This window comes from Brachybacterium sp. AOP3-A1-3, from assembly GCF_052378285.1.
Classification (GTDB): domain Bacteria; phylum Actinomycetota; class Actinomycetes; order Actinomycetales; family Dermabacteraceae; genus Brachybacterium.
The window spans coordinates 1-56,569 of the sequence record NZ_JBQSXM010000010.1; the positions used below are offsets into that span (position 1 = coordinate 1).

At 70.7% G+C, this 56,569-nt stretch carries 48 protein-coding genes (1 of these 48 cut by a window edge); 27 read left to right on the forward strand and 21 right to left on the reverse strand.

The genetic code is table 11. The features are described from left to right. Positions 1-394 precede the first annotated feature (394 nt). Complete coding sequence (locus ACT3T5_RS13530) at positions 395-1,792, forward strand: APC family permease (protein ID WP_193117671.1); 1,398 nt, start codon at positions 395-397, stop codon at positions 1,790-1,792. A 91-nt stretch (positions 1,793-1,883) separates the two neighbouring features. On the opposite strand, the gene ACT3T5_RS13535 is transcribed toward ACT3T5_RS13530, so the two are convergent. Next, positions 1,884-2,429 (reverse strand): AMIN-like domain-containing (lipo)protein, encoded by a 546-nt coding sequence (locus ACT3T5_RS13535; protein WP_193117670.1) that lies wholly within the window; start codon positions 2,427-2,429, stop codon positions 1,884-1,886. Between the two features lie 179 nt (positions 2,430-2,608). Then, a complete protein-coding gene (locus tag ACT3T5_RS13540; protein ID WP_444594588.1) occupies positions 2,609-4,093 on the reverse strand; it encodes a helix-turn-helix domain-containing protein in 1,485 nt (494 codons plus the stop codon). Between the two features lie 171 nt (positions 4,094-4,264). Between ACT3T5_RS13540 and aceA the strand changes: the two genes are divergently transcribed. Continuing rightward, the gene (gene aceA, locus ACT3T5_RS13545; RefSeq protein WP_193117668.1) at positions 4,265-5,581 is read left to right on the forward strand and encodes an isocitrate lyase; all 1,317 of its coding nucleotides are present in this window, start codon (positions 4,265-4,267) and stop codon (positions 5,579-5,581) included. A gap of 94 nt (positions 5,582-5,675) precedes the next feature. Then, a complete protein-coding gene (gene aceB / locus ACT3T5_RS13550) occupies positions 5,676-7,361 on the forward strand; it encodes a malate synthase A (protein ID WP_443416619.1) in 1,686 nt (561 codons plus the stop codon). 56 nt (positions 7,362-7,417) lie between these two features. Here the strand turns inward: aceB and pdxT are convergent, their stop codons facing one another. Both pdxT and pdxS read right to left on the reverse strand, forming a co-directional pair. Further along, positions 7,418-8,011 carry a pyridoxal 5'-phosphate synthase glutaminase subunit PdxT gene (gene pdxT, locus ACT3T5_RS13555; RefSeq protein WP_443416618.1) on the reverse strand — a complete coding sequence of 198 codons (594 nt, stop codon included), beginning with the start codon at positions 8,009-8,011 and terminating at the stop codon, positions 7,418-7,420. Then, on the reverse strand, positions 8,008-8,916 hold the full coding sequence (pdxS, locus tag ACT3T5_RS13560) for a pyridoxal 5'-phosphate synthase lyase subunit PdxS (RefSeq protein WP_444594589.1): 909 nt from the start codon (positions 8,914-8,916) through the stop codon (positions 8,008-8,010). The genes pdxT and pdxS overlap by 4 nt, the downstream gene beginning before the upstream one ends. Positions 8,917-9,071: 155 nt before the next feature. Here pdxS and ACT3T5_RS13565 point away from each other — a divergent pair, with 155 nt between their 5' ends. Both ACT3T5_RS13565 and ACT3T5_RS13570 read left to right on the forward strand, forming a co-directional pair. Further along, positions 9,072-10,406, forward strand: coding sequence for an aminotransferase class I/II-fold pyridoxal phosphate-dependent enzyme (locus ACT3T5_RS13565; RefSeq protein ID WP_444594590.1), 1,335 nt, complete (start codon positions 9,072-9,074; stop codon positions 10,404-10,406). A gap of 50 nt (positions 10,407-10,456) precedes the next feature. After that, positions 10,457-11,707: a nucleoside permease gene (locus ACT3T5_RS13570; RefSeq protein ID WP_444594591.1), complete on the forward strand. Its 1,251-nt coding sequence runs from the start codon at positions 10,457-10,459 to the stop codon at positions 11,705-11,707. 15 nt (positions 11,708-11,722) lie between these two features. On the opposite strand, the gene ACT3T5_RS13575 is transcribed toward ACT3T5_RS13570, so the two are convergent. Then, complete coding sequence (locus tag ACT3T5_RS13575) at positions 11,723-12,301, reverse strand: sugar O-acetyltransferase (protein WP_444594592.1); 579 nt, start codon at positions 12,299-12,301, stop codon at positions 11,723-11,725. Between the two features lie 20 nt (positions 12,302-12,321). Then, positions 12,322-12,759 carry a VOC family protein gene (locus ACT3T5_RS13580; RefSeq protein WP_443416615.1) on the reverse strand — a complete coding sequence of 146 codons (438 nt, stop codon included), beginning with the start codon at positions 12,757-12,759 and terminating at the stop codon, positions 12,322-12,324. Between the two features lie 180 nt (positions 12,760-12,939). Between ACT3T5_RS13580 and ACT3T5_RS13585 the strand changes: the two genes are divergently transcribed. The 3 genes from ACT3T5_RS13585 (at position 12,940) to ACT3T5_RS13595 (ending at position 15,765) form a co-directional block, all read left to right on the forward strand. After that, entirely contained in the window at positions 12,940-13,929 is a 990-nt protein-coding gene (locus ACT3T5_RS13585; RefSeq protein WP_444594593.1) for a Gfo/Idh/MocA family protein, read from the forward strand. Next, on the forward strand, positions 13,923-14,924 hold the full coding sequence (locus tag ACT3T5_RS13590; RefSeq protein WP_443416613.1) for a Gfo/Idh/MocA family protein: 1,002 nt from the start codon (positions 13,923-13,925) through the stop codon (positions 14,922-14,924). The genes ACT3T5_RS13585 and ACT3T5_RS13590 overlap by 7 nt, the downstream gene beginning before the upstream one ends. Positions 14,925-15,057: 133 nt before the next feature. Continuing rightward, a complete protein-coding gene (locus tag ACT3T5_RS13595; RefSeq protein WP_443416612.1) occupies positions 15,058-15,765 on the forward strand; it encodes a GntR family transcriptional regulator in 708 nt (235 codons plus the stop codon). A gap of 52 nt (positions 15,766-15,817) precedes the next feature. Here the strand turns inward: ACT3T5_RS13595 and ACT3T5_RS13600 are convergent, their stop codons facing one another. The 4 genes from ACT3T5_RS13600 to ACT3T5_RS13615 all read right to left on the reverse strand — a co-directional run bounded on the left by ACT3T5_RS13600 (position 15,818) and on the right by ACT3T5_RS13615 (position 20,029). Then, positions 15,818-16,714, reverse strand: coding sequence for a hypothetical protein (locus ACT3T5_RS13600; RefSeq protein ID WP_443416611.1), 897 nt, complete (start codon positions 16,712-16,714; stop codon positions 15,818-15,820). Between the two features lie 198 nt (positions 16,715-16,912). Next, positions 16,913-17,674, reverse strand: coding sequence for a triose-phosphate isomerase (locus ACT3T5_RS13605; protein WP_443416610.1), 762 nt, complete (start codon positions 17,672-17,674; stop codon positions 16,913-16,915). Between the two features lie 125 nt (positions 17,675-17,799). Next, complete coding sequence (locus ACT3T5_RS13610) at positions 17,800-18,270, reverse strand: ribose-5-phosphate isomerase (protein WP_444594594.1); 471 nt, start codon at positions 18,268-18,270, stop codon at positions 17,800-17,802. A gap of 43 nt (positions 18,271-18,313) precedes the next feature. Continuing rightward, positions 18,314-20,029, reverse strand: a complete 1,716-nt coding sequence (locus ACT3T5_RS13615; RefSeq protein ID WP_444594595.1) for a dihydroxyacetone kinase family protein — start codon at positions 20,027-20,029, stop codon at positions 18,314-18,316. Positions 20,030-20,286: 257 nt separating this feature from the next. Between ACT3T5_RS13615 and ACT3T5_RS13620 the strand changes: the two genes are divergently transcribed. From ACT3T5_RS13620 to ACT3T5_RS13640, 5 genes are all read left to right on the forward strand, one after another. Beyond that, entirely contained in the window at positions 20,287-21,207 is a 921-nt protein-coding gene (locus ACT3T5_RS13620) for a sugar phosphate isomerase/epimerase family protein (RefSeq protein ID WP_444577492.1), read from the forward strand. A 75-nt stretch (positions 21,208-21,282) separates the two neighbouring features. Then, positions 21,283-22,074: an SDR family NAD(P)-dependent oxidoreductase gene (locus ACT3T5_RS13625; RefSeq protein ID WP_444594596.1), complete on the forward strand. Its 792-nt coding sequence runs from the start codon at positions 21,283-21,285 to the stop codon at positions 22,072-22,074. A 150-nt stretch (positions 22,075-22,224) separates the two neighbouring features. Beyond that, positions 22,225-23,508 (forward strand): alpha-hydroxy acid oxidase, encoded by a 1,284-nt coding sequence (locus tag ACT3T5_RS13630; protein WP_444594597.1) that lies wholly within the window; start codon positions 22,225-22,227, stop codon positions 23,506-23,508. Beyond that, entirely contained in the window at positions 23,505-24,575 is a 1,071-nt protein-coding gene (locus tag ACT3T5_RS13635; protein ID WP_444594598.1) for an NAD(P)-dependent oxidoreductase, read from the forward strand. Before ACT3T5_RS13630 ends, ACT3T5_RS13635 begins: the two co-directional genes overlap by 4 nt. After that, the gene (locus ACT3T5_RS13640) at positions 24,572-25,366 is read left to right on the forward strand and encodes an SDR family NAD(P)-dependent oxidoreductase (protein WP_444594599.1); all 795 of its coding nucleotides are present in this window, start codon (positions 24,572-24,574) and stop codon (positions 25,364-25,366) included. The genes ACT3T5_RS13635 and ACT3T5_RS13640 overlap by 4 nt, the downstream gene beginning before the upstream one ends. Before the next feature lie 249 nt (positions 25,367-25,615). On the opposite strand, the gene ACT3T5_RS13645 is transcribed toward ACT3T5_RS13640, so the two are convergent. The 7 genes from ACT3T5_RS13645 to ACT3T5_RS13675 all read right to left on the reverse strand — a co-directional run bounded on the left by ACT3T5_RS13645 (position 25,616) and on the right by ACT3T5_RS13675 (position 33,329). After that, positions 25,616-26,893: a TRAP transporter large permease gene (locus tag ACT3T5_RS13645; protein WP_444577486.1), complete on the reverse strand. Its 1,278-nt coding sequence runs from the start codon at positions 26,891-26,893 to the stop codon at positions 25,616-25,618. A gap of 4 nt (positions 26,894-26,897) precedes the next feature. Then, positions 26,898-27,503: a TRAP transporter small permease gene (locus ACT3T5_RS13650; RefSeq protein WP_444577484.1), complete on the reverse strand. Its 606-nt coding sequence runs from the start codon at positions 27,501-27,503 to the stop codon at positions 26,898-26,900. Then, positions 27,500-28,534: a DctP family TRAP transporter solute-binding subunit gene (locus tag ACT3T5_RS13655; protein WP_444594600.1), complete on the reverse strand. Its 1,035-nt coding sequence runs from the start codon at positions 28,532-28,534 to the stop codon at positions 27,500-27,502. The genes ACT3T5_RS13650 and ACT3T5_RS13655 overlap by 4 nt, the downstream gene beginning before the upstream one ends. Next, positions 28,531-29,595, reverse strand: a complete 1,065-nt coding sequence (locus tag ACT3T5_RS13660; protein WP_444594601.1) for an Ldh family oxidoreductase — start codon at positions 29,593-29,595, stop codon at positions 28,531-28,533. The genes ACT3T5_RS13655 and ACT3T5_RS13660 overlap by 4 nt, the downstream gene beginning before the upstream one ends. Positions 29,596-29,710: 115 nt before the next feature. Next, positions 29,711-30,988: an MFS transporter gene (locus tag ACT3T5_RS13665; RefSeq protein ID WP_444594602.1), complete on the reverse strand. Its 1,278-nt coding sequence runs from the start codon at positions 30,986-30,988 to the stop codon at positions 29,711-29,713. A gap of 10 nt (positions 30,989-30,998) precedes the next feature. Next, complete coding sequence (locus ACT3T5_RS13670; RefSeq protein WP_444594603.1) at positions 30,999-32,210, reverse strand: 2-keto-3-deoxygluconate permease; 1,212 nt, start codon at positions 32,208-32,210, stop codon at positions 30,999-31,001. Between the two features lie 171 nt (positions 32,211-32,381). Then, positions 32,382-33,329 carry a LysR family transcriptional regulator gene (locus tag ACT3T5_RS13675; protein WP_444594604.1) on the reverse strand — a complete coding sequence of 316 codons (948 nt, stop codon included), beginning with the start codon at positions 33,327-33,329 and terminating at the stop codon, positions 32,382-32,384. 399 nt (positions 33,330-33,728) lie between these two features. Between ACT3T5_RS13675 and ACT3T5_RS13680 the strand changes: the two genes are divergently transcribed. Genes ACT3T5_RS13680 through ACT3T5_RS13690 form a run of 3 tightly spaced genes read left to right on the forward strand, consistent with a single transcriptional unit; the run spans position 33,729 to position 37,052 of the window. Then, positions 33,729-34,829: a tripartite tricarboxylate transporter substrate binding protein gene (locus ACT3T5_RS13680; RefSeq protein WP_443426773.1), complete on the forward strand. Its 1,101-nt coding sequence runs from the start codon at positions 33,729-33,731 to the stop codon at positions 34,827-34,829. Continuing rightward, positions 34,826-35,458, forward strand: a complete 633-nt coding sequence (locus tag ACT3T5_RS13685; RefSeq protein WP_444594605.1) for a tripartite tricarboxylate transporter TctB family protein — start codon at positions 34,826-34,828, stop codon at positions 35,456-35,458. The genes ACT3T5_RS13680 and ACT3T5_RS13685 overlap by 4 nt, the downstream gene beginning before the upstream one ends. A gap of 1 nt (position 35,459) precedes the next feature. Further along, positions 35,460-37,052 carry a tripartite tricarboxylate transporter permease gene (locus ACT3T5_RS13690; protein ID WP_444594606.1) on the forward strand — a complete coding sequence of 531 codons (1,593 nt, stop codon included), beginning with the start codon at positions 35,460-35,462 and terminating at the stop codon, positions 37,050-37,052. Between the two features lie 371 nt (positions 37,053-37,423). On the opposite strand, the gene ACT3T5_RS13695 is transcribed toward ACT3T5_RS13690, so the two are convergent. Then, on the reverse strand, positions 37,424-38,185 hold the full coding sequence (locus tag ACT3T5_RS13695) for an SDR family NAD(P)-dependent oxidoreductase (RefSeq protein ID WP_443426770.1): 762 nt from the start codon (positions 38,183-38,185) through the stop codon (positions 37,424-37,426). A 454-nt stretch (positions 38,186-38,639) separates the two neighbouring features. Here ACT3T5_RS13695 and ACT3T5_RS13700 point away from each other — a divergent pair, with 454 nt between their 5' ends. From ACT3T5_RS13700 to ACT3T5_RS13710, 3 genes are all read left to right on the forward strand, one after another. Beyond that, on the forward strand, positions 38,640-39,737 hold the full coding sequence (locus ACT3T5_RS13700) for a zinc-dependent alcohol dehydrogenase (RefSeq protein WP_444594607.1): 1,098 nt from the start codon (positions 38,640-38,642) through the stop codon (positions 39,735-39,737). Next, positions 39,734-40,918 carry an L-rhamnonate dehydratase gene (rhmD, locus tag ACT3T5_RS13705; RefSeq protein ID WP_444594608.1) on the forward strand — a complete coding sequence of 395 codons (1,185 nt, stop codon included), beginning with the start codon at positions 39,734-39,736 and terminating at the stop codon, positions 40,916-40,918. Before ACT3T5_RS13700 ends, rhmD begins: the two co-directional genes overlap by 4 nt. A gap of 144 nt (positions 40,919-41,062) precedes the next feature. Further along, positions 41,063-41,914, forward strand: a complete 852-nt coding sequence (locus tag ACT3T5_RS13710; protein WP_444594609.1) for a fumarylacetoacetate hydrolase family protein — start codon at positions 41,063-41,065, stop codon at positions 41,912-41,914. 177 nt (positions 41,915-42,091) lie between these two features. Here ACT3T5_RS13710 and ACT3T5_RS13715 read toward each other — a convergent pair whose 3' ends face one another. Both ACT3T5_RS13715 and ACT3T5_RS13720 read right to left on the reverse strand, forming a co-directional pair. Beyond that, positions 42,092-42,589, reverse strand: coding sequence for a hypothetical protein (locus tag ACT3T5_RS13715; protein ID WP_444577466.1), 498 nt, complete (start codon positions 42,587-42,589; stop codon positions 42,092-42,094). Then, on the reverse strand, positions 42,586-44,070 hold the full coding sequence (locus ACT3T5_RS13720; RefSeq protein WP_444594610.1) for an Nramp family divalent metal transporter: 1,485 nt from the start codon (positions 44,068-44,070) through the stop codon (positions 42,586-42,588). Before ACT3T5_RS13720 ends, ACT3T5_RS13715 begins: the two co-directional genes overlap by 4 nt. Before the next feature lie 566 nt (positions 44,071-44,636). Between ACT3T5_RS13720 and ACT3T5_RS13725 the strand changes: the two genes are divergently transcribed. From ACT3T5_RS13725 to ACT3T5_RS13760, 8 genes are all read left to right on the forward strand, one after another. Next, complete coding sequence (locus tag ACT3T5_RS13725; protein WP_193117635.1) at positions 44,637-45,608, forward strand: 3-hydroxyacyl-CoA dehydrogenase family protein; 972 nt, start codon at positions 44,637-44,639, stop codon at positions 45,606-45,608. 225 nt (positions 45,609-45,833) lie between these two features. Then, positions 45,834-47,234, forward strand: coding sequence for a GntP family permease (locus tag ACT3T5_RS13730; protein WP_444577462.1), 1,401 nt, complete (start codon positions 45,834-45,836; stop codon positions 47,232-47,234). Positions 47,235-47,313: 79 nt separating this feature from the next. Continuing rightward, positions 47,314-49,620, forward strand: a complete 2,307-nt coding sequence (locus ACT3T5_RS13735) for a four-carbon acid sugar kinase family protein (protein ID WP_444594611.1) — start codon at positions 47,314-47,316, stop codon at positions 49,618-49,620. 49 nt (positions 49,621-49,669) lie between these two features. Then, positions 49,670-49,960, forward strand: coding sequence for a hypothetical protein (locus tag ACT3T5_RS13740; protein ID WP_444594612.1), 291 nt, complete (start codon positions 49,670-49,672; stop codon positions 49,958-49,960). Positions 49,961-50,129: 169 nt separating this feature from the next. Beyond that, positions 50,130-51,065 carry an ABC transporter permease gene (locus ACT3T5_RS13745; RefSeq protein ID WP_444594613.1) on the forward strand — a complete coding sequence of 312 codons (936 nt, stop codon included), beginning with the start codon at positions 50,130-50,132 and terminating at the stop codon, positions 51,063-51,065. Beyond that, positions 51,065-52,114 (forward strand): ABC transporter permease, encoded by a 1,050-nt coding sequence (locus ACT3T5_RS13750; protein ID WP_444594614.1) that lies wholly within the window; start codon positions 51,065-51,067, stop codon positions 52,112-52,114. The genes ACT3T5_RS13745 and ACT3T5_RS13750 overlap by 1 nt, the downstream gene beginning before the upstream one ends. Then, positions 52,111-53,832: an ABC transporter substrate-binding protein gene (locus tag ACT3T5_RS13755; RefSeq protein ID WP_444594615.1), complete on the forward strand. Its 1,722-nt coding sequence runs from the start codon at positions 52,111-52,113 to the stop codon at positions 53,830-53,832. Before ACT3T5_RS13750 ends, ACT3T5_RS13755 begins: the two co-directional genes overlap by 4 nt. Then, positions 53,832-55,535 carry an ATP-binding cassette domain-containing protein gene (locus ACT3T5_RS13760; RefSeq protein WP_444594616.1) on the forward strand — a complete coding sequence of 568 codons (1,704 nt, stop codon included), beginning with the start codon at positions 53,832-53,834 and terminating at the stop codon, positions 55,533-55,535. Before ACT3T5_RS13755 ends, ACT3T5_RS13760 begins: the two co-directional genes overlap by 1 nt. A 358-nt stretch (positions 55,536-55,893) precedes the next feature. Here ACT3T5_RS13760 and ACT3T5_RS13765 read toward each other — a convergent pair whose 3' ends face one another. Beyond that, positions 55,894-56,569 carry the 3' portion of a Gfo/Idh/MocA family protein gene (locus tag ACT3T5_RS13765; RefSeq protein ID WP_444594617.1) on the reverse strand. Its footprint extends 515 nt past the window's final position, so the window shows 676 of its 1,191 coding nt (coding positions 516-1,191); its start codon lies beyond the right edge, outside the window — the gene reads right to left on this strand; it ends in the stop codon at positions 55,894-55,896.

The following is a 56,569-nucleotide window of genomic DNA, read 5'->3' on the forward strand; positions in this document are numbered from 1 at the left end:
GCGCGCGACGGGCTCCGGCCTGGTCATCCCGACCGCCTGATCCTCAGCATCTGATCTGCAGTGCTCGTGGTGCAGCTGCTGAGCTGCAGCATCGCTGCGCGAACGGCCGGTTCCCCTCTCGGGGCCGGCCGTTCCGCTGTCCGCTCCTTCTGCTGACTGCCCCTCGGCTGTCCGTCCCGTCGGCTGTCCGTCTGCTCGTCTGCCGGTCCCCGAGTCGGTCCCTGCGGCAAGTGTCTGACCTGCACCGATCCGTGGACGCTGCGGCGTGGGAACCGGGCGCTCGCGTACCGTTCCGTCGTTGTGCCCGTCAGCGGACGGGCACGCGAGCCGCGGCACCTCGTGCCGCCTACGACGAGTCGACGAGCCGCAGTCGCCGACGCGAGGGAGAACAGCCGTGGACACGGATCTGACACGCAATCTCGGGGTGGCGGGCATCGTGCTCATGGTCGTCGCCGCGGCCGCACCCATCACCGTGGTGGTCGCGAACTTCCCGATCATCCTGCTCTCGGCGGGCTCCGTCGGCGCCCCGCTGATGATCCTCGCCGCGACCGTGATCCTGCTGCTGTTCTCGGTGGGCTACACCTGGATGACCCCGCACGTGCCCGACGCCGGCGCGTTCTACGCCTATGTCGATCGCGGGCTCGGCCGCCGGGCGGGCCTCGGCACCGCAGCGATCGCCCTGCTCTCCTACGTGCTGCTCACCGTCTCCATGACCTGCTACCTGGGTGTTCAGGCCGGAAACCTGCTCGCTCTGGGAACGGGGATCGAGGTTCCCTGGTGGCTGATCTCCGGGATCATGATCGCGATCGTCGCCTTCCTCGGCTACCGCAAGATCGACCTCTCCGCGAAGGTCCTCGGCGTGGTGCTGGTGCTCGAGATCCTCGCCGTCCTCGCGATCGACCTCGGGGTGCTGCTGTCCGGTCGGGAGCTGAGCGCCACCCCGTTCAGCCCCGCCGAGGCGCTCTCGGGCGCCCCGGGCCTGGGACTGCTCTTCGCCTTCCTCGGCTTCTTCGGCTTCGAGGCCACCGCCGTGTTCCGCCACGAGGCGAAGGATCCGCTGCGCACCATCCCGCGCGCCACCTACCTCGCCGTGCTGCTGATCGGCGTGCTCTACACGGTCTCCGCCTGGCTGGTCATCTCCGGCCTCGGCGCGGGAACCGCCGTCGAGGCGGCGACCGCGAACCCCGACAGCATCATCGTGGCGCTGACCGGTGAGGTGATCGCCCCGATCATGGCTGATCTTGTCCAGATCCTCGTCGTGACCAGCATGTTCGCGTGCATGCTCGGCTTCCACAACATCGTCACCCGGTACCTGTTCACGCTCGGCCGCCGGGGCGTGCTGCCCACGAGCCTCGGTGCGGCGCACCCCGTCCACCGGGCGCCGTCGCGCGCCTCCCTGTGGGTGAGCGGCGTGACCGTCCTGATCGTGGTGGTCTCGGCCCTCGCCCAGCTCGACCCGGTGGTGGAGATCTACACCTGGTACTCCGGCCTCGGCGCCGTGGGCGTCATCGTGATGATGGCCCTGACGTCCCTCGCCGTGGTGCGCTTCGGGATCACGCACCGGACGGCGCGGGCGCCGGTGCCGGTTCTCGTCCTGGCCGGGCTCGGCGGACTGGGCCTGCTCGTGGTCCTCGCGATCTCGCTGGCGAACTTCCCGCTGCTGGTGGGCGGCACAGTCGCGGCACTGATCTGCGGCGTGATCCTGGTGGTCGTCTTCGTGGCCGGCTGCCTGGACCCGCGGCGCGCGGCCGCGGCCGATGCCTCCGACCGGGAGTCCGCGTCGGCCCCCTGATCATCGGCCGCACCCCGGACGGCGAGCACCGGCGGCACCCCGTGGGGCGCCGCCGGTGGTGTGGGAGCAGGTGACGGGACGCGTCGTCGCGTCACCAGCGATGGGCGACGTCCACGACGATCCGGGAGCCGTTCCCCGGTCCGTCCAGGACGAACGCGCGCATCGGGAGCCGGGCGCGCACGCCCAGGCCGATCGTGGTGGACCCTTCGAAGCTGCCGGCGAAGGCGACCTGCTCGAAGGTGCGGTAACCGTCGACATCGACGGCGGTGTTCGCGGAGGACGGGTCGTAAGTGGCCCGGCCAGCGCTGTCGTACGCGGGAGCGTTGAGGACGATCTGCAGATCGGCGCCGCCGGCGAGGCGCACGGTGGATCCGGATCCGGGGCGGTGGACCGCGGTCACATAGGCCACCGAGTATCCGGTGACGGAGTGGTCGAGGTCGATGACGAGACGGTCATAGCAGTCATGCCGGCCCGTGCGCAGATCATCGAGGTGGGCCGAGGACGTTCCGGCCCGTGATGCGGGAAGGGACCCCCAGGCGATGCCGCAGTACGGCGCGGCATTGGCTGCGAGCGGTGTGGTCAGTCCCAGACCGACGAAGAGCACAAGACTGGCGAGCACGGAGAGCACGCGTTTCATGGCAACCTCTTTCGTGGCCCGGTCGGTGCCACGGCGGCATCGGCCGTATCGCCAGTGTCCGCCTGTGCGGAGCGCCGATCCAGTTGCCCGACGGTAATGACCACGTGATCGTGATCTGCCTCTGACCAGCATTTTCTGGTCGTGTGGCCGAAGAGGACGAGAGGGGACGTCGTATCGCCTCAGGGCTGGGGCATCCCGGTCATCGGCCCCTGCTGCGGGGAATGCCGGTCCAGGAACTCGAGCATCGCGACCCGGTCCACCCCCGTGAAGGTGCCCGAGGGCATCGCGGCGAGCAGGGAGGCGTGCAGGCGCGCCACCGGCCACACGCTGCCCTGCCAACGATCCTCGGCAGCCGGCTCGGGCTCGCGGCAGCACTCCTGGTCGGGGCACGAGGACGCGAACCGACGGGTGGTCTCGCGGCCCCGGAACCAGCGGGTGTGCTCGAAGCGGGTGCCCACCGAGATGGAGAACTCCCCGCCGGGCCCGGGCTCGATGTGGGAGGTGCACCAGTAGGTGCCGCCGGGCTTGTCGGTGTACTGGCAGTAGGGGCTCATGCGGTCCTCGCTCTGGAAGACCTGGCGGGCGCTCCACCAGCGGCACACCAGCTGCCCCTCCACGGCGCCCAGCGCATCCGTCGGGAAGCGCACCTCGTCGTTCTGGTAGGCCTTGACGATCGCGCCGCTGAAGTGGGTCTTCAGGAAGTGCACGGGCAGATCGAGGTGGCGGGTGACGAGGTTCGTGAAGCGGTGGGCCGCGATCTCGTAGCTCACGGAGAACTCATCGCGCAGGTCCTCCACGGACAGCTCGCGCTGGGCCTTCGCGGCGCGCAGGAAGTCCACGGCCCCCGCCTCCGGCAGCAGCATGGCGCTGGCCAGGTAGTTGACCTCGACGCGCTGTCGCAGCAGCTCGCCGTAGTCGGCGGGCTCCTCCTCGCCGAGCACATGGGCGGCGATCGCCTGCAGCACTGTGGTGCGGGGGTCGGTGGCGCTGCGCTCGAGCGGAAGGTAGATGCGCATGTTCTCGGCGTCGGTGATGCTGCGGGTGGAGTGGGGCAGGTCGCCCACCGAGTGCAGGCTGAAGCCGAGCTCCGCGGCCAGCAGCGAGACCTTGCGATGGGAGAGCGGTCCGCCGCGATGGTCGATCCGCGCCAGCAGATCCCGGGCGGTCGCCTCGAGCTCTGGATAGTAGTTGCCCGAGCGGGACTGCTCCTCGCGCAGCTGCCCGTTCACGCGCCGCGCCTCCTCGGGCGTCGCGGCGCGCTCGCGGTGCAGACGCTCGAGCTCGTCGTGGAGGCGCAGGATCGTCTCTATCGCGGCATCGCTGAGCGAGCGGCGCACGGGCAGGTCCGGCAGCTCCAGCCCCTGGTACAGAGCGCCGGCCTGCGCCTTCTCCAGAGAGATCTCCAGCGCGGCGCGGCGGGACGGGGCCTCCTGCCGCAGCAGGTCCTCCACCTCGACCCCGAGCACGCGGGCGATGCGCCGCAGCTCCCCGAGCCGCAGCTCGCGCCGTCCGTTCTCGATGACGGAGAGCTGGGAGGGGGCCCGCTCGAGCGCCTCGGCGAGCTCGCGCAGGGACAGGCCCCGCTCGAGCCGACGGGCGCGGATGCGGCGGCCGATGGTGAGGCGGTCGGAGGAGTCGTCGTGATCCACGTCGTCGTGTGCCATGGCGGAAAGGATGCCACGTCGGAAGTTCTCCGTGCCAGAAATATGGCAGAAGTTCTTCCTCCGAGCCCCTTCGGATCGGGGAATCCAGGCTCCAGAGTGTGAGGACCCGACGAAGTTCGCCGGGACCGCTCGACCCTTTCGGTCGGACGTGGAGCAGCAGAGGAGTCCACCATGGAGCAGTTCACCCGCCGCACCGGTGACCAGAGCATCACGGCCGCGGAGCTCGCCGCCGAGTGGGATCTCGATCCCCGGTGGCGCGATGTGCGTCGCGACCACACCGCGGAGGACGTCGTGGCCCTCGCCGGCCCGGTGCGCGAGGAGCACACCCTGGCCCGCCGCGGCGCGGAGTCGCTGTGGGATCTCGTCCAGCAGAACACGGAGGACCCCGGCAGCTGGGTGCGCGCCCTGGGCGCCCTCACCGGGAACCAGGCCGTGCAGCAGGTGAGGGCGGGACTGAAGGCCATCTACCTCTCCGGCTGGCAGGTCGCGGCCGATGCGAACCTCTCCGGCAAGACCTACCCGGACCAGTCCCTCTACCCGGTCAACTCCGTCCCCGCCGTCGTGCGCCGGATCAACAGCGCCCTGCTCCGGGCGGCCCAGATCGAGCACGCGGAGACCGGCGCCACGAGCCGGGACTGGACCGCACCGATCGTCGCGGATGCGGAGGCAGGCTTCGGCGGACCCCTGAACGCCTACGAGCTCATGCTCTCGATGATCGAGGCGGGAGCCGCCGGCGTGCACTGGGAGGACCAGCTGGCCAGCGAGAAGAAATGCGGCCACATGGGCGGCAAGGTCCTGGTCCCCACCTCCCATCACGTGCGCACCCTCGGGGCGGCCCGGCTCGCGGCCGACGTGGCAGGAACACCCACGGTGATCATCGCCCGCACCGACGCCCTCGCGGCGACCCTGCTGACCAGCGACGTCGACGAGCGGGACCGGGAGTTCCTCACCGGGGAGCGCACCGCGGAGGGCTTCTACGAGGTGCGTCCGGGCATCGATGCGGTGATCTCCCGCGGCCTGGCCTACGCGGAGTACGCGGATCTGCTGTGGGTCGAGTCCGCGGAGCCGGATCTCGAGCTGGCCCGCACCTTCGCCGAGCGCATCCACCGCGACTTCCCGAACCAGAAGCTCGCCTACAACTGCTCGCCGAGCTTCAACTGGAAGCGCCACCTCGACGACGCCCAGATCGCGCGCTTCCAGCGCGAGCTGGCCGCCATGGGGTACGCCTTCCAGTTCATCACCCTGGCCGGCTTCCACTCGCTCAACCACGCGATGTTCGAGCTGGCCAGCGGGTACGAGACGAGCCAGATGTCCGCGTTCGTCGAACTGCAGGAGGCGGAGTTCGCCTCTGCGGCCTCCGGTTTCACCGCCCATCGCCACCAGGCCGAGGTGGGCACGGGGTACTTCGACCGGGTCTCCACCGCGCTGAACCCGAGCAGCAGCACCCTCGCCCTCGCCGGCTCCACCGAGACCGCCCAGTTCCACTGATCCGTCGAGCGCACCGAGCGCAGCGACCACACCGACTGCACCGGCTGCGCTGACCACCCCGTCCTCTGCGACCGCACCGAGCAAGGAGCATCCGATGACCCTCACCCAGGACACTCGACCCACCCGACCCCACCAGACCGCTCAGACCGACCGATCGGACCCGACCCGACCCGGTCCGTCGGCCGAGCGAGGCACCCTGGAGGTGCTCGGCGCGATGTCCGAGCGCTTCGAGGAGATCCTCACCCCGGCGGCCCTCGACTTCGTCGCCGGCCTGCACGACCTCTTCCACTGCGAGCGTCACCGGCTGCTGCAGGCGAGGACCCTGCGCCGCGAGTCGATCGCCGCCGGGGCCATGTTCGACTTCCTCCCCACCACCGCCGCCGTGCGCGAGGATCCCGAGTGGACCGTCGCCGGTAGCGGCCCCGGCCTCGAGGACCGTCGGGTGGAGATCACCGGCCCCACCGACCGCAGGATGACGGTCAACGCGATGAACTCCGGGGCCCGGGTGTGGCTCGCCGACCACGAGGACGCACTCAGCCCCACCTGGGAGAACATCATCGGCGGGCAGGTGAACCTGCACGACGCGATCCGCCGGCAGATCGACTTCGTCTCCGAGCAGGGCAAGGAGTACCGCTTGGGCGAGGAGACCCCGACCATCGTGCTGCGGCCCCGCGGTTGGCACCTCGATGAGGCACATCTGCGGTACACCGGCGCGCGCGGCCGCAGCGGCCGGGCCATCGCGGCCCTCGTGGACTTCGGGCTCTACGCCTTCCACAACGCCCGCGAGCTCGTCGAGCGCGGCGCGGGCCCCTACTTCTACCTGCCCAAGCTCGAGTCCCATCTCGAGGCGCGGCTGTGGGACGAGGTGTTCACGCACACGGAGCAGCACCTGGACCTCCCGCACGGCACCATCCGCGCCACCGTGCTCATCGAGACGCTGCCGGCGGCGTTCGAGATGGAGGAGATCCTCTACGAGCTGCGCGACCACTGCGCCGGGCTGAACGCCGGCCGCTGGGACTACCTGTTCAGCATCATCAAGATGTTCCGCGACCGGGGACGGCGGCGGGTGCTGCCGGACCGCTCGGAGCTGACGATGACCGTGCCGTTCATGCGGGCGTACACGGAGCTGCTGGTGAGCACCTGCCATCGCCGCGGCGCCCACGCGATCGGCGGGATGAGCGCGTTCATCCCCGACCGCCGGGATCCGGAGGTGACGCGGCAGGCCCTGGAGATGGTCTCCGACGACAAGCGTCGGGAGGCGACCGACGGCTTCGACGGCACCTGGGTGGCCCATCCCGACCTGGTCCCCGCGGCGCAGGCGGAGTTCGACGCGGTGCTCGGAGAGGCTCCCCACCAGCTGCACCAGCTCCGGGAGGACGTCGCCGTGACCGCCGCGGACCTGCTGGACACGCACGTGGAGGGAGGCCGCATCACGGAGGCGGGGGTCCGCCAGAACGTGCGGGTGGCGATGCGCTACCTCGACAGCTGGCTGCGCGGTCAGGGGGCCGCGGCGATCGACCACCTCATGGAGGATGCGGCGACCGCCGAGATCTCCCGCTCCCAGCTGTGGCAGTGGATCAACCAGGGCATGCTCACCGAGCGGGGCATGCCGGTGGTGGCCGAGAAGGTCGAGTACCTCATCGAGCAGTGCGCCGAGGAGATGTCCCGTGAGGAGGGCAGCCGGGCGCAGGACGCCGCGGCGCTGCTGAGCGAGGCCGTGCTCGGAGAGACGTTCCCGGCCTTCCTCACGACCGCCGCGTACGAGCTCCAGCTCCGGTGAGCCGGGGGCGCGGAGGGACCGCGGGGACAGCATGCCTGGCGGTCCCTCGTGTCGTCTCACGCACCGCGGACCCGGTCCAGGAAGCGACGGTGGAACCGGGTCTCCCCGGTGGACTCCGGATGGAACGCCACTCCCAGCAGGTTCCCCTGCTCGGCGGCGACGACCCGGCCGTCGGGGAGGGAGGCGAGCGCCGTCGCGTCGGGCCCGAGCTGCTCGATCACCGGGGCGCGGATGAAGGCGGCCCGCACCGTCGGCGCCCCGAGCTCGGGCACCTCGAGGTCCGCCTCGAAGGACTCCACCTGGCCGCCGAAAGCATTGCGTCGCACGGTCGCATCGAGGCCGCCGAACGTCTCCTGACCAGCGATCCCGTCGGCCAGACGGTCCGCGAGCAGGATCAGCCCGGCGCAGGTCCCCAGCACCGGGAGCCCGCCCGCAATCGCTGCACGCAGCGGGCCCTGGAGCTCGAACGCCCGGGAGAGCTTGTCGATCACCGTCGACTCCCCGCCGGGCAGGACGAGACCGTCGAGGCCGACGAGCTCGCCCGGACGCCGCACGAGCTCGACCTGGGCGCCCAGCGCGGTCAGCACCCGGGCGTGCTCGCGCACGTCGCCCTGCAGCGACAGGATGCCGACGCGGAGCGCGGTGGTCACCAGCCGCGCTCGGCCAGGCGGTGCGGGGCGGGGAGATCAGCCACGTTGATGCCGACCATCGCCTCGCCCAGCCCGCGAGAGGCCTCGGCGATCACCGAGGGGTCGTCGTGGAAGGTGGTCGCCTTGACGATCGCCGCGGCCCGCTGCTCGGGGTTGCCGGACTTGAAGATCCCGGAGCCGACGAAGACGCCGTCGGCCCCCAGCTGCATCATCATCGCGGCATCCGCCGGGGTCGCGACGCCGCCTGCGGTGAACAGCACCACCGGTAGGGCACCGGTCTCGGCGACCTCCTTGACCAGCGAGTACGGGGCCTGCAGCTCCTTGGCGGCGAGGTACAGCTCGTCCTCGCTCTTCGCCGCCAGCTCCCGGATCTGGGCGGTGATGGTGCGGATGTGCTTGGTGGCCTCGGAGACGTCGCCGGTGCCGGCCTCGCCCTTGGAGCGGATCATGGCGGCACCCTCGGTGATGCGGCGCAGGGCCTCGCCGAGGTTGGTCGCGCCGCACACGAAGGGCACGGTGAAGCGCTGCTTGTCGATGTGGTGGACGTAGTCGGCGGGGGAGAGCACCTCGGACTCGTCGATGTAGTCCACCCCGAGCTCCTGGAGGATCTGCGCCTCGACGAAGTGGCCGATGCGGGCCTTCGCCATCACCGGGATCGAGACGGTCTCGATGATGCTGTCGATCATGTCGGGGTCGCTCATGCGGGAAACCCCGCCCTGGGCGCGGATATCCGCCGGGACCCGCTCGAGGGCCATGACCGCGACGGCGCCGGCATCCTCGGCGATCTTCGCCTGCTCGGCGGTGACGACATCCATGATGACGCCGCCCTTCAGCATGTCCGCGAGTCCGCGCTTGACGGTTCCGGTGCCGGTGGTGGGGGTGCCCGCGGTGGGGGTGCTGTTCATGGGGTGTCCTTGTCGCTCGCGCGGCGCGGGCCGACGGCATCGAACACGTCGGCCCTCCCTGCACCACATTGACCTAGGCCAAAAAGTAGCACGGCATGGGTCATGGTGCGATGAGTGTCCGTGGGGGATCGCCGTACCCGCCTAGACTCGACCGGGTGAGCAACGACGATGAACTGGTGATCAGCGGCGGGACCGCCGTGGAGATCGCCGACAGCGTGCGGGCGCTCGTGGACCGCGGCGAGCTGGCCCCGGGGCAGAGCCTGCCCTCCGTGCGGGCCCTCGCCGAGCAGCTGCAGGTCAACCGCAACACCGCCGTGGCCGCCTACCGGAACCTCGCCCGCTCCGGCGTGGTCGTCTCCCAGGGGCGCGCCGGCACCCGCGTCGCGCAGCGGGCCGCCGTGGCGCAGGAGGGCTTCGCCGCCGCCGGGTCCCTCCGGGACGTCGGCACGGGCAACCCCGATCCGCGCCTGATCCCGGACCTCGCACCGGCGCTGGCCGCCGCCGCGGGCCGCCCGGTGCTCTACGGGGAGCCCGTGATCGACCGCGATCTCGAGCAGTGGGCCCGGGACTGGATGACACCGGACGCCCCGGGGGACCCTGCCGACGTGCGGCTCACCCTGACCAGCGGCGCCGTCGACGCCGTGGAGCGGCTGCTCGCCCAGGCGCTCATGCGGGACGATGCCGTGGCCCTCGAGGATCCGTGCTTCCTGGCCAGCATCCACATCGCTCGCCTCGGCGGGTACCGGGCGGTGCCGGTCCCGGTCGACGCCGACGGGATGACCGTCGAGGGCCTGCGTTCCGCGCTGGAGCAGGGAGTGCGCGCCGTCGTGTGCACCCCGCGCGCCCAGAACCCCACCGGGGCCTCGCTCAGCGAGCAGCGCGCCGCCCAGCTGCGAGAGGTGCTCGACGAGCATCCTTACGTGCTGGTCATCCAGGACGACTACTACTCCTACCTCTCCCAGCGGCCCTTCCACTCGATCATCGGTCCGGATCATCGGCGCTGGGCGCTGCTGCGATCGGTCTCGAAGTTCGTGGGCCCCGACATGTGCCTGGCCGTGACCGCCACCGACCCCGACACTGCGGGCCGGCTCGCGCAGCGGCTCAGCCCCGGCACCACCTGGGTGAGCCATCTGCTGCAGCGGATCACCCACGCCGTGATGCGCGACCCCGATTCCCTGGCGCTCATCGGCCGCGCCGGCGCCCACTACGCCGCGCGGAACGCGAGCTTCGCCGCCCGCCTCACCGCGCTGGGCCTGCCGGTCGAGGCCGGCGACGGGATGAGCCTGTGGGTGCCCGTCCCGGCCCCGGCCCGTGAGGTCGCCGAGCGGCTCATGCGGCGGGGGTGGCTCGTGCGCACCGGGGACGACTTCCGGCTCGCGCCCGACGCCGACCTCTCGCGCCACCTGCGGCTCACCGTGCACGACCTCTCCGGGGAGGACGCCGAGGCGCTCGCCGCAGACGTCGCCGCCGCGGCCCGCGAAGCGGTTTGAGGGTGGAATCCTCCTCGCGGTGAGCCAGGCCACACGCTAAGGTCCTCGGCATGCTGGATTCGCTGACCCGCACCCGTCTCTCGGCCATGATGTTCCTCGAGTTCTTCGTGTGGGGCGCCTGGTTCGTCACCCTCGGGACCTACCTCGCCAGCGATCTCGAGGCGACGGGCAGCCAGATCGCGCTCGCCTTCCTCACTCAGAGCCTCGGCGCGATCCTCGCCCCCTTCATCGTGGGCCTGATCGCCGATCGCTTCTTCGCCGCCCAGCGCATCCTCGGCGTGCTGCACCTGTTCAGCGCGGTGATGCTGTTCCTCGCCGGGCGCCAGGAGGACTTCGGCGCCTTCTTCGTCTTCGCCCTGCTCGCGATGGTGTCCTTCATGCCCACCCTGGCGCTCGCGAACTCGATCTCCTTCCGCCGCATGGAGAGCCCGGAGCGGCAGTTCCCCAGCGTGCGCGTGTTCGGCACGATCGGCTGGATCATCGCGGGCCTGCTCATCGGCTGGCTCGGCTGGGAGACCGGCGGGGCGCTCTCGAACACCTTCGCCATGGCCGCGATCGGCTCGGCGCTGCTGGGCGTCTACGCCTTCACCCTCCCGCACACCCCGCCGGAGCCGAGCGAGGGTCCCGCCACCGTGCGCGACATCCTGGGCCTCGATGCGCTAGCGCTGCTGAAGTCCCGCTCCTACCTGGTCTTCTTCGTCGCGTCGATCCTCATCTGCATCCCGTTGGCGTTCTACTACAACTTCACCAACCTCTACCTCAACGAGATCGGGGTGCCGAGGGCCGCCGCGGTGCAGTCCCTCGGCCAGCTCTCCGAGGCCGGGTTCCTGCTGCTCATGCCGCTCATGCTGAGGAAGCTCGGCGTGAAGAAGACCCTGCTCATCGGCATGCTGGCCTGGGCCGCGCGCTACGCGATGTTCGCCGTCGGCGACTCCGGCTCCCTGCTGTGGCTCGTGGTGATCGGGCTGCTGCTGCACGGTGTCTGCTACGACTTCTTCTTCGTCGCCGGGCAGATCTACACCGACCGCTTCGCCCCGGCGCGGGTGCGCTCGGCCGCGCAGGGCCTCATCTCCCTGGCCACCTACGGCGTGGGTCTGCTGATCGGCTCGTTGATCTCCGGGCCGATCGTGGACGCCTTCCTCGCCGCCGACGGCACGCACGACTGGATCCCGATCTGGCTGGTGCCGGCCGCGCTCGCGCTGCTGGTCGCGATCTTCTTCGGGAGCATGTTCCGGGAGCAGCAGACGGCCGACGCGATCGATGGGGGCGGCGGGGCTGGCAGGGCCGACGTCGCGGCGTAGGCGCCGGGTCCGAGATCAGAGCTCGCGGATCACCCGGGCGGGGTTGCCGACGGCGACCACGTTCGCCGGGATGTCCTTCGTGACCACGGTGGATGCCCCGATGACTGAGTTGTCGCCGATGCTCACGCCGGGCAGCACGGTGACCCCGCCGCCGAGCCACACGTTGTCCCCGATCGTGATCGGCTCGGCGCGCTCCAGGCCCTCCCGCCGGGGCCCCGGGTCGGTGGGGTGGATCGGCGTGAGCAGCTGGACGTTCGGGCCGATCTGGCAGTCGTCGCCGATGGAGATCGTCGCGACATCGGCCGCCGTGAGGTAGTAGTTCACGAAGGTGCGCGCGCCGAGGGTGACGTTGCTGCCGTAGTCCAGGGAGATCGGTGGTCGCACGACGACACCTTCGCCCACCTCGCCCAGGAGCTCCTCGAGCAGGTCACGGGCCTCCGGGGCGTCATCGAGCCACGCCCGGTGGTAGCGATCCGCGCGCTGGGCGGCCTCCAGCTGGAGCGCCCCCAGCTCCTCGTCGGAGATGTACCAGTCGCCCGCGAGCATGCGTTCGCGCTGGATGCGGGGGTCGGCCGGCTCGGGAGTGCTGCTCATGCCAGCGAGGGTAGTGGGCCTCAGACCACGCAGAACTCGTTCCCCTCAGGGTCCGCCATGACGACGTGGTCCGGCCCGTCGGGCCCGTCGTGCCGCTGGAGGACCCTCGCACCCAGGCCGGTGAGGCGCTCGACCTCCGCGGCGACCCGCGGCCACCGCTGATCCCACGGGACCTGTCGGCCGCCGCCGGCCTGGACGTCCAGGTGGAGGCGGTTCTTGACCGTCTTCTCCTCGGGCACCCGCAGGAAGGAGAGTGGGGGCGCCGCGCCCGTCGGATCGTGGAGGTAGGCCCCGTCGTCCCATTCGTCCTCAGGCACCTCATAGGCGATCAGCCACGCCTGCCAGCTGTCGTAGCCGGCCGGCACCGGGGCGGGCTCATAGCCGAGCGCCTCCGACCAGAAGCGTGCCAGCACGGTGGGGGAGGAGCAGTCGATCGTGAGCTTCCAGGGGGAGGCCATGTCGGTCCCTTCGTCGGGTGGCGCGAGCATAGGCGGCCGGGCCGACCTTCCTGCCGCCGCGCCGTTCCGGCGGGCGTCTCGACCGCTGGCGACCCTTGACACCGCCCGGGACTCCGGGAAGGATTACGAAAACCGCTTTCGTAAATAGGGTCCGTCCAGCCCGGAAGGTTGACCATGACCATGTCGTCACCACCCGTCGCGCCAGTGCGCGTCGGTGTCATCGGAACGGGCGGCATCTCGCGCGCCCACACCCCGGGATGGCTGGAGATCGGTGCCGAGCTGCACTGCTTCAGCCTCGACGGGGCGACGGAGTATGCCGAGCAGTTCGGGGCCACCGTCCACGCGACCCTCGAGGAGCTTCTGGCCGCGGTCGACGTCGTGGGCGTCTGCACTCCCACCGCCGTGCACGCCGAGATCGTCCACCAGGCGCTCGACGCCGGCAAGGACGTCGTGTGCGAGAAGCCGCTCGCGCTCACCACCGAAGATGCCCGCGCCGTCGTCGAGCATGCCGACCGTGCAGGCCGTCGCCTGTTCCCGGCGCACGTGGTGCGGTTCTTCCCGCAGTACGCCGCGGCCCGGGCCGCCGTCGAGGCCGGCAGGATCGGGCAGATCGCGGTGCTCCGCTTCGAGCGCACCGGATCCTTCCCCACGCAGCCCTGGTTCGCCGACGAATCGCAGTCCGGCGGCATCATCATGGACCAGATGATCCACGACATCGACCAGGCGATCTGGTTCGCCGGGCCCGTCGAGCGGGTCTACGCCCAGCAGTCGATCTCCAGCTCGACCGACACCGTGCGCACCGCCCACGTCGTGCTCACCCACACCGGCGGCGCCATCAGCCACTGCCGCGGCCTGTGGGGCGCGCCCGGCACCACCTTCCGGTACACCTTCGACCTCGCCGGGGGCGCGGGCCGACTGCAGTACGACTCCGCGGGTGACCCGGGCGTCGTCTTCGACGAGGTCGCCACCGAGCAGCAGGCCGCCGGAGACGGCTTCCTGCCCGACGTGAGCGGCATGCGCAGCCCCTACGCCGAGGAGATCCTCGAGTTCGCGGCCGCCCTCCGCTCCGGAACCCCCACCCGGGTCAGCGCGGCCGACGGCGCATACGCCGTCGAGGTCTCCCGCGCCGCCCTCGAGTCCCTGCGCACCGGACGGAGCATCACATGCTGACCGCAACGCCCTCCACGGGCACGCTGAAGATCGCCCTCATGAGCTGCGCGCACACCCACGCCGGGGCGTATGCCGCCCGGCTCGAGCCGCGCGCCGACATCGACCTGGTGGTCGCCGATCCCGACGGGTTCGGCGACGTGCACGGGGTGAGTGTCGTCGGCTCCTACGACGAGGCGTGGAACGCCTGGCCCGAGGGGCCCGACGCGATCGTCGTGACCAGCGCGAACGCTCACCACAAGGATCTCGTGCTCGAGGCCGCCCGTCGCGGTGTGCACGTGCTGTGCGAGAAGCCGCTGGCCACGACCGTCGCCGACGCCGAGGCCATGGTCGCCGCGTGCGCCGAGGCCGGCGTGGTGCTCATGACCGCCTTCCCGGTGCACTTCGCCCCGGCGGTGGAGACCCTGCGCGCCGCCGTGGCCGACGGCGCCCTCGGCGAGGTCATCGGCATCACCGGCACCAACAACGGCAAGCTGCCCGACACCCGTGCCTGGTTCACCGACGTGGAGCTCGCCGGCGGCGGATCCCTCGTGGACCACACCGTGCACATCGCCGAGATCCTCGACTCGATGGTCGGCCCGCCCACGACCGTGCACGCCACCACCAACCGCATCCTCTGGGCGGATCGGGCCGGAGCGGGCGCCGAGACCGGCGGGCTCGTCACCCTGACCTACGACTCGGGTCTGGTCGCGACCATCGACTGCTCCTGGTCGCAGCCGGCCGACGCCCCCACCTGGGGCGGCCTGCGGATCCAGGCCGTCGGCACCGGCGGGCAGCTCCAGGTCGACGCCTTCGCCGAGCACGTCGGCGGGCACGGCCAGTGGCTGCCCTACGGCGTGGATTCCGACGCGGCTCTGCTCGAGGCGTTCCTCGGGGCCGTGCGGGCGGGCCAGGCCGTGGAGCCCTCGGGCGACGTGGGCCTGCGCACGGTGCGCGTGGTCGCAGCGGCGCAGGAGTCGGTGCGCACCGGGCAGCCCGTGGAGCTGGCGCGCGCCTGAGGCTCTGCGCCCCGGATCCCCGGATGCCCAGCCGTCGGCGTCGTCGGCTGGGTATCCTATGGGAAATCGGGACTGCCGCTGCGTGGGTTCGGCCGTTGACGTTCGGACCTCCGCGCACGAAGGGAATCATCAGATGGCCATCAGACGACAGGTGCTGCGCGACGAGGTCGAGGAGCTGATCCTCCAGCGTCTGCTCGAGTCCCGGTGGGCGCCGGGTTCCCGCCTGAGCATCGACGGACTGGCCCGCGACCTCGAGGTCTCACCCACCCCGGTGCGCGAGGCGATGGTGTCCCTCGAGCGCTCCGGCCTGGTCGAGTACGTCGCGCTGCGCGGGTACGTCGTCGCCCCGATGCTGGACGTCGAGCAGATCACCGAGCTCCTGGAGGCGCGCAAGATCATCGAGCTCGCCGTGCTGGATCGTGCCTTCGAGCACTGGGACGAGCTGCTCGTGGACCTCGAGGCGGCGCAGGCCCATCATGCCGAGATCATCGAACGCATCGACAAGGCCGGCGAGGTCTCCTACGAGCTGGTCCATGAGCATTTCCAGGCGGACTGGGGCTTCCACCAGACGCTCTACAAGCATGCGGACAACCGCTACCTGGCTCAGATGTTCGAGAGCCTGAGCACCCACACCCACCGCATGCGCCAGACCTGGGAGGGCGGGCCGCTCCAGCTCGACGCCCGCGAGGCGTACGAGGAGCACGGCGCGATCCTGGCGAAGGTGCGTCAGCATCATCACGACGCGGCGCTCAAGGCGCTCTCCGACCACCTCGACGCGGTGCTCGTGAGGTCGATCCAGACCAGCGAGGAGGAGGCGCAGGCCTCCCAAGCCCCCGCCTGACCTGCAGCGGTCTCCTCAGGGTGTCGTCGGCTGGTGCCGGCAGCCGTCGGCGTCAGCGGTCCTCGAACGGGTCCGCACCGGGATCTGGCAGGCGCCGCTTGAGGAACTCGGAGTGGACGTCGAGCGAGCGGGTGACTCCGGCGACGACAGCGTGCTCGATGCGGTCCAGCTCATCGCCGAGCGCCGCCAGCTGCCGGTCGATGCTCTGCAGGTTCTCCAGCGCCTTCTCCCGGGCCTCGCCGGTGACGGGGGACAGGAAGCCGACGGTGTCCTCCAGGGCGTGCACCAGGTCGGGGACGTACCGGGCGGCCATCCCCTCCAGCATCAGCATGTCCTCGTCGGAGGACCGGCGGGACTGCAGGGCGGCGGACCCCACCAGGGCGTTGATCCGCTGCAGCAGCACCTCGGCGCGGTTCAGCACGGGCTTGACCGCCGGTCCGGGCCGGCTGCGACGCATCCGGGAGAGCCGTCGTCGTTCGTGCTTGGTGGAGCGCACGATCTTCTCGAGCGCGGTGCGGGTCCCGGCAGGCAGCTCGGCGGCGCCGCTCAGCCGCACCGGCTTCTGCGGCCGGTTGCGCAGCAGGAAGGCCGTGCCGCCGCCGACGACGACGCCGACTCCCAGGCCGGCCAGCAGCGGGGCCAACAGGCCCGCGCCCCCGATGAGGCTGCTCACCCCGAGCACCATGAAGCTGCTGATGCCGAAGGTGCCGCCGAGCACGGACGGCACGACGGTGGTGAGCCAGCGGCCGCGCCGACGAGGCAGGGCCATCGCCGTGGAGAACGGGGCGTGGACGGTTCCCACCAGCGGTGGTCCACCGGCCGGGCTCCACGGAGGTCGGCCGCCCGCGCCCGGAGTCCAGGCCGCATCCCTGTTCCCGGGCAGGTACCGGTTGCGGGGCATGCGGCCCCGCCGGTCGCGGTGAGCACTGGTCCTGATCTGCTCGCTCATGGGCACCCCCAGGCCTGTCGTGGGACTGAGCTGACGTCAGCGGCGGCGGGGACGGCGGGCGGGACCCTCGTGGAGGGCCCGCGTGCAGGGCCCTGCTCGGGCTCCGGCGTCGTCTCTCGTCACCGACTGCCCTCAGGGTATCGCCGGACCCCGGACAGGGCCTGGGGGTCATCCCCCGACTTCCCGGGGGCGCGGTGCTCAGGCTCCGGCGTGCGCCTCAGCGATGCGGAGCAGCTCGAGGTAGCCCTCGAGCTGCCAGGCGGTGCGGCCGACGAACAGGCCGGTCACATGGTCGATCCGGAGCAGATCCGCGGCGTTGTCGAGGTTCACGGAGCCGCCGAAGAGGATCCCGGCGACCTTCCCGGTGTACTGCGCGCCGAGCGCGGCGAAGGGCTCGATCAGCTCCTCGACGGTCGCCGGGCGGCCCTTCTCGCCGATCGCCCAGATCGGCTCGTAGGCGATGACCACGCGCGAGAGCTCCTCGGCGCTGAGCCCGTCCAGCGCTCCGGCGGCCTGGTCCAGGATGAACGCCGAGGAGCCGCCGGCATCCTTCACCTCGAGGCTCTCGCCGATGCACAGCAGGGGCGTGAGGCCATGGCGCAGGGCCGCGGCGACCTTCAGCCGCGTGGTCTCCACGGTCTCGCCGAAGTGCTCACGACGCTCGGAGTGCCCGATCTCGACGATCTGCGCACCGGCATCCTTCGCCTGCGGCACGGACACCTCGCCGGTCCAGGCACCGGCGTCCTCCCAGTGGGCGTTCTGCACCCCGAGCAGCACGGGGGAGTCCTCGCCGAGGACCTCGCGCACCGACGTGGTCGCGGTGAAAGACGGGATGACGAACGGCTGCACGCCGCCGGGTGCCGCGCCGTCCAGCTGGTCACGCAGGCCCTCGGCCCACGCGCGACCTTCCGCCAGCGTCTTCGTCATCTTCCAGCTGGTGCCGATCCACAACGTGCTCATGACGGATCCTTCCGTGTCGTGCGTGGCCGTGTCGTGCGTGGGGTGCTCCGGTTCCCCGCGCCTTCCCCGCGCCACGCGAGCGGTGCGCGGCGCGGGGGCGGCCCGGGATGCCCGGGCGGGGTGGGTCAGGCCTTCTCGAGGGAGCCGTCGTAGGCGCAGATGGCGTCGACCTTCGCCGCGGAGGAGGACTCCGGGTCGAACTCGAGGTCGAGCCACACCTTCACGAGCTCCTGGGCGGCCTGCAGACCGATCACGCGCTGGCCCATGCACAGCACCTGCGCGTTGTTGGAGAGCACGGAGCGCTGCACGGAGTAGAGGTCGTGCGCGGTCACGGCGCGGATGCCGGGGACCTTGTTGGCTGCGATCGCGACGCCGAGGCCGGTGCCGCAGACCAGCAGCGCCCGGTCCGCCTCGCCCGCGGCGACCTTCTCCGCGGCCGCGACGGCGACGTTGGGGTAGAAGGTGCCGTCATCGGCCGAGCCGACGCCGACGTCGAGGACCGACTCGACGCGGTCGTCGGCCTCGAGCAGGGCCTTGAACTCTTCCTTGTAGCCGTAGCCGGCGTTGTCGCCGCCGACGATGATCTTCAGTGCCATGGGGGATCTCCTTCGAGTGGTGAGGTGGGGTGGTTCCAGGATGTCAGGCCAGGTGCTGCCCGAGCTCGGTCATGAGGATCGAGAACGAGATCGCACCGGGGTCGGGGGTGCCGAGGGACTTGTCGCCCAGCACACGGGCGCGGCCGAGGCTCGCGGTGATGTCGGCGGTGGCGTCGGCCGCAGCGCGGGCCACGCCGGCGGCGGACAGGATCGCCGCGGAGGCGTTATCGCCGGTGAACGCGTCAGCGAGGGCGGCGCGGAAGGGGATGGCGGCGTCGACCATGGTCTTGTCGCCCTCCGTCGCCCCACCCAGGCGCAGCACCGCGTCGATGCCCGCGTCGACCGCCTCGACGATCGTGCGCGGCGAGCTGCCGGCGTCGTCGGCGAAGGAGCTCGCGGCGGCGATCAGCGCGCCGCCCCACAGGGCGCCGGAGGTGCCACCGGCGGATTCGGACCAGGCCTCGCCGGCGCGGACCAGCAGGGTGCGGGCCCCGGCGCCGTCGGCGAGAGCGGTCTTCGCGGCGGCCGCGGCGCCCTTGGTGCCGTACGCCATGCCCTGACCGTGGTCGCCGTCGCCCGCGATCGCGTCGATCCGGCCCAGCTCGGCCTCCTCGCGGACGCAGACGGCCTCGAACAGGTCGAGCACGCCGGCGATCCTGGTCGCGACCTCGCGGGACTCCTCGGTGGACTCGGGGGTCTCGTCGGCCCCGGCCTCCCAGAAGGTGTCCCGGCGGGGGCGGTCCGCGGCCGGCATCGCGCCGCGGTGGAAGGCGGGGGTGTCGACGGGGGCCAGCCAGTGCTGCTCGAGCTCGTCGTCGAGGAACACCAGGCTCAGGGACAGCCCGGCCATGTCGAGGCTGGTGATGAACTCGCCGACCTCGGGGCGCACCGGCGTGATGCCGGCGGCCTCGAGCAGCTCGGCGACCTTCGCGTAGACCACGAAGAGCTCCTCGTACTTCACCGTGCCCAGGCCGTTGACGATCACGGCGGCGCGGCCCTGGTAACCGTCGGTCGTGCGCTCGGGCTGCTCGGCGAGGACGCCCTCGACCAGCAGCGCGGCGATCTCGTCGGCCGATCCGATCGGTTCGTCGCGCACACCGGGCTCGCCGTGGATGCCCAGACCCACGCCCATCTGCCCGTCGGTGACATGGAACAGCGCCTCGGGGGCGCCGGGGAGGGTGCAGCCGTCGAAGGCGACGCCGAAGGAGCGCGTGGCGTCGTTGGCCTTCCAGGCGATGCGCTCCGCTTCGTCGAGATCCGCGCCGGCCTCGATCGCGGCGCCGGCGATCTTGAAGACCGGCAGGTCACCGGCGATGCCGCGACGGTCGCGATGGTTCTCCGGGGTGTTGGAGACGATGTCATCGCTGACCTTGATGATGCGCACGTCGATGCCCTCGGCGCGCAGCTTCTCCGCGGCCGCCCCGAAGTGGAGGACGTCGCCGGCGTAGTTGCCGAAGCCGAGCACCACGCCGCCGCCGTTCTCGGCGTTGCGGGCCACCGAGTACACCTGCGAGGCCGACGGGGAGGCGAAGATGTTGCCGCACGGGGCGCCGTGGCCCATGCCGGGACCGACCCAGCCGGCGAAGGCGGGATAGTGGCCCGAGCCGCCGCCGATCACCAGGGCGGGCTGGCCCTGCGGGGTCGCGGTCGAACGCACCACGCCGCCGTGCACGACGGCGATGTGGTCGGGGTGGGACAGGGCGAGGCCGCGGACCGCATCGGTCGCGAAGTCGGCGGGGTCATTGAAGAGATACGTCATCGGTGAGATTCCTCCACGGGGGCGTCCGAATCGGGGGACCGGCGGCGCGCAGTCGGTGTCGAACAGGCGGGGTCGATGTCCCCGTCGTCCCCACGATCCTATAGGAACTGTTCCGGAGCGCGTGAACGCCACCACCGACGCACCCGTCGGTCCAGATGCAGAGTGGATGCACATCGTGTGCGCGAATGCCTTCACATCATCGGGATTGATCCTATAGGATCGACGGCAACGAGACGTCACGAGGAAAGAGGACAAGGATGTTCACAGCGGAGAACTGGCCCATCGGAGCCAACATGCTGTCGTTCGGCAGCACCACGCCGGACGGCACCCCCACCCTGGAGGCCTCCTCTTCCGTCTGGGCCTCCCAGCTGCGTCAGGTCAAGGCGCTCGGCGTCGACCAGATCGACCCCACCGACGCCTGGCTGCCGCTCGCGAAGCTCTCCGACGAGCGCGTCGAGGAGTTCCGCAGCGTGCTCGACGGGGAAGGTATGACCCTCTCCTCGATCTCCATGACCCGCAACTCGGTCGTGGACGTGAAGAACGGCGAGCAGAACGTGGCCGACGCGCTGCGCTTCATCGACCTCGCCCCCAGCTTCGGCGTGAGCGTGGTCAACACCGGCTTCATGCAGGCCACCACCGAGGCCCAGCAGAAGGCCATCTGGTTCTGGCTGGCCGACGGCCACGTCGACGACCCGGCGCTGCGCGACCTCGCCATCGAGCGGATCCGCACCCTCGGCGACGCCGCCCGCGACCAGGGCATCGAGGTCAGCCTCGAGATGTACGAGGACACCTACGTCGGCACTGCCGATGAGGCCGTCGCCTTCGTCAAGGACGTGGGCCACGAGTCCGTGGGCCTGAACCCGGACATCGGCAACCTCGTGCGCCTGCACCGCGAGGTCGAGCCGTGGGCCGACATGTTCGAGAAGGTGCTGCCGCACTCGAACTTCTGGCACATCAAGAACTACACGCGGGATCTCGATCCGGCCACCGGCGCGTACTCCTCGGCCCCGATGCCGCTGAAGTACGGCTACATCAACTACCGCCAGGTGATCCTCCGTGCCCTCGAGCTCGGCTACTCCGGCCCGTTCTGCTGCGAGCACTACGGCTCCGACTCCCTCGGCGTCATCGCCGAGAACGTGCAGTACATCCGTCAGGTGCTGGCCTCGGCCCTCGCCTGATCACCGCTCCACCGTCACACCGCTTCACTGCAATACCGCTCCACCACCTCACCCCGAGTTCGAAGGAGAACCCGCATGTCCCTCGAGATCACCCGCATCCAGCCCTTCCCCGATGAGCGCACCGCGATCGTCACCGGCGCCGGCGCCGAGCGCGGCATCGGCCGCAAGGTCGCCCGCAAGCTCGTGGCCGATGGCTGGAGCGTCGTCGCCGCCGATATCGATGGTGCCGCCGTCGAGAAGTTCGCCGCGGACCTCGCCGCCGAGAGCGGCGCCACGGTCATCGGCGTCGGCGTCGACATCTCCGACCAGGCCGCCGTGGATGCCGCCTTCGCGCGCGTCGACGCCGAGATGCCCCCGGTCGCCGCCCTGGTGAACCTTGCCGGCATCCCCAGCCCCCATTCGATCTTCGAGATCACCTCGGACATCTGGGACAAGGTCATGAACGTCAACGGCAAGGGCACCCTGCTGATGATCCAGGCCGCGGCGAAGCGCATGATCGACGGCGGCTTCGGCGGTCGCATCGTGAACACCGCGTCCATCACCGCGCTCGACGGCGGCGGCACGTTCTCCAAGACCGGCTACGCCGCGGCGAAGGCCGCCGTGCAGGGCCTCACCCGCGGCGCGGCCCGCGAGCTCGGCCAGTACGGCATCACGGCGAACGTGATCCTGCCCGGCCCGATCGACACCGACATCATGGGCGGCACGCTCACGGACGACCGCAAGGCCGGCATGAGCGAGAACATCCCGCTGCAGCGCGTGGGCCAGCCCGAGGAGGTCGCCGGCCTGATCGCGTTCCTGGTCAGCGAGGACTCCAGCTTCGTCAGCGGCACGTCGATCAACGTCGACGGCGGCAAGCACATGCACTGAGGGACCCGTCGGCCCCGGGGCGACCACCCCGGGGCCGCACCTCGTGCACCGTCGCACAGCAGGACAGCAGGACAGCAGGACAGCAGGACAGCAGGACAGCAAGACAGCAGGACAGCAGGACCAGCCATTCCGACTCGAAGGAGAGACCCCTTGGCCGACTCGACACTTTCCGGCGCCCTCGAATTCGCGAAGATGCTCGCCGCGGGCGGCTTCCGCCTGGACCCGATGGAATCCGCCCCCTCCATCGAGGACATCCGGCAGCTCGCGAAGAAGCGCCTCCCCACCATGGCCTTCGACATCGTCGACGGGGCCTCCAACCACGAGATCACCCTCGACGCGAACACCCGCGACCTGCGCGAGGTGCGCTTCCGCCCGCGCTGGCTGACCGACATCTCCACGATCGACATCTGCACCTCCGTCGACGGCATGGACCTGCAGCGTCCCTATGTGCTCGGGCCGCTGGGCCTGCAGCGCATGATCGGCGGTGAGGGCGAGCTGGGTGCGGTGCGCGCGGCCGGGAAGGCGAACATCCCCTTCACCATCTCCACCGCCTCGAACTGGGCGATGGAGGAGCTCGCGGACGAGGCCACCGGCCCGCTGTGGTACCAGCTGTACATGTACAAGAGCCCCAAGATCGTCTCGAACCTGATCTCCCGGGCGAAGGCCATCGGCGCCGAGGCGCTCGTGGTCACCGTCGACGTGCCGCTGAACGGCAAGCGCTACCGCGACCACCGCAACGGCATGTCGATCCCCCCGAAGATCACCCCGCGCAACGCCGTGCAGGCGGTGCGCTACCTCAACTGGACCCGCGCGATCATGAAGCCCCCGACGATCGGCTTCCGCAACCTCGCCGGCGAGGTCCAGGGCAACAACGCCGTCTCCCACCAGGAGTTCGTGAAGCGGTACCTCACGAACCTCACCCTGACCTGGGCGGACATCGAGGACGTGCGGCGTCAGTGGGACGGCCCGGTGTACATCAAGGGCATCCTCACCCCCGAGGACGCCCAGCGCGCCCGGAACGTCGGCGCGCAGGGCATCTACGTCTCCAACCACGGCGGCCGCCAGCTCGACTCGACGCCCAGCACCATCAGCGTGCTGCCCTCGATCGTCGACGCCGTGGGCGAGGACATGACCGTCGTGTTCGACTCCGGCGTGCGCACCGGTGACGACATCGCCAAGGCCCTCGCCGTGGGCGCGGACCTGGTCTCCATCGGCCGGGCCTGGGGCTACGGCAACGCCGCGGGCGGCGAGAAGGGCGTGCTGCGCGTGCTCGACATCCTCGACGAGGAGCTCGAGCTCGCCATGGGTCAGCTCGGCGCCACCAGCATCGGCGCGCTGGATCGTGGCTTCGTGGACTACCCCGAGGCCTGGCACGGCGCCGGCCTGCACCGCGAGCCGGAATCCGGCACGACGGCCGACGGGAACGCCCGATGAGCGCCCCCTGGAAGCTCGCCGTCACCGCGGACTACTCCGAGGCGGACGGCTCCACCATCTACGGTGACATCGGCCTGGGCACGCTCGCCGAGCAGGGCATCGAATGGTCCCGGGTCGAGGTCCCGATCAGCCCCGGGGCGCTCGAGGGCTTCGACGCCGTGCTGCTGCTCAGCGGCACCCCCTTCGGCGCCGCGCAGCTCGAGGGCGTCACCACGCTCACGCACGTGGCCCGCTTCGGCGCCGGCTTCGACTCCGTGGACCTGGAGGCCTGCGACGCCGCCGGGATCACCGTCACCAACGCCCCCACCGGGCTGCGGGTGCCGATGGCCCACACCGCGCTGACCTTCCTGTTCGCCCTCGCCCACAACCTGCTGCCCAAGGATCGCCTGGTCCGCGAGGCGGACTGGGACCGCAAGGCCGAGTACCGGGGCCCCGGCCTGGCCACCGCGACCATCGGCATGATCGGCCTGGGCGGGATCGGCCAGGAGACGGTGCGCCAGCTGCGCGCCCTGGACCTCGAGGTCATCGCCTGGAACCGGTCGCCCCGCCCGGAGTTCTGCGCCGAGGTCGGCGTGGAGCAGCTCGAGCTCGACGAGGTGATCGCGCGCAGCGACTACCTCATCGTCACGGTCGCCGCGAACTCCCAGACCCGCCACCTCATCGGCGCCCCGGAGCTGGCCCAGATGAAGGACTCCGCGTTCCTCATCAACATCGCCCGCGGCGCCGTGGTCGACGAGCCGGCCCTGATCACCGCCCTGCAGGACGGCACGATCGCGGGGGCCGGGCTCGACGTCTTCGAGGTCGAGCCGCTCCCGGCCGGCAGCCCCCTGCTCGCGCTGGAGAACGTGGTGCTCGCCCCGCACTCGCTGTGCTGGACGAAGGACTTCGCCGAGTACACCGGCGCCGAGGTGCTCGCGGAGGTCACGGCCGTCGCATGCGGCCAGGCGCCGCGCAACGTCGTGAACGCCCCGCAGGCGTCGGCCGACGGGTCGAGCGGGGCAACCGGGACGACCTCTTCGAGCGGGGCCGACGGGGCACCGGCGTCGGCCGCCGGAACGCGCGGATGACCGAGCGCTCCGCGGCCGACGAGGCCCGCATCGTCGGCCTGACCACTGTCGTCACCGGCGCTGCGTCCGCGCGCGGCATCGGACGCGGCGTGACGCTGACCCTCGCCCGGCAGGGCCGTCCGCTCGCCCTGCTCGACCTCGACGAGGCCGGGCTCGTCAGCGCGGCCGACGAGGCGCGCGCGGCGGGCTCGCCCTACGTCGTCACGGCGAGGGTCGACATCGCCGACCAGGTCTCGGTCGACGCCGCGATCACCGCCGTCGAGCAGGACCCCGGCGCCCCGGCGATCGGCGCGCTCGTGTGCAGCGCGGGCATCGCGAACCCCACCCCGTTCCTCGAGATGACCAGCGAGAACTTCCTGCGCACCCTCTCGATCAACACCCTGGGCACCTTCCACCTCGCCCAGCGCGTGCTGCCCGCGATGCTCGCGCAGGGCCTGGGCCGGATCGTCGCCATGAGCTCGACCGCCGCGCAGGACGGCGGCGGGAACTTCTCGACCTTCGCCTATGCAGCCTCCAAGGCGGGCGTCGAGGGCCTGATCCGGGGCCTCGCGAAGGAGGTCGCCGGCACCGGCGTCACCACCGCCGCGATCGCCCCGGCCAACATCGACACCGACATCATGGGCGGACCCCTCGAGGGGGAGCGCCGCGAGCAGTTCGTGGCCCGCACCCCCGTGGGCCGGCTGGGCACCACCGAGGAGCTCGGCGAGCTGGTCGCCTTCCTCGTGGGCCCGCACGGCGGCTTCACCACAGGAGCGACCTACAACCTCAACGGCGGCCTGCGCGTCGGCTGACCCGGGCCCTGAGCCCTGAGACCCGCGACCTGCGACCTGAGACCTGCGACCTGCGACCTGCGACCTGCGATTTCTGGCTGCCGGCCGGATGCAGGCGGTCGAGACTGCACCACGTGTCGTTGAGAACCCTCTCACCGACACGTGGTGCAGTCTCGACTGTGGAAGTGGCCTTGTCGGACTGGTCCCGCCGACCCCAGCGCCCCGGGTGCTCAGTCGCGCACCAACCCCGTCAGCCGGCCACCATCCTCGTCACCCGGCCACCAGCCCTGGCAGCCAGGTGCTCAGCAGCGGGAAGAAGGTGATGACCAGGAGCACGGCGAGCATCGGGACGAAGAAGGGCAGGACGCCCTTGATCACCCGGGTCACCGGAACCTTCGTCACCGAGGAGAGCACGAACAGGACCAGCCCCACGGGCGGGGTGAGCAGGCCGATCATCAGGTTGAAGATCATCATGACGGCGAAGTGCACCGGGTCGATGCCGTACACATCGGCGATCGGGGCCAGCACGGGCACCAGGATGAGGATCGCGGCCGTCGGCTCCAGGACTGCGCCGACGATCAGCAGCAGGATGTTGATCAGGAGCAGGAACACCAGCGGACGATCCGTGATCTGCAGGATCATCTCCGTCATCACTTGCGGGGCCTGCTCGCGGGCCAGCACCCAGCCGAACAGCGATGCGCTGGTGACGATGACCAGCACGCTGCCGGTCGTCTCCACCGTGGAGGCGGCGATCCGGCCCAGGGACTTCCCGTTCAGGGTGCGGTAGCACAGGGCGAGGATGGCCACGTAGGCCACGCCCAGGGCGGAGGCCTCGGTGGGCGTGACGATCCCCGACAGGATCCCGCCGAGGATGATCACGGCGGCGCCCGCGACGGGCAGGGCCTTCACGACGTCCTTGACCCGCTTGGCCGCCGGGGGCTTCTCCAGGCGGAGGTCATCGCGCTTGCGGGTCTGGATCCAGACCATGACGCACAGGGCCGCGACCAGCACCAGCGCCGGGACGATCCCGGCCATGAAGAGGGAGCTCACCGAGAGGCCGGCGGTCACGGCGTAGATGATCGCTGGGATCGAGGGCGGGATCATCGGGGCGATCAGCGAGGCGGCGCCGGTGATGCCGAGCGCGAAGCCCTCGGGATAGCCGCGCTTCGTCATCGCCGGCACCTGGATGCGACCCATGGCGGCGGCGTCGGAGATCGCCGCGCCGCTCATCCAGGAGAACCCGAAGGACGTGGCGATGTTGACGTAGCCGAGCGAGCCGCGCACGTGGCCGATCGCGCTGGTCGCGGCGTCGAACAGACGGTCCGTCGCGCCGGAGACGTTGGCCAGGTTGCCCAGCAGGATGAACATCGGCACGGCGAGGATCGCGAAGTCGAAGACGCCTGAGGCGGTCTGCTGCGCGGCCAGGGCCGCCGTGGCGGTGTCGTCGATGATGATGTAGACGATCGACGGGATGAGCAGGGCGATCCACACGGGGACGCGCAGGGCGAGCAGCACGAGCAGGGCTGCGAACATGATCAGCAGAACCATGGGGTCACAGACCTTCCATCGATGCGGCCTTCTCGACCGCGTCCGGGACTTCGGCAGGATGGCGCAGGTACATGACGATGTTCAGGGCGGTGTGCCCGAGGATCATCAGGTAGCCCACGAACACGGCGCCGTACAGCAGGGGCATGGGCAGGGAGGTCGCGGTCATCCGCAGGGGGCCCGTCAGCAGCATGAGGGAGATGGCGGCCCACACCATGTAGGCCGACGCCGCCACGACCGTGAGCATCGAGAAGATCTGCGTGGCGGTCGCGAGCTTCCGGGGCAGGTACACCGCGAGGATGTCCACTGCGATGTGCGCGTTGCGGGAGGCGACGAATCCGGCCCCGACGAAGGTCAGCCACACCACCAGCAGGCGGGCCACCTCCTCGCTCCACGGCAGGGGCATGTTCAGCACGTAGCGCGTGAACACCTGGAAGATGATGATCGCGAAGACGGCGATCAGCAGGGCTCCGGCGACGAACCGCTCGGCGTCCACGAACAGGGCGTAGGGCTTCCACTTCCGTTCGTAGTAGTCACGCTCGATGTAGGTGTCCAGGTCAGGGACCTGGCCGTCGTGCTCGCCCTCGATGGGCCGGGGTGACTGCATGCTCATCGGACGGACTCCTGGATCTCGAGGTAGAGGTCGCCCCACGGCACCTTGGAGGGGAACTCCTCGGCGATGAGGCTCTGGAAGGCCGCGACGTCGACGTCGTCGTTGATCGTGATCGTGCCGTCGTCCTCCCACGTCTGGAGGGTCTCCTGCTCGGCCTCGACGATGCAGTCCCGCGTGGCGATGCGGGCCTTCTCCATCGCGTCCTCGAACCCGGTCTTCTCGTCGGCCGTCAGCGATTCCACGAACTTCTCGGAGGAGACGATGTTGACCGCCTGCACCATGTGCCCGGTGAGGTTGAGGTAGTCCTGGACCTCGTAGAACTTCTGGACGTCGATCGTGGGGATCGGGTTCTCCTGGGCGTCGATCGCGCCCTGCTGGAGCCCGAGGTAGGCCTCGGAGAGCGCCATCGGCGTGGCGCTGCCGTGCATGATCGCGAAGCTCGTGATGTACAGCGGCGCATCGGGGGTGCGGATCTTCAGCCCGGCGAGGTCGTCCGGCTCGGTGATCTCGACGTTGGAGGTGATGTGGCGGGTGCCGTAGTACCAGGTGGAGTTCACGCGCAGACCGGTCTCCGCGGCCATCTCGTCGTACACCTCGGCCATGATCGGACCGTTGGTCGCCTCGTCGAACTGGTCGACGTCGGTGAATAGGAACGGGGCGTCGAGCACTGCTGCGTCGGGATACCAGACCCCCAGGAAGGAGGGGCCGACGACGCCCAGCTCGAGGCCGCCGGTGGCGATCTGCTCGGTGGTCTCGCCCTCTCCGCCGATCTGGCCCGAGGGGTAGGTCTCCACGGTGAAGCCGTCGTCGGCGAGCTCGGTGCGCAGCGTCGCGGCGCCGCAGGACTCGACGGGGTGGGCGGGGTCGTACTGGTGGGCGAAGCGGATGACCCGGGAATCCGGGTCCACGGTGGCCTTCTCGATCTGGCTGGTGTCGACGGGCTCCCACAGCCCGCACCCGGCGAGGGCGAGGGTGGTGAGGGCGGAGGCGAGGATGGCGGCCGGTCGGCGGCCGCGACGGCTCGGGGTCATCGCGGGCTCTTCTCTGCGAGGGGGGTCGGGAATGGGAGATCGTGCTGGTCGGCGAGGCGTCGGAGCTGCTCGAGGGTTGACGGTGCGACCTCGACGGTCTCCGCGTTCTCGAGGAGACGGGCGTGCTCGAGATCCCCGGGGGCGAGCACCGGGGAGTCGGGATGGGAGGACCGGACCTCGTCCTGGAGCTCGGCGACCCGTGCCCGGATCGCGTCGGCATCGCCGAAGGCGGTGAGGTCGAGGGCGATCAGGACGTGTCCGGTGTTCATCCGGGAGGACTGGTCCTGCCAGATGTCTACGGTCTGGAAGGCGAAGGATGCGCTGGTGAGAGCAGCGGAGAGGCCTTCGAGCAGCACCGAGATGCCCGACCCCTTGTGGCCCCCGAAGGGGAGCAGGGCGCCCCCGTCCAGCACGGCGGCGGGATCTGTGGTGGGCCGTGCGGCCGCATCGACGCCCCAGTCGTCCGGGATGTCGGCGCCCTCGTTGCGGGCGGCGACGATCTTGCCGTACGCGCCGGCGGTGGTCGCGAGATCGGCGACCAGGGGGTGCGGTCCGGCCGACGGAAGAGCGACCGTGAGGGGGTTGGTCCCCAGCACGGGCCGGGAGCCGCCGAAGGGGGTGGCGACAGGTCCGGTGGTGGAGGTGAGGATCGCGGCGATGCCCTGTTCGGCGAGCTGGTTCGTCCAGTACTGCCCGGCCCCGTAGTGGCTGGATCCCTGCACGGCGACGGTCGCGATGCCGTGGGTGCGTGCGGACTCCGCCACGAGGTCGACGGCGCGCTGCATGACGACCTGGCCGAAGGCGCAGGCTCCGTCGAGCACCGTGACCCCGCCGAACTGGCGCACGATCCGCGGTTCAGAGATCGGATCTATACCGCCTGCGGCGATGACCTCGAGATAGAGGGGCAGGCGGAGCAGTCCGTGGGAGTGGATCCCTGCGCGATCCGCTGCGAGCAGCGAGTCGGCGACCAGCCGAGCGGTGGACTTCATGGCTCCAGCCTGCTCGAGCAGTGAGGTGGCCAGCGCGCAGAGGGCGTCTGCGGCGTAGCGTGGTGACGTCATCGTCACGGTCCTTTCTCTCCGGAGTCTCCGTAAACTATATAATCTACGACACAAAGACAAGAGGCGCGACCCTCAAGACGTCGGAGGTTTCGGGCGAGCTCCGGGAGCCTGTGGTTCAGGGGCCGGTGGCCCGAGGGTCTGCGGCCCGGGGGCGTGCGGTTCGGCGCCGTGTGGTGAGGAGCAGCCCCAGTGCGGCGACGGCCATCAGCACTCCCATCGAGGAGAGGGCGAGGCGGTAGTCGTCGAGGCTCGCGGCGCCGTCGGGCGCCAGCACGTCCAGCAGCACGCCGACCAGCAGCACTGAGAGCAGCGAGAACGAGTAGCCGCCGATGTTCACCATGCCCGTGGCGGTGCCGATGGCCCGGCGGGGGACGCCCGTGCGCGCGAGGTCGAAGCCGACGGAGCAGGTCGCGGAGCCGACGGCCAGGGCGATGATCAGCGGCATCAGCTGCCAGGGGGCGAGCTGGCCCGGGGCCAGCAGGGTGCCCACCCATGCCACGGAGAGGACGGCGCCGGCGATCCAGCCCAGCCGAGCGCGGTGGTGGGGGAAGCGGCCGGTGAACACCCCGATCAGCGGACCGATCGCCACCATGATCACCACGTTCACGGTGAGCAGCGTGCCCACCTCCGCAGGACTCAGTCCATGGCCGAGGGTCAGGAAGGGCACGCCCCACAGGAACAGGAAGGCATTGACCGAGGCCAGCGTCAGCGCGTGCAGGAAGAAGCCCGACCATGCCGCGCGGGAGGTGAACACGTCCCGCAGCACCTGGGCCGGTCTGGCCGGCTCCGGGGGAGCGGCGCCCGGCTCGCCCGGCGGCTCGTCGCGCACCACGGCGAGCACGAGCAGCACGCTCAGCAGCAGCAGGAAGGCCAGCGAGGACCACGCCGCGGTCCACCCGGCGCCCACCAGCAGTGCCAGGAAGGGGACTGCGGCGACGGCCTGCCCGAACTGGCCGATCATCGTCGCGAGCTGGGTGAACAGCGGCACCTGCCCGGTGGGGAACCAGGTGGCGATCAGCCGCACCACGCTGATCAGGGTGGCGGCGTCCCCGACCCCCGTGAGCAGGCGCGCGACGAGCGCCGTGGGCACGTCGGTCGCGACGGCGAGCAGCACCTGCCCGGCAGCCATGGTCACGGTCCCGAGGACCATCATCCGCCGCGGCCCGATCCGATCGAGCAGCAGACCCGCCGGGATCTGGGCGGCCGCATAGGTGCCCAGCTGGACCACGCCGAACAGGCTCAGCACCGCTCCGTCGATCCCGAACCGCGCCGACGCCTCGACGCTCGCCACCCCGAAGGATGCTCGGCCGGAGACGGCGCACAGGTATGCGAACACCCCCACCGCCCAGACGAGATGGGCGCGGGTGAGTCGAGGGGCGGCGGAGGTGGTCACGGCAGCAGTGTCACCTCGATCCCGATCGGGCGGAGTCGAGGTCGTCGGGATCGCGACGGTCGGTCCTGTCGGAGCCCGCCTCGACGGACCTGTCGCCAGACCCGTCGGCCCGGCGGCGTCCCGTGCCGCGCCCTTCGATGCTGCGTGCGCTGGCACTGCGTGCTCCGACGTCGCGTACGCCGATGCCGCGCGCCCCGACCGCGAGGGGTTCGCCGCGGTCGTCGAGCCCGTCCTCGTCGGGATCGCTCAAGGTGCCGTTGCGCTTCAGGAACCATGCGGCGATGAGCGGTGCCGTGATCGCGGAGATCAGCACGGCCGTGGCGACCTGCACGGTGGCGACGTCCACGTACTGCTCGAAGCGTGGATCGGCGGAGGCGATGATCGCCGGGGTGACGATCGAGTTCCCGGCGGTGGTGCCCGCGACGAAGCCGATGCCGGCGCGTTTCCCCCGGCGCAGCAGGAAGCGGTAGGCGAGGTAGGTGGTGCCGCCTGTGAAGGGGGTGACCAGCAGGCCCAGGACGATGCCAGTCATGCCGCCGGTGAGGATCGCGCTGATGTCGATGCCGGTGCCCAGGCCGAAGGCGAAGAAGGGGATCACGATGTTCGGGACCGGGCGCATGATCTCGGTCCAGCGGTGGTCGATGTTGCCTACGATGATGCCCAGGATCAGGGGGATGATCGCGGCGGCGAAGGCGTCCAGCGGGATCGAGCCGAGGCCGGCCGCGCCGATGAACAGCATGGTGAAGAAGGGGCCGTCGTTGACGGCGGAGGCGACATAGGCGCCACGGTCCGTCTTGGTGCCGTACTTGCCGGTGAAGGCGAGCCAGATGCCGCCGTTGGAGTTGTCGAAGGTCGCGAGCATCGCGAGGATCGAGATGCCCAGTAGGCCGTCGAGGCCCACCGTGAAGCCGAGGCCGACGACGAGCAGACCCGGCACGAGGGTCTTGCCCAGGATGATCGCGCCGGTGGTGCCGGCGACGGGGCCGATGCTGCGCGGGGTGATCTGCATGCCGGTCGCGAAGATGACCAGCGCCATCATTGGCATGGGCGTGGCGAACAGGGCGGTCGTGAAGCTGCCGAGCTCGAGGAAGGCCGGCGCGGTGGTGCCGACGATGGCGCCCAGGATCAGCGGGATGACCATCGTCCCGCCCGGGATCCTGTCCATCAGGCCGTAGAGCGGTGAGCGCAGCTGCTTGAGGTCTGCGGGAGGGGCGTCGTTCATAGGAACTCCTTGTCGCGTCGTTACGAGAAGGGGAGTGCCTCGCGGGCGTCCGGGAGGTCGGGTGGTGAGTCGGACGCGCCGGGTTCAGGTACCGGCGACGTGGCGGTCCCGAGGACGCGGCTGGAGAGCCCTCGGGATTGGCCTATAGGATCTATGGTTCGCGATGGTCCGTCAAGCGTGCTCCGCCGGCCGCACGCCGGGGGGCGCCGGCGCGTCGAGGATCGCCTGGTAGACCACGTCGACGCTCGGCGAGGAGACGATCCGTCGGTCCCGGGTGGCCGCGACCTGTCGACCCTCGGCGAGGGAGCCGACTGGGATCACGACCATGCCGCTGGTGTCCGAGATGCTCGCGGCCAGGGCGTTCAGCACGCCGACGCCGAGCCCGGCGCGGGCCAGGCTGACCACCGACTGCGGCTGCTCGGACTGCCAGGCCAGCGGGATCTCCAGGCCCCACGCCTGCAGCGCGCTGCCCGTATCGGGATCCGCCGCCGCCCCGGGCTGGGCCACCGCGATGAGCGGGTGCGCGACCAGGGACTCGGGGTCCAGTCCCTCGCGGGGGATCGGGCCGGACGGGAGGATCGGGTGCCCGGGAGGGACGATCGCCACGAAGCGCTCGGTCCACAGGTGCACGCTCTGGAGATCGTCCGAGGGCGGATCCGCCGCGAGGGAATGGATCGCGATGTGGAAGCGTCCGGCGCCGATGCCGGAGACCAAATCCGGGGTGGTGTGCTCGGTCAGCTCGATCCGCAGCAGGGGATGCTCGGCGTGCACGGCCGCCAGCACGCCCGGCAGGAAACCAGCGCTCACGCTGGGGTGACAGCCGATGACGACCCGCCCGCGCAGGGTGCCTGTGTGCTGCTCGACGGCCTCGGCGCCGCGTTCGAGGGCCTCGAGCACGGCACGGGCATGCGGGAGGAAGGCGACCCCCAGCTCCGTGGGGCCGATGGGGCGATGGCTGCGATCCACGAGGGTGCCGCCGAGCGCGCGCTCGAGTGAGGCGACGTGCGTGCTCACCCGGGACTGGGCGCGATGCAGCGCCCGGGCCGCGGCGGAGAAGCTGCCGTGGTCGATCACGGCCACGAAGGTCTCCAGCCAGTCGGTCTGTTCGACGCGGGGCATGCATCCTCCTGGGGCGGGGCGGGGCGGGACGGAATGGGACGGACCGAACGAGACGGAGAAGGACAGTACGAGGTGCGGCGCGGAGCGGTGGGCCACTGTCCGGTGTGGTCACGATCCGGTGTCGGGAGAATCCGGCGATACCGCCATCTCCGCAGGTCACCGAGCTGCTGTGACACACCTTACCAATATCGTATATAGGATTTTCGGATCGCGGATCGCGCCCGGAGGCTTCACGACTCCCGGCGTTGGTAGCTTTCGGAGCACCTCGATGCTGAGGACCCGCCGCCACCGGCCACCCCGAGCACACAGCCGTGCAGGCGGCGCTCTCTCCTCGATGTGCACGGCATGTTCCCGCTGTGCCCTGCATCCTCCGACCCTCACGATGAAGTGGAGTCCGCCATGACACGCACCATCCCGTCTCCCAGCACCCCCGCCCGACCCGCTCCGCAGCACCCCGCCCGTCGTCCCGCCAGGCGGCTGCTGTCCGGAATCGCGGGCGCCGCGGCCCTCGCCCTCGTCGCCGCCGGCTGCTCCGGCGGGTCCGGCGACTCGGCCGGTGGGGCCGACGACAGCGCGGTCCAGGCCTGCAACGACATCAACGCCGACTACCCCAGCGGCCCGGTCGAGCTGATCGTCCCGTGGGCCGCCGGCGGCGGCACCGACGGCGTCGCCCGGCTCATCGGCGACCAGCTCTCCGGCCAGATGGGCGGCAACATCAACGTCGTCAACCGCACCGGTGGCTCCGGTGTCGTGGGCCACCAGGCCATCGTCGACGCGAAGCCCGACGGGCAGACGATCGGACTGGTCACCGTCGAGATCGGCATGATGCACCATCAGGGGCTCACCGACATCAGCGGCGAGGACCTCACCGCCATCTCCCAGATGAACGAGGACCCCGCCGGGATCACCGTCGCCGCCGACGCCGAGTGGGAGAGCGCCGAGGAGCTGCTCGCCTACATCAAGGAGCACCCGGGCGAGGTGACCTCCTCCGGCACCGGGCAGGGCGGCATCTGGCACCTCGCGCTGCTGGGCATGCTGATCGACAACGACCTCCCCCTGGATTCCGTGAACTTCGTGCCCTCGGAAGGCGCGGCTCCCGCCCTGCAGGAGATGGTCGCCGGCGGCATCGACATGACCACGAACTCGCTCGGCGAGTCCACCACCATGCTCGACTCCGATCGCGCCAAGGCGCTCGCCGTGATGGGCACGGAGCCCGATCCGAACTTCCCGGACGTCCCGACCCTGCAGGAGCAGACCGGATCGGACTACTCCATGTCGGTGTGGCGCGGCATCGCCGGTCCCAAGGACATGGACGCCACCGTCGTGGAGGAGCTCGAGTGCCACCTCGGCCTGATCGCCGAGTCCGACGAGTTCAACGACTTCATGGCCAAGTCCGGCCTCGGCGTGAAGTACCGCGGCGCCGAGGACTTCCAGACCCTCATGGCGGACGACGACGCCGCGAAGGGCAAGGTCATGGAGGAAGCAGGGCTCGCGAAGTGACCACGGCCGACACCACGAGCACGACGAGGGCGGGCCGCAGCAATCTCGTCATCGGCGTCGCCTCCGTCGCGGTCGGAGCCGTCGTGATCCCCTACGGCGCCTCCATGCCGTACATCCGGGAGGGGATCCCCGGGCCCGGTCTGTTCCCGATGATGATCGGTGGCCTGCTGATCCTGTTCGGTGTGCTGCTGGTCCTCACCAATGTGCTCGCTGCGCGCCGCGAGCGCCGGCATCGCGCCGAGCTCGCGGCGGTCGCCGCCGGCGCCGGTTCCGCCGAGGATGACCCCCTGTCACTGGCGTCGGCCTCGGTCCCGGATTCCGGCGGAGACGTCCCGGCTTCCGAGCTGGAGGCCGTCGCGGTGCTGGACACCGACATCGGCTCCGATGGGGCGCGGCGCTGGATCAACGGCGCTGTGCTCATGGGCGCGATCGTCTTCTACGTGCTGTTCGCCGAGATCCTCGGCTTCCCGCTCACGATGGCCATCCTGGTCAGCGCGATCGTGGGGTCCCTGCGGGCGAAGTGGTGGGTCGCGGTGACGACGGGCGTGCTCGCGTCCCTCGGCCTGTGGTCCATGTTCGAGCTGGCCCTCATGGTCCAGCTCCCCGACGGCATCATCCAGGGGTTCTGACATGATCGAGAACTTCGGAAGCGCCCTCGAGCTCGTCGCCGATCCCACGACGATCCTCGTGATGATCCTGGCCGCGCTGTTCGGCCTGGTCATCGGCTCCCTGCCGGGCATGACGGCCACGCTCGCCGCCGCCCTGCTGGTGCCCTTCACCTTCTTCCTGGACCCGGTCCCGGCGATCGCCGCGATCATCACCATGTCCGCGATGGCGATCTTCGCCGGGGACGTTCCCAGTGCGCTGCTGCGCATCCCCGGCACCCCGTCGTCGGCCGCCTACACGGAGGACGCCTTCGCGCTGACCCGCAACGGCAAGGGGGCCCTGGGCCTCGGCGTCTCGCTGGTCGCCTCGGTGTTCGGCGGCCTGTTCGGCTCCGTCATGCTGATCTTCGTCTCCCCGATCCTCGGGGAGTTCGCCCTGCGCTTCACGAGCTACGAGTACTTCTGGGTGGCCGTGCTCGGCCTCACCGCAGCGGTCATCGTCTCCAAGGGTGCCCAGCTCAAGGGCGGTATCGCGCTCATGGTGGGGCTGCTGGTCTCGACCGTCGGCCTGGACGTCACCCTCGGGTTCCCGCGCTTCACCTTCGGGGAGGATCAGCTGTACCGGGGCGTCGACTTCATCGCGGCGATGATCGGCCTGTTCGGCCTCTCCGAGGTGCTGCGCGCCGTCACCGCGAAGAAGGGCGAATCGATGCCGATCCCGCGGCTCGAGGGCGCGGGCACGCTCCGGCCGACGTTCCGGGCGATCTGGCGCAACAAGGGCCGCGTCGGCTCGGGCTCCATCATCGGCGGCATCGTCGGCGCCCTTCCGGGCGCGGGGGCCGACATCGCGGCCTGGATCGCCTACGCGTTCACCCGCTCCACCAGCCGCGTCCGACCGGGGAAGAACTCGGCGGACGACCAGCGGATCGAAGCCATCTCGGGCGCCTCCAGCGCGAACAACGCGGGCATCGCCTCGGCGTACGTCCCCACGCTCGCCTTCGGCATTCCCGGCGACACCATCACCGCGATCCTCATCGGCGTGCTGCTGGTCAAGGGCATCACCCCGGGACCGGACCTGTTCCTCTACCAGACGGACACCCTGTACGCGCTGTACATCATCTTCATCATCGCGAACCTGCTGCTCCTCCCGCTGGGCTTCCTGCTGATCAGGGCCTCCGGCTTCGTGCTGCGGATCCCGCGCTCGGTGCTGATGGGCCTGATCGTGTCGATCTCGATCTGCGGCGCCTTCGCCATCAACAACGGCTACCTCGAGGTGGGCCTGATGGTGATCTTCGGGGTGATCGGCTATCTCTTCGAGAAGGGCGGCATCCCGCTGGCCCCCGTCGTGCTCGGCATCGTGCTGGGACCGATCGTGGAGCGCACCTTCATGCAGTCGGTCATCAAGACGAACTGGGACCTCACCGAGTTCTTCACCCGCCCGATCAGCGCGATCCTCATCGTGCTGGTGATCCTCGCGATCGCGTCAGCGCCGATGATGGGCTGGCTGGGCCGGCGCGCCGAGCGGGCCACGGCCCTCAAGGCCGCGCAGGACCAGGCGGCGGGTGCCGACACCGATGGTCACGGTGGCACCGACGACGACGCCGACGTGACGGCCTGATCGCGCCTTCTGCGCAGCGACTCTGCTGTGCAGCGACAGCCACGGGTCGGGACCTTCCGTCTGACGACTCTTCTGCGGAGCAACTCTTCTGTGGAGCGACTCTTCTGTGGAGCGACAGGCGCAGGTCAGGAGTGACCGATGCGGAGGATCCGGGTTCGAGAGTGCACCACGTGTCGGTGAGAAGCCGCTCACCGACACGTGGTGCACTCTCGACGCTCAGCCGGCCTCGGGACGCGGCGCTCCGCTGAGCTGGTTCCCAGCAGGACAGGGCCCCGATACCGCCTCCCACGGCGGGATCGGGGCCCTCTGTCGATTGGTCCCTGTACCGACTCGTCCCTGTAGCGACTCGTCCCGTATTTACTGCGCGGGGCTCAGGAGCGGGTGCGCAGATTCGTCATGCCGCCGTCGATGGGGAGCAGCACGCCGGTGGTGGAGCGGTTGCGCGGGGAGGCGAGGTAGCAGTGCGCCTCGGCGACCTCCTCGGGCTCCACCAGGCGGCCGTGCGGCTGACGGGCGTTGAGGGCGGCGCGCTCGGCTTCGGGGTCGTCCGCCTTCTCGAGCAGACGCCCGATCCACGGGGTGTTCGCGGTGCCGGGCACCACGGCGTTCACCCGGATGCCCTCGGCGACCCAGTCGGCGGCCATGGCCAGGGTCATCGCCTGCACGGCGCCCTTGGAGGCGGAATAGAGCACGCGCTCGGGGAGGCCCAGCATCGAGGCGATCGAGGCGGTGTTGACCACCGCTGCGGCCTGGGACCTGCGCAGGTGGGGGAGGGCTGCGGTGGTCACGCGGGCCACGGAGACCACGTTGACGTCGAGCACGCGCGCCCACTCGGCGTCGTCGTTCGCGCCGACCTGGCCTTGCGCGCCGATGCCGGCGTTGTTGATGACGATGTCGATCCCGCCGAGCTCCGCGGCCGCCTGGTCCACCGCGGCCGTGACGGCGGCGGTGTCGGTGACGTCGACCTGGATCTGCAGGGCGCCCTCGGGAGCGCCCGACGGGTCGAGGTCCAGGGCCGCGGTGACCGCGCCGCGGGCCTGCAGTGCACGGATCGTCGCCGCGCCGATGCCGGCGCCGCCGCCGGTCACGATGGCCTTCAGGCCGGCGAATTCTGGTTCGGTCACAGCGGTCATGGTGAGCTCCTCGTCGAGTGGTCGTGCCTACAGGATATGGGGATCGGGGTGGGCTGGAATGGTCCGACCTGGGCTTTCGCGGCCCACGGGTCGCAGCTGCTCGCGATACGGATCGTCATGGTGCACCTGAGCGGTGTTCGCGCTGGTGGGAGGGGTGTCGCGCAGAGATTGTGGATATCGGATAGAGGGTTCCCGGAACGCGGATCACGAGGACGGGTCCTGCCGTCCGGAGCGCTGATAGCGTCCGAAGGGCGTGATCCGGAGCCTCGGCTCCCGATCCCCACCGGACACTAACATCCGATGTCTGCGTCCGGAATGGGTGCCCGTCGTGCACGAAGTCGTGCTCCGGGCCGCTGTCTCCGGGGTCTCCCCGGGGTCGTCGTCCTGTGTCGCGTCGGCATCGATTCCTGAGCATCGATTCCTGAGCGTCGAACCCCATCGCGGAGGAGCCCCCGTGCGAGCACTCGTCCTGACCGACTTCCATCGCCTCGACCTCGTCGAGACGGCACGCCCCGAGCCCGGCCCCGGCGAGGTGCTGCTGCGCCTGTGCGCCACCGGCATCTGCGGCTCCGACTTCCATGGCTTCACCGGCGACAACGGCCGCCGCGTCCCGGGGCAGGTGATGGGCCATGAATCCTCCGGCACGATCGCCGCGCTCGGCGAGGGAGTCGATGCCGCGGCCCTGCCCCTCGGCGCGCCGGCCACCTTCAACCCGGTGGTGGTCCCCCCGGAGCAGGCCGAGCAGTACCGCGGCCGCGAGCAGCACGCTCCGGGCAAGCACGTCATCGGCGTCGCCCAGGACATCCAGGCCTCTTTCGCCGACTACGTGGTGGTGCCCTCCCGCAACGTGCTGCTGCTGGACCCGGCGATGCCTCTCGAGCTCGGCGCCCTCATCGAACCGCTCGCCGTCGCCGTGCACGCCGTGCGGCTAGGCCGGCCCACTCCCGAGGAGAAAGTGCTGGTCATCGGTGGTGGACCGATCGGGCAGAGCGTCGTGATCGCCCTGCAGCGGGCCGGCGTGGAGAACGTCGCGCTGTCGGAGATGGACCCGCGACGCCGCGAGCTCGTCGCCTCGCTCGGTGCGCAGGTGCTGGACCCGTCGGCCGGATCCACCGCGGACCTCGTCGCCGAGGCGCTGGGCGGCCCGGCCGACCTCGCGATCGACGCCGTCGGCCTCAGCGCGACCATGACCGACGCGCTCTCCGCCACCACCCTCGGCGGCCGCGTGGTCCTGGTGGGCATGGGCTCTCCCCGCCTCGAGCTACCGGCCTTCGCGATCAGCACCGAGGAGCGCACCGTCGTGGGCTCCTTCACCTACTCGGCCCAGGACTTCGCCGACGCCACCGCCTGGATCGGCGAGCACGCCGTGGAGGTCGCGCCGCTGGTCAGCGCCGTGGTGCCGCCCGAGAAGGCCCAGGAGGCCTTCACCGCCCTCGCCGCCGGGAAGGGCCCGGCCGGGAAGATCCTGGTCCGCTTCGACGGACAGGAAATTTCCGATCGTTCAGCCCAGGATTCAACCCTGGATTCGTCGCAGGAGGAGACCACCGCATGAGCGCCCATCAGCGCACCATCGCCCACGTCCGCGCCTACACCGTCACCGGCGGCGGCGCCGACTATCACGACCAGGGCGCGGACCATTGGATCGACGACCACATCTCCACGCCCATGTCGATCTACCCCGAGTACGCCGACTCCCGCCAGTCCTTCGGACTGAACGTGCTGGGCACGCTGATGGTCGAGCTCGAGGCCGACGACGGCACGATCGGCTTCGCGGTCTCCACCGGCGGCGAGCTCGGGGCCTGGATCGTCGAGAAGCACCTCGCGCGCTTCCTCGAGGGCGCGGCGGTCACCGACATCGAGCGGATCTGGGACCAGATGTACCGCTCGACCCTGTTCTACGGGCGCCGCGGCATCGTGCTGAACACGATCAGCGCCGTCGACCTCGCCCTCTACGACCTGCTGGGACGCCTGCGCCAGGAGCCGGTGTACGCCCTGCTCGGCGGGCCGGTGCGGGACGAGCTGTCGATGTATGCCACGGGCGCGCGGCCCGATGTCGCGCAGCAGCTCGGCTTCCTCGGCGGCAAGATGCCGCTGCATCATGGTCCGGCCGACGGCGAGGAGGGGATGGAGAAGAACATCGCCCTGCTCGCGGAGATGCGGGACAAGGTCGGCGACGATTTCTGGCTCATGTACGACTGCTGGATGTCGCTCGACGTCGACTACGCGACGCGGCTCGCGCACCGGGCGCACGAGCACGGGCTGCGCTGGCTCGAGGAGGCGCTCATCCCCGACGACTACTGGGGCTACCAGCAGCTGCGCAAGAACGTCCCGAAGGGCATGCTCATCACGACCGGCGAGCACGAGGCCACCCGCTGGGGCTTCCGGCAGCTGCTCGAGATGGGCTGCGCGGACATCATCCAGCCCGACGTGGGCTGGTGCGGCGGCATCACCGAGCTGCTGAAGATCTCCGCGCTCGCCGACGCGCACGGCGCGATGGTGGTGCCCCATGGCTCCTCCGTGTACTCGTACCACTTCGTCATCACCCGCATGAACAGCCCGTTCAGTGAGTTCCTCATGATGCACCCGACCGCCGAGGAGATCGTCCCGATGTTCTCCCCGATGCTGCTCGGAGAACCGGTGCCGGAGAACGGGAAGATCCGGGTGCCGGACACCCCCGGCTTCGGCGTCGAGTTCAACCCCGAGATCCCGCGACAGCGCCCCCACACCCACTGACCCGCGCCGCACATCCCCAGACATAGGATGTATCGCCCTGTGGTCCGGTCGCGCGCAGTGATGCGGCGCCTGGCACAGTGGAGGCACGCGATATCCGGGCGACAGCGGCGAAGCCCACGCCCCACCCCTTCGAAGGAGAGATCCATGGAACTGCGACGACTCGGCCCCCTCGGCCAGGAGAAGCCCGCCCTCGTGCACGAGGGAGTGACCTACCGCCTCGACGACGTCACCGCCGACATCACCGGCGACTTCCTCGCGGCCGACGGCATCGTCCGCGTCGCCGCCGCACAGCAGGCCGGCGAGCTGCCGGTGTGGGAGGACGCGGAGTCCGAGCGCGTGGGCGCCCCGATCGCCCGCCCCGAGGCCGTCATCTGCATCGGCCAGAACTACGCGGCCCACGCCGCGGAGTCCGGCGCCGACGCACCGACGACCCCGATCGTCTTCTTCAAGCACCCCAACACCGTGGTGGGCCCGCACGACGGCGTCCCGATCCCGCCCGGCGCCACCAAGGTCGACTGGGAGGTCGAGCTGGGCGTGGTCATCGGGAAGCGCGCCTCCTACCTGAAGGACGAGCAGGAGGCCCTCGACGTCATCGCGGGCTACGTGACCAGCCATGACGTCTCCGAGCGCGACTACCAGATCGCGGAGTCCGGCGGCCAGTGGTCCAAGGGCAAGTGCGCCGAGAACTTCAACCCCGTGGGCCCCGCCCTGGTGCCCGCGGCCGAGGTCGAGCAGCAGGACCTGCGTCTGTGGTCGAGCGTGAACGGGGAGGCCCGCCAGGACTCCACCACCGCCGACATGGTCTTCACCGTGGCGCAGCTGGTGCACCATCTCTCGCAGTACATGGTGCTCTCACCCGGCGACCTCATCAACACCGGCACCCCGCAGGGCGTGGCCCTCTCCGGCCGCTTCCCGTACCTGAGCGACGGCGACGTGGTCGAGCTCGGCATCGAGGGCCTCGGGGACCAGCGCTCGGTGTTCGTCCAGCGCCGCTGACAAGGCGCCCGCGTCGGCGACCCCAATCCGGAGCCGACGCGGGCGTCCGAGCCGGCGCGATCCCGTGCACAGGGCGCCGGCACCTCGAGAACCGCCCCGACGGCCATCAGGCTGTCGGGGCGGTTCTCTGTGTCGCCGTGAGATCCGGCGCTCGTGCCCACGTCCGGGGCGGGAGGGTCAGCGGGCGGAGGAGAGGCCCTCGTCGATCCGGCGCACCGCCTTGGTGTTGCGCCAGGCGAGCAGCAGGGCGGGGATCGCGAAGATCAGCAGCGCCAGGGCGAAGGCCGGGTTCCAGGCCCAGGCCACCGTGGCCAGGCCGCCGACCAGCACCGCGATCAGCAGCATCACGCGACGGTTGCGCTCGTAGGCGTCGCGCATCTGCCCGAGCTCGGACTTGAGCGCCTCCTGCTCCGCCGAGGTGCGCACCTTCGGGCCGCGCGCGGCCTCCACGGCCGCCTTGCGCTCGGTGCGCGAGACGGTGACCAGCCGGACCGAGTAGGCGATCGCACCGATGAGCACGAGTGCGAACCCGATCCAGTTCTCCCGCGAGGCGAACAGCCACGAGAGCACGAGGCACGAGGCGATCGCGATCAGATAGATGGGGGTGCGCATGGTCCCGGATCCTCTCACGGCGGTCGGGGCGGGGCCTGCGGCGGGGGTGCTCAGGGTGCTCATCCCAGGAAGTCCTGGAAGAACTGGACGAGCGCGATGAGGCCGAAGACGAACAGCGCCAGCGAGCTGACGGCCACGAGGATCTGCGCCGCCTTGTGCATCCGGAACTGCGGCGGCAGCACCTTGTGCTCGGTCCACAGCTGGGCGAAGCCCCAGACACCCAGGGACAGCACACCGCCGAGGATGCCCGCGAAGGAGATCACCGTGGTGTAGCTGATGCCGCTGAACAGCAGCACCGTCGCGCCGAGGAAGGTGTACGCGGCCACGCCGATGCGCACCTTCTGCCAGTTCTTCGGATCCCGCAGGGCCTTGAAGCTCGGGGCGAAGCTCTCGCGGAAGGTGTACGGGTAGATCGTCGAGAACAGGGCCTGCAGCGAACCGAAGAACGCCGCCCAGATCGCGAGCTGGTAGAGGTACACCAGCACCGGGGAGATCACCGAGAAGAAGGCTGCCTGATCGGTGAGGATGTCGTCGTCGCCGGGAACCGTCTCCGCGGCCCCCGAGCCCAGCACCACATCGCCGAGGATGATGAAGGTGAGCGCCAGGATCGTCACCGAGACGAAGGAGGCGAGCACGTCGAGCTTCACGGCGCGCAGCCAGGCGCGGCCGTTCGCGACATTCTCCGGGTCCGTCGACAGGGGGATGCGGGCCTGGTCGGTGTCCAGGCGGCGCAGCTTCTCCTCGAGCTCGGCATGGTTGGGAACGCCCAGCAGGCCCCAGCTCTTCTCGCGCAGGGAGCCGACGTAGCCGATGTAGTCGTAGGTGCCGCCGCCGAGGGCGCCGAGGTAGGCGATGATCTCCAGCGGGATCGGGCGGGAGGCGACATCGGGGAAGCCGTCGCGCACCCAGGCCGGATAGTCGCTGGGCACGCTCGGGATCAGACCCTTGAATGCTTCGGCCCACGGCGGATTCGAGACGAACACGGCCACGAACGCGAAGACGATCATGAGGCCGACCACGACGGTCTGGAAGTTCTCGACGATCTTGAAGCTGCGCAGGAACACCGTGGCGAAGCCGACGACGCCCCAGAACATGCCCCAGACCATCGGATCGATGTCGGTGTGGAACGTCCAGTTCGACCACTGGCCGAGACCCTTGAAGTAGGCCACCGCCCAGGACGGGAAGCAGACCACGGCGAGCACGCCGAGCAGCAGCGCCAGCCAGTTCTTGGGGCCGGGGATGATCTGCGCCCAGCGCTGGAAGGGGTGCTCACCGGTGAGCACGATGTAGCGGCCGCCGGAGTAGACGATCGCGGCCTTCATGATCGCGCAGAGCACGAAGGTCCAGATGATCACCGTCCCGAACACGGCACCGCCGCGTGAGGCGGAGAAGATCTCGCCGTTGCCGATGGTCACGGAGGCGAGGATCATGCCGGGCCCGGTGAACGCGATGAGGTTCCCGAAGCTCCACTTCTTGAGCCGAGGGTCGGCGTCGGGGAACCGGAGCTCCTCGAGGCCCAGCTGCTCGGGCTGTCCTGTGGTCATGTCTTTGGTGCTCCTTGGGCGAGGCGGGGGAGGGGATGCTCGCGGAGGCGGGCGGGGATGGCGCGGAGGTCTCGAGTCCCGCGGGGCCGTCTCGAGGTCGTTCTCGGACGGAGGGCGGTGCGCCCCTCGCGGTACTCTGGGGGAGCTCACGGTGAGACCTCACTCACGTTGTCGCTGACGGTAGGTCGGTGGCGACCCTCCTGTCAACCAGTTCCTACAGGATCGTCGATTCGAGGTGAACCGACGGTCCGCGCCGCCGACGGTCAGGGCCGCAGTCCACGCGATGCGCAGGAGATTTGCCAGGTGCGGCGGATCGGTGCAGGTGCCGGGCTACTCGGTGGTCATCGGCGGGAGAGCGGTCGGTGTCGGAGCTGGATCGGGTCCGGAGCGGACCCGTGGTCACCCTGGGAGATGCACCCGTGGGTGGGGGCGTCGATCTAGCAGGAATCCAATAGGATCGCTATGCTCGGGGTATCGCGCAGCGCTCGGGCGGCCACCGCTCCCTGCGCGCAGGCATCATGGCGTCGGCCCCCCGATCGGCGCCCCTCGACGAAGGAGTCCTCCGCATGACCATCTCCACCGTGACCATCGTCGGCGCCGGCTACATGGGTGGCGGCATCGCCCAGGTCCTCGCCATGGCCGGCTTCGACGTGACCATCGCCGACGTGAGCGTCGACAACGCCAACGCCTCCCTCGAGCGCCTCCAGAAGGAAGCGCGCGACTTCGAGGAGCAGGGCCTCTACGCCCCCGGCAGCGCCGACCTCGTGGCGAAGAACATCTCCGCGGGCAAGACCATCGAAGAGGCCGTCGCCGACGTCGACTTCATCGAGGAGGCCGTCTTCGAGCGGATCGACGTCAAGCGCGACGTGCTCGGGAAGATCTCGCAGCACGCCCGCCCCGACGCGATCATCGGCACCAACACCTCGACGATCCCGGTCAGCGAGCTCGAGAGCGCTGTGACGAACCCCGAGCGGTTCCTCACCGTCCACTTCTCCAATCCGGCTCCCTTCATCCCGGGCGTCGAGCTGGTCGCCGGCAAGGACACCACCCCCGAGGCGGTCGCCGCCGTCAAGGAGCTGCTGGAGAAGTCCGGCAACCAGGGCGCCCAGGTCGCCGACACCCCCGGCATGGTGCTCAACCGCCTCCAGTACGCGCTGCTGAAGGAGGCCACCGCGGTGGTCGAGGAGGGCGTGGCGACCGCCGAGGACGTCGACACCATCGTGCGCACCACCTTCGGCTTCCGCCTGGGCTTCTTCGGCCCGTTCGCGATCGCCGACCAGGCCGGGCTCGACATCTACGCGAACTGCTTCGTGACCTTCGAGAACGCCTTCGGCGACCGCCTCGCGACCCCGCAGATCCTCACCGACTCCGTCGCGGCGGATCGCAAGGGCGTCAAGAACGGCAAGGGCCTGCTCGGCGACTACGACGAGAGCACCTCCGCGGAGCTGATCGCCTACCGCAACAAGGCCTACGCGAAGATGTCGCAGCTCCTCGCCGAGCTCGGCCCGGCCCCGAAGGCCACGCCGACGGCGGAGTGACCCTCGGGGAGATCCCCGTCGGCCGGGACCTGCCCGCCGACGGAGCGTTCCCCCTCTCGATCTCCTCTTCACCCTCCTTCTCATCCGACGGGCACCGCCCGTCGGCCGGGCACTGTTGCCCGGGACCTGAGCCGAACGCTCGGGGCCCGGCACCGACCGGGCCCCGGGCGTTCCGACGTCGGGGCTCCTGCTCGGAGTGATTCCTCAACGTCTGGAGACCCACCCGTGGAAGAACTCGTCCTCGCGGATCGGCCGGTCTGGCTGCTCCTGACGATCGCCGTCGTCGCGATCGTCATCCTGCTCGTCCTCATCATCAAAGCCCGCCTGCACGCCTTCTTCTCGCTGCTGGTCGTCGCGGTCGCCACCGGCCTCGCCGCCGGCATCGGCGTCGGCGACGTGATCGAGGTGGTGATCGGCGGCTTCAGCACCACCGTCGGCACCGTCGCCCTGCTCGTCGGCTTCGGCGCCGTGCTGGGCAGGCTGATCGAGACCACCGGCGGCGCCCAGGTGCTGGCCGACAAGATGCTCGACACCTTCGGGGAGAAGCGCGCGCCGCTCGCCCTTGCCGTCGCCTCGCTGTTCTACGGGTTCCCGATCTTCCTGGACGCCGGCTTCATCGTGATGCTGCCGGTCATCTACACCGTGGCCCGCCGCCTGGGCGGCTCGTTCATGCTCTACGTGCTGCCCTCGATCGCGTCGTTCATGATGATGCACGCGCTGCTGCCCCCGCACCCCGGCCCCACGGCCGCGGCGACCGTGATGGAAGCCGACATCGGCCTCGTGGTGCTGGTGGGTCTGCTCATCGGCCTGCCCACCTGGTACTTCGGCGGCTACCTGGTGGCCCGCGCGATCTCCAAGCGCTTCCCGAACACGCCCGTCCCGGCCCTGCTCGGCGAGCCCCGTACCGTGCCCGCCGACGAGCGCCCCGCCTTCGGCGCCATCGTGCTGGTGCTGCTGCTGCCGCTGGTCCTGATCTTCTTCAACACGGCCTTCTCCACCCTCGAGGCGCAGGGGACCGTGAGCGCCGACAATCTCGCCTTCGAGGTCTCGCGCCTCATCGGCGCGACGCCGGTCGCGCTCGCCCTCTCGGCGCTGCTGGCGATGCTGTTGCTCTACGTCATCCCGCGTCGTCGTCGCGGGCAGCAGGTGGGCGGGCTCCTCGAGGAGCTCGTGGACGACGCTCTCGCGCCGGTCTGCTCGATCATCCTGATCACCGGCGCGGGCGGCGCGTTCGGCGCCATCCTCACCGAGACCGGCATCGGCAAGGAGGTCGCCGACGGGCTCGACGCCCTGGGCCTGCCGCTCATCGTCGCCGCGTACCTGGTCACCATGGCCATGCGCATCGCCCAGGGCTCGGCCACCGTCGCCGCGACCACCGGCGCCTCGATCATGGCCCCGGCGATCATGGCCGGCGACTTCAACTCCATCGCCGTGGCCGCCATGGTCATCACCATCGGCGCCGCCTCGATCGGCTGGTCGCACGTGAATGACTCCGGCTTCTGGCTGATCGGCAAGTTCTGCGGCTTCGACACCGTGACCACCTTCAAGACCTGGTCCGTCGTGGGCACCACCATCTCCCTGGTCGGCTTCGCCCTGTCGGCGGTGGTGTTCGTCATCGCCGCCTGACCCGCGGGCGGCGGCCGCGCCGGCCGCCGCCCGCCTGGCCTGCTCTCCCGCACCGCCCGCCCCGGAAAGGACCTCCACCATGGCCGACTCCCGTCGCCTGCTCGTCCTCGATGACGACCCCACCGGCTCGCAGTGCGTCGCCGGGATCGACGTCGCCTTCGACCTCGACCCCGCGATCCCCACCGAGGTGCTCGCCGAGCCCGGGTCCACCTGCTTCGTGCTGACCAACACCCGGGCGCTCGATGAGGCCGACGCCGTCTCCCTGACCCGTCGCCTCCTCGCCGGGGTGCTCGCGGATCCCGTCACCCGGGAGGGCCTGCACGTCGTCTCCCGCTCCGACTCGACGCTGCGCGGGCACGTCATCGCCGAACCCGCGGCGATCGCGGACGAGCTCGCCGCCCATGACCTCGCGGTCGACGCGATCCTGCTGGTCCCGGCGATGCTCGAGGCCGGCCGGTACACCGAGGGCGATGTGCACTACGCCGTCGTCGACGGGGAGCCGCGCCGCGTGGAGGACACCGACTTCGCCCGCGACGCCACCTTCGGCTACACCCACTCCGACCTGCGGGAGTTCCTCGAGGAGCGCTCCGGGGGAGCGGTCCGCGCGGCCGACGTGCTCAGCATCGGCCTCGACGACATCCGCACCGGAGGCGTCGATCGCGTCCACGAGATCCTCGCCGCCGCGCGGGACCGCCGCTGGGTCGTCGTCAACGCGACGGAGTACTCCGACATGGAGATCGTCGCCGAGGCCGTCGCACGGCTCGAGGCGGAGGGCCGCACCCTCATCAGCCGCTGCGGACCGTCCTTCGTGCGCCCGCTGGCCGGGCAGAGCGGCGCCGAGGTGGTGGGCGCGGACTCCATCACGATCCCCGAGGGGCGGCTGGACCACGGGCTGGTCGTCGTCGGCTCGCACGTGGGCCTGACCACCACCCAGCTGCGCGCCGTCCAGGAGCGCGGCACCCTGGTCGAGGTCGAGCTCCAGGTGCCGTCCCTGCTCGATGGCCGCCGCGAACAGTACCTCGACGAGGTCGTCGAGAGGCTGCGGGAGGCCCTGCTGGAGGACGACTGCGTGCTCTACACCAGCCGTGACCTGGTGCGTACCGATGATCCCGCCGAGTCGCTCGCGATCGCGCGCAGCGTGTCCGACGCCGTGGTCGAGGTGGTGCGGCGCGTGCGGTCGGTGAAGCCGGCGTGGGTGGTCGCGAAGGGCGGCATCACCTCCCACGAGGTCGCCGCGAACGGGCTCGGGATCCGTCGGGCCCGGGTCGAGGGTCAGTTCTGGCCCGGCCAGGTCTCGCTGTTCTCCGCGCAGGAGGCTCCGGAGGAGGTCATGGGCGCGCCGTACGTGGTGTTCCCCGGCAACGTGGGCGGCGAGCAGGCGCTGGCCGACGTGGTGGACCGCCTCACCGCCGCCGTCGCCGCCGTCGCGCCTGTCGCCGCCGTCGCGCCCGCACCGGACGCGGCACGCGCCACGGCCACGATCGGATGGATCGGCCTCGGCGCGATGGGGGCGCCGATGGTCCGCACCGCCGGCGCCGCGGGGTTCGCCGTGCGCGCCTTCGACCTGAGCCCCGACGCCCGTGAGGCGGTGGCCGATGCCGCGACCCCTGTGAGCAGCGCGCTCGAGGCGGCGACCGGCGCGGACATCGTCGTGGTCATGGTCGCGACCCCGGCCCAGCTCGAGTCGGTGCTGTTCGGCGACGGCACCAGCAACGCCCCTGGCACTGGCGGCATCGTCTCCGCGCTCACCGCTGACACCACGCTGCTGATCATGTCCACCGTCGGCCCCGCCGCGATCGAGGAGACCGTCACCGCGCTCGACGGCATCACGACGCATGTGGTCGACGCGCCCGTCTCCGGGGGCGTGGCCCGCGCCGGGACCGGTGACCTGCTGATCATGGTCGGCGGCGCAGAGCCCGATGTCGCCGCTGTGCGCCCGCTGCTGGACGCGCTCGCCGCGAACGCCCCCGTCGTCGGCCCGCGCCCCGGGGACGGCCAGCGCTTCAAGGTCGTCAACCAGCTGCTGTGCGGGGTGCACATCGCCGCCGCCGGCGAGGCGCTCGCGCTCGCCGACTCCATGGGACTGGACCTGGCGCAGGTCCACGAGGTGCTGAACACCGGCGCCGCCGCCTCGTTCATGTTCGGCGACCGGGGCGGACGGATGGTCGAGGGAGCGCACGATGGCGCAGCGTTCGACGAGGTCCGCTCGGCGCTCAGCATCTTCGTCAAGGACATGGGCCTGGTGAGCGAGGCGGCCCGCGAGGTGGGCCAGGAGGTGCCGCTCGCGGCGTCGGCCGAGGCGATCTACCAGTGCGGCAGCGAGCTGGGCCACGACCGCAAGGACGACTCGATCGTGTTCGACGTGCTGCGCGGCGAGAAGGGCTGACCGGGTCGACTGTGATTCCCTGGGACTCCGACGAGCGAGGAGGAGTGCGATGGCGCAGGACGACGAGCAGCGGGCCCGCGACGTGACCGGGAGACGCAGAACTCCGGTGTGGAGCCGGGGCGGCATCCTGGCCGTATGGATGATCCTGGGCGGGGTCCTCGGTGCCGTCATCGGCCAGCTCCTCGGGCAGGTGCTGCCCGGCGACTTCGGGTACGCCATGGCGATCGGGCTCGGGGCGGGCATCGTGCTGGGTGCTGCCGTCGGCTCGCGGCGGGCGGATGCGAACGATCGGCAGATCGCACGCCGGGCGGAGGAGAGAGCCGGTTCCGACGACGCCTGAGCAGCGCACCGGGAGGATCCGGCGGCGCTGAGGCCGACGGGCGCGTGAGCCGCGCAGTGGGTGCGCCGGGCGGCGAAGGTATCGAATTGTGACGAGGTCGTGAGCTCCGCGACCCACGGTGGTGCAATACTTTCCAACGCTGAACTTTGCACAACCGAAAGCGTCCGTGATGACCACCAGTGATGCTCTTCCAGTCGAGGCCGCCGCTTCGACGGACGAGAGACCCTCCCGCGCCCCCGTGTGGCGCTCCTTCCTGCGCCCGGTGCCCGCGACCGCCGCAGTCGTCGTGGTCATCAGCCTGCTGTCCGCGGTCTTCGCGAGCCAGCTGAGCGCCCTGTCCGGGAACGACCCGTTCACCTATCACGCGGACGCCCTGGGGCCGGACACCTCACCGACCGGTTTCTTCGGCGGCGTCAGCGCAGAGCACTGGTTCGGGGTGGAGCCCGGCACCGGGCGCGACCTGTTCTCCCTGGTCATCCACGGTGCGCGGGTGTCGCTGCTGGTGGGCATCGCCTCCACCGTGCTGGCCACCGTCATCGGGGTGGTGCTCGGCATCGTGGCCGGGGCCGTCGGCGGGGTCGTCGAGAAGCTGGTGGACTTCGCCACAGACGTCACGCTCGGCTTCCCCTTCCTCATCTTCGCCATCGCGCTCAGCGCCCTGTTCCCGCTCGAGGCTCCGCGCGCGCTTCTGCTCACCCTGGTCATCGGCATGTTCGGCTGGCCCGGCATCGCCCGGGTGGTCGCCGCGGAGACCCGCGTGATCGTGCAGCAGCCCTATGTCGTCGCCTCCCGGGTGATGGGTGCCCGCTTCGGCCACCTCTTCCGCCACCAGGTGCTGCCCAACGTCGCCTCGACCGTGATCGTCTACTCGTGCATCTCCCTACCGGGCCGGATCAGCGCCGAGGCCACGCTGTCGTTCCTCGGCGTGGGCGTGCTGCCGCCCACCCCGTCATGGGGCCGCTCGATCGGCGACGCGATCAGCTGGCTGCTCGTGGACCCGGCCTTCCTGCTGTTCCCCGCCGCCGCGCTGTTCGTGGTGACGTTCTCCTTCAACATCCTCGGCGACACCCTGCGTGACGCTCTCGACCCCCGGGGAGTGCGCTGATGGCTCTGTCCCTGCAGCGCGTCGCGCGCAGCCTCGGCGTGCTCCTCGTCGTCGTCGGCCTGACCTTCGCGATCTTCTACGTCGCCCCCATCGACCCCGCACTACGGATGTGCGGGAAGCCCTGCTCGCCCGAGGACCTCGAGGCGGCCCGCGGCTTCATGGGCTTCGACAAGCCCTGGTGGGTGCAGCTGGGCACCTTCCTGGTCGCGATCGTCACCGGGCGCACCTTCGGCTCGGCCGACGTGATCGTCGAGTGCGCGGCCCCCTGCCTCGGGTACTCCTTCCAGCTCCACCAGCCGGTCACGGCCCTGATCGCGGACCGTTTCCCGGTGTCCCTGTCGATCGCCCTCGGCGCCGTGGCCCTGCAGGCCGTGTTCGGCATCGCCGCCGGGGCGCTCGCCGCACGGCGCCAGGGCGGGATCCTGGACCGGGTGGTGACGGGCGTGTCCGTGATCGCCGCGTCGGCCCCCGCCTTCGTGGTGGGTCTGCTCGCCGTGGTGGTGTTCGCGCTGCGCCTGGACCTGCTGCCCAGCGGCGGCTACGAGCCCTTCACCGAGGGACCGCTGGAATGGGCGCGGCACCTGGTGCTGCCCTGGGCCACGCTCGCGTTCCTCAACGGCGCCATCTACGCCCGGCTCGTGCGGTCCTCGATGATCGAGCAGCTGGGCCTGGACTACGTGCGCACCGCGCGGGCCAGCGGCCTGTCCGAACGACGGATCGACCGGTACGCCCTGCGCAACCTCGCACTGCCGCTGACGACGCTCATCGCGCTCGACATCGGGGCGCTGCTGGGCGGCACCGTGATCACCGAACGGATCTTCGGCCAGCCCGGCCTCGGCGCCCTGCTGCTGGATGCGACCTCCACCGCGGACCTGCCGGTCATCGTCGGCACCACGCTCGTGGGATCGCTGCTCATCGTGCTCGCGAACCTCAGCGCCGACCTTGCGCGGCCGCTGCTGGACCGTCGGCTCGCCCAGAGCGGCCGCTCGCGCCGCCCCTCCACCGCCACCACTCTGCCTGACCAGAACCCCCAGGAGACGACCCCATGACCACGCAGCCCTCGCAGACCCCGCAGCCCTCGAAGAACTCGCTGTCCACGTCGCGATTCTCCCGACGCGGCATCCTCGCCGCCACCCCGCTCGTGCTCGGCGTCGGCACGCTCGCGGCCTGCTCGAACGGCGGCTCCGGCGGCTCCTCCGATGGTGGCGGCGGGGGGAAGACCGGTGGCACGCTCACCATCTTCTCCACCGGTGAGGAGATGAGCTTCGACCCCGCGACCAGCCAGAACCTCGCGATCACCACGCTGGGCTTGACCGCGCGCCGTCTCACCGCCTGGAAGACCACGGCCGGGGCCCCCACCGAGCTGATCCCCGATCTCGCGACCGACGTCGGCACCGCTTCCGACGACGGCCAGACCTGGACGTTCACGCTCCAGGACGGGCTGCTGTTCGAGGACGGCACCCCGATCACCGCGGCGACCGTGAAGTACGGCCTCGAGCGCTCCTTCGCGGCCGAGCTCACCGGCGGGCTGACCTATCACAAGGTGCTGCTCGAGGGCGGCGAGGACTACGCGGGTCCGTTCTCCGGCAAGCACCTCGACTCGATCGAGACGCCCGACGATCTCACCCTCGTCTTCCACCTCAACCGCCCCTACGGCGACTTCGGCTGGATCGCCTCGACCCCCGCGTTCGCCCCGGTCCCCGAGGACTCCGGCGAGCCCGAGACGTACGCGACGAAGCCCGTCGCCAGCGGTCCCTACCGCCTGAAGTCCTACGCGCCGGGCAGCAACGCGGTGCTGGTGCGCAACGAGAAGTGGGATTTGGACACCGACGCGGCCCGCCTCGGCGGCCCCGACTCGATCGAGTTCACCCTCTCCCAGGATGCGAGCGTCGTCGCGCAGTCGATCATCGCGGACCGCTCGGACTCCCAGGACGCCTTCCTGTCGAGCTTCGTGCCCACCGCGCAGCTGGTCCAGGCGCAGAACGACCCGAAGGTCGGGGACCGCCTGGTCACCTCCGGCCCGGGAGCGCTGGAGTACCTGGCGCTGAACACCGAGTCCGACGCGCTGAAGGACGTGAAGGTCCGCCAGGCGATCCAGTACGCCGTGGACAAGGAGGCCTACCGCACCGCCAAGGGCGGCGAGATCTCCGGCGACTACGCGACCACGCTGATCACCCCCGGCATCGCGGGCCGCGAGGAGTACTCGCTGTACTCCGACGAACCCACCGGCGACGTCGACAAGGCCAACGCGCTGCTCCAAGAGGCCGGGGCGAGCGACCTGACGCTCCGCCTGGTCATCACCGACGACCAGACCGGCGCCGCCGAGTCCATCCAGCAGGGCCTCCAGCGCGCCGGGATCACCGTGACGATCCAGCCGCTGGACGAGAACGCCTACACCTCCGAGGTCACCGCGGGCGACGGCACCGGCTACGACCTGGTGCTCAGCTCCTGGCAGCCCGACGTCCCCTCGCCCAACGCGAACCTGACCCCGCTGTTCGACTCCAGCCAGATCGGCGACGGCAACTACAACCTGGCGCGCTACGCCAACCCGGATGTCGACGCCGCGATCCTCGAGGCGTCCTCCACGGTCGACGCCGACGAGGCGCACGCGAAGTGGGCCGCGGTGGACAAGCAGATCCTCGAGGAGTCCCCGGTGGTGCCGCTGATCTACTCGAAGAACTCCTTCATCCACGGCTCCGGCGTGCAGAACTTCGTGATCGGCGAGTTCCCGGCCTACCCGAACTACCTCACGGTCACGCTGGGCTGATGAGCACTGCCGACGAGCTCCTCGCCCTCCGCGACCTGCAGGTGCGCATCGCGGGCCGCTCCATCGTGACCGGCCTGGACCTCACCGTGCGCGCGGGGCGGATCACCGCGCTGGTGGGCGAATCAGGGTCCGGGAAGAGCATGACGGCCCTGTCCACGATCGGGCTCCAGCCGCGCGGCGCCGAGGTGCGCGGCAGCGCCCGGCTGGACGGTGCGGAGCTCGTCGGCCGCTCGCCCTCGGAGATGCGACGGATCCGGTCCGGGCAGATCGGGATGATCTTCCAGGAGCCGGGGCAGTCGCTCTCGCCGGTGATGAAGGTGTCCACGGGCTTCCGGCACGTCCTCGCCGTCCGCGAGGGCATCCGCTCCCGGGCGCGCGCAGAATCACGGATGCAGGAGCTGCTGTCCTCCGTCGGTCTGCCCGATCCCGATCGCTCCGCCGCCTCCTACCCGCACGAGCTCTCCGGCGGCGAGCTGCAGCGCGTGGTCATCGCGCTCGCGCTCAGCGGCGACCCGTCCCTGCTCATCGCCGACGAGCCCACCACCGCGCTCGACGTCACCGTGCAGCGCGGGATCCTCGACCTGCTGGTGAGGATCGTGGCGGAGCGGCAGATCGGGGTCCTGCTCATCACCCACGACATGGGTGTGGTGGGCGAGATCGCCGACGAGGTCGTGGTCCTCAAGGACGGCGACGTGGTCGAGACGGGGTCTGTGCGTCAGGTGCTCTCCGCGCCCGAGGCCCCGTACACGCAGGCCCTGCTGTCCGCCGTTCCGCGGCTCGCCGAGAGCCTCGAGCGGGCCGACGGGGCGCGGGGTGGCGCCGCACGGGGCCGGCGGGCCGCCCGGACGGACGATGGAGAGCGGGCCGACGAGGCCCCTGCCTCTGCCGCTGCTGGACCCACGGAGCACCCCGTCGTCCGCGTCGAGGGGCTGAGCGTGGAGTACCACCGGCGCGGCGGCTCGCACCGAGCGCTCGACGACGTCGGCATGGAGATCCGCCGCGGGGAGATCCACGGCCTGGTCGGGGAGTCCGGTTCCGGGAAGTCCACCTGGGGGAAGGCCCTGGCCGGCCTGGTCCCCGCGCAGGCGCGCACCCTCGAGATCGAGGGCGTGGACCCGCGCACGCTCGGCGCCGCGCAGCGTCGGGCGGCGTACGCGCGGGTGGGGCTCGTGTTCCAGGACCCGGCCTCCTCGCTGAACCCGCGCCGCACCGTGGGCTGGAGCATCGGGGAGCCGTTGCAACTGGCCGGCGGCATCTCCCGCACCGACATCGCCCGGCGTGTGAAGCGGGCACTGGAGATCGTGCACCTGCCTGCCTCCTACGTCAGCAGGCTTCCGCATGAGCTCTCGGGCGGTCAGCGCCAGCGGGTCTCGATCGCCCGTGCCCTGATCCTCGAGCCGGCGCTGCTGATCGCCGACGAGCCCACCAGCGCCCTGGACGTCACCATCCAGGCGCACGTCATCGACGTGCTGCGCGACGCGATCGCTGAGACCCGCTTCGCCTGCGTGTTCATCAGTCACGACCTGGCCGTGGTCGGCTCGCTCGCGGACCAGGTGACGGTGCTGCGCGCCGGTCGCGCCGTGGAGCAGGGCACCGCGCGCGACGTGCTCGGGGACCCGCAGCACGAGTACACGCGGGCGCTGCTCGCGAGCGTCCCGGATCCGGAGCGGCGGCTCCGCGAGGGCGGCGGCGAGGCGGCGTAGCCTGGTCCACTCTCGACAGCTACCCAGCGGTTATGTGCACGTCCGTTCCATCCATGGAAGCAGTGCGCACATAACTGGGCGGTCATGGGGCGGCGGGCGCTGGGGGAGGGTGCCCGGGGGAGGGTGCGCTGGGGCCTCGCGGTCTCGCTCAACAGCGGGCCACCTCCGCATCAGCGGGCCACCTCCGCATCAGCGGGGCAAAGAAGGGGGAATCGAAGGTGCAATCCGCCTATTTTGCCCCGCTGGCCGTGACGAGACCGTCGGGGTCGGGGTCGGGGTCGGGGTCGGGGCCGGTGACGGTGCCGTGTGGCCGGGACTGAGGTGTTGTGCTGACTGGGTGGCCGGGGACTTGTCGGGCTCAGACCCGGGGCACGGATTCCCAGGCCCGGGAGGCCGCGGAGCGCACTACGGCCTCGCACGCCTCGGCGGCGGCGAGACCGTCGGCCGCGTTCGGGGCCAGGTGCGTGCCGTGGGCGACGTCGGAGAGGAACTCCGCCGCCTCGATCGTCTTGAGGTCGTCGAAACTCATGGGGATGCCCGGGCCCGGCTGGAAACGGGCGTAGTCGCCGTGGTCGGGGCCGGCGAAGACCGTTGTGTAGCCGTGCTCGCCGCCGCCGCCGCTGGTGCCGTCGGTGCCGTTGACCGGGTCGATCATCACCTCGAACTCGTTCATCCGGGTGAAGGACCAGCGGGCCGAGCCCTCGGTGCCGAACAGCTCCAGGGCGTAGTCGCTGCGGTGCCCGCGGGCCACGCGCGAGGATTCGAGCGTCGCGTGGGCGCCGCCGGAGAGCCGGGAGAGGGCCGCGACCCAGTCCTCGTTCTGCACGGGGCCGCGCTCCTCGCCCACCTCGATGCCGCCGTGTCCCACCCCGGCGGAGGTGGGGATCGGACGCTCGGGGATGAAGATGTCCGAGGTCGCGGTGACCTCCTCGATGTGCTGACCGGTCACGTACTCCACGAGGTCCGCGCCGTGCGAGAGGAGATCCCCGATCACTCCGCTGCCGGCTTTCTCCCGGTCGTAGCGCCAGGTCAGG

What these genes read in the sequence shown, in the direction of transcription:
- ACT3T5_RS13535 (WP_193117670.1), bottom strand. Translation starts at nt 2,429, where the DNA reads ATGAAACGCGTGCTCTCCGTGCTCGCCAGTCTTGTGCTCTTCGTCGGT.
- ACT3T5_RS13540 (WP_444594588.1), bottom strand. Translation starts at nt 4,093, where the DNA reads ATGGCACACGACGACGTGGATCACGACGACTCCTCCGACCGCCTCACC.
- aceA (WP_193117668.1), top strand. Translation starts at nt 4,265, where the DNA reads ATGGAGCAGTTCACCCGCCGCACCGGTGACCAGAGCATCACGGCCGCG.
- aceB (WP_443416619.1), top strand. Translation starts at nt 5,676, where the DNA reads ATGACCCTCACCCAGGACACTCGACCCACCCGACCCCACCAGACCGCT.
- pdxS (WP_444594589.1), bottom strand. Translation starts at nt 8,916, where the DNA reads ATGAACAGCACCCCCACCGCGGGCACCCCCACCACCGGCACCGGAACC.
- ACT3T5_RS13570 (WP_444594591.1), top strand. Translation starts at nt 10,457, where the DNA reads ATGCTGGATTCGCTGACCCGCACCCGTCTCTCGGCCATGATGTTCCTC.
- ACT3T5_RS13575 (WP_444594592.1), bottom strand. Translation starts at nt 12,301, where the DNA reads ATGAGCAGCACTCCCGAGCCGGCCGACCCCCGCATCCAGCGCGAACGC.
- ACT3T5_RS13580 (WP_443416615.1), bottom strand. Translation starts at nt 12,759, where the DNA reads ATGGCCTCCCCCTGGAAGCTCACGATCGACTGCTCCTCCCCCACCGTG.
- ACT3T5_RS13585 (WP_444594593.1), top strand. Translation starts at nt 12,940, where the DNA reads ATGTCGTCACCACCCGTCGCGCCAGTGCGCGTCGGTGTCATCGGAACG.
- ACT3T5_RS13590 (WP_443416613.1), top strand. Translation starts at nt 13,923, where the DNA reads ATGCTGACCGCAACGCCCTCCACGGGCACGCTGAAGATCGCCCTCATG.
- ACT3T5_RS13595 (WP_443416612.1), top strand. Translation starts at nt 15,058, where the DNA reads ATGGCCATCAGACGACAGGTGCTGCGCGACGAGGTCGAGGAGCTGATC.
- ACT3T5_RS13600 (WP_443416611.1), bottom strand. Translation starts at nt 16,714, where the DNA reads ATGAGCGAGCAGATCAGGACCAGTGCTCACCGCGACCGGCGGGGCCGC.
- ACT3T5_RS13605 (WP_443416610.1), bottom strand. Translation starts at nt 17,674, where the DNA reads ATGAGCACGTTGTGGATCGGCACCAGCTGGAAGATGACGAAGACGCTG.
- ACT3T5_RS13610 (WP_444594594.1), bottom strand. Translation starts at nt 18,270, where the DNA reads ATGGCACTGAAGATCATCGTCGGCGGCGACAACGCCGGCTACGGCTAC.
- ACT3T5_RS13615 (WP_444594595.1), bottom strand. Translation starts at nt 20,029, where the DNA reads ATGACGTATCTCTTCAATGACCCCGCCGACTTCGCGACCGATGCGGTC.
- ACT3T5_RS13620 (WP_444577492.1), top strand. Translation starts at nt 20,287, where the DNA reads ATGTTCACAGCGGAGAACTGGCCCATCGGAGCCAACATGCTGTCGTTC.
- ACT3T5_RS13625 (WP_444594596.1), top strand. Translation starts at nt 21,283, where the DNA reads ATGTCCCTCGAGATCACCCGCATCCAGCCCTTCCCCGATGAGCGCACC.
- ACT3T5_RS13635 (WP_444594598.1), top strand. Translation starts at nt 23,505, where the DNA reads ATGAGCGCCCCCTGGAAGCTCGCCGTCACCGCGGACTACTCCGAGGCG.
- ACT3T5_RS13640 (WP_444594599.1), top strand. Translation starts at nt 24,572, where the DNA reads ATGACCGAGCGCTCCGCGGCCGACGAGGCCCGCATCGTCGGCCTGACC.
- ACT3T5_RS13645 (WP_444577486.1), bottom strand. Translation starts at nt 26,893, where the DNA reads ATGGTTCTGCTGATCATGTTCGCAGCCCTGCTCGTGCTGCTCGCCCTG.
- ACT3T5_RS13650 (WP_444577484.1), bottom strand. Translation starts at nt 27,503, where the DNA reads ATGAGCATGCAGTCACCCCGGCCCATCGAGGGCGAGCACGACGGCCAG.
- ACT3T5_RS13655 (WP_444594600.1), bottom strand. Translation starts at nt 28,534, where the DNA reads ATGACCCCGAGCCGTCGCGGCCGCCGACCGGCCGCCATCCTCGCCTCC.
- ACT3T5_RS13660 (WP_444594601.1), bottom strand. Translation starts at nt 29,595, where the DNA reads ATGACGTCACCACGCTACGCCGCAGACGCCCTCTGCGCGCTGGCCACC.
- ACT3T5_RS13670 (WP_444594603.1), bottom strand. Translation starts at nt 32,210, where the DNA reads ATGAACGACGCCCCTCCCGCAGACCTCAAGCAGCTGCGCTCACCGCTC.
- ACT3T5_RS13675 (WP_444594604.1), bottom strand. Translation starts at nt 33,329, where the DNA reads ATGCCCCGCGTCGAACAGACCGACTGGCTGGAGACCTTCGTGGCCGTG.
- ACT3T5_RS13680 (WP_443426773.1), top strand. Translation starts at nt 33,729, where the DNA reads ATGACACGCACCATCCCGTCTCCCAGCACCCCCGCCCGACCCGCTCCG.
- ACT3T5_RS13690 (WP_444594606.1), top strand. Translation starts at nt 35,460, where the DNA reads ATGATCGAGAACTTCGGAAGCGCCCTCGAGCTCGTCGCCGATCCCACG.
- ACT3T5_RS13695 (WP_443426770.1), bottom strand. Translation starts at nt 38,185, where the DNA reads ATGACCGCTGTGACCGAACCAGAATTCGCCGGCCTGAAGGCCATCGTG.
- rhmD (WP_444594608.1), top strand. Translation starts at nt 39,734, where the DNA reads ATGAGCGCCCATCAGCGCACCATCGCCCACGTCCGCGCCTACACCGTC.
- ACT3T5_RS13710 (WP_444594609.1), top strand. Translation starts at nt 41,063, where the DNA reads ATGGAACTGCGACGACTCGGCCCCCTCGGCCAGGAGAAGCCCGCCCTC.
- ACT3T5_RS13715 (WP_444577466.1), bottom strand. Translation starts at nt 42,589, where the DNA reads ATGAGCACCCTGAGCACCCCCGCCGCAGGCCCCGCCCCGACCGCCGTG.
- ACT3T5_RS13720 (WP_444594610.1), bottom strand. Translation starts at nt 44,070, where the DNA reads ATGACCACAGGACAGCCCGAGCAGCTGGGCCTCGAGGAGCTCCGGTTC.
- ACT3T5_RS13725 (WP_193117635.1), top strand. Translation starts at nt 44,637, where the DNA reads ATGACCATCTCCACCGTGACCATCGTCGGCGCCGGCTACATGGGTGGC.
- ACT3T5_RS13735 (WP_444594611.1), top strand. Translation starts at nt 47,314, where the DNA reads ATGGCCGACTCCCGTCGCCTGCTCGTCCTCGATGACGACCCCACCGGC.
- ACT3T5_RS13740 (WP_444594612.1), top strand. Translation starts at nt 49,670, where the DNA reads ATGGCGCAGGACGACGAGCAGCGGGCCCGCGACGTGACCGGGAGACGC.
- ACT3T5_RS13745 (WP_444594613.1), top strand. Translation starts at nt 50,130, where the DNA reads ATGACCACCAGTGATGCTCTTCCAGTCGAGGCCGCCGCTTCGACGGAC.
- ACT3T5_RS13750 (WP_444594614.1), top strand. Translation starts at nt 51,065, where the DNA reads ATGGCTCTGTCCCTGCAGCGCGTCGCGCGCAGCCTCGGCGTGCTCCTC.
- ACT3T5_RS13755 (WP_444594615.1), top strand. Translation starts at nt 52,111, where the DNA reads ATGACCACGCAGCCCTCGCAGACCCCGCAGCCCTCGAAGAACTCGCTG.
- ACT3T5_RS13760 (WP_444594616.1), top strand. Translation starts at nt 53,832, where the DNA reads ATGAGCACTGCCGACGAGCTCCTCGCCCTCCGCGACCTGCAGGTGCGC.